Here is a 56881-nt window from a genome sequence, read left to right on the forward strand (position 1 = left end):
TGCGCTTACAAACACCATATGTAAAATCGTTGCTTGCGTAAAATGATATATTTGAATTAAAGTGTTTCATAATATGAAATGCAGGGGGTTGGATGGAACATAAGCACTTAAACTACTTTTTAGCGTTGGCTAAAACACTTCACTTTGGGCGCGCAAGTGAGCTTTGCCACATAAGCGCACCCACTTTGAGCCGAAATATAAAACATTTGGAAGAAGAAGTTGGAGTAGCATTGTTTATCCGCGATAACCGAAGCGTTAAATTAACGCGTGAGGGGGAGTCCTTTATTGATTACGCAACGGCAACGCTTGCTAATTGGCAACGTTTTAAAACGAATGTAAAAGACCCACAACAGCATATTTACGGCAAAGTAAGTATTTATTGTTCTGTAACTGCATCTTATAGTTTTTTACATCAAATATTAGAACAACTTCGTGCGCAGCATCAGTACATAGAGATAACATTAAATACAGGCGACCCAGCACTTGCTATAAATCGTGTGCTTGATGGCCACGAATTAATGGCAATTGCAGCTAAGCCTAATAAATTACCGTCGCAAATTGCCTTTGTTGATATTGGGCACTCACCACTTTTATTAATTGGCCCAAAAATCCAATGTCCGATCACACAAAAGCTTACACAAAATAGTGATGACATTAATTGGTCTGATTTAGAGTTTATTGTCCCAGAACAAGGTTTTTCTCGCCAAAGGTTAGAGCACTGGTGGCGCAAAAATAATATTCACGGAAAAATCTACGCCCAAGTTGCAGGACATGAAGCAATGGTATCTATGGTGAGCTTAGGGCTAGGCGTCGCAATGGTCCCTAAAATAGTGCTAGATAATAGCCCGCTGCAGGATAAGGTACAAATACTAACACCAAAAATGCAAGCACCTGAAGGGTTTGATATCGGTTTGGCGGTATTAAGAAAAGAGTTAAATGACCCTGCAATCAGTGCGTTGTGGAATATTGCGCAAACTTTAGAAGCAAAAGCAATTTAATATGCACACAGAGCAAGCAAATTAGTTAAATAGTATTAATATAGGTTGCGTATGAGTTTACTATTACTTAACATTGAGTGCTAATAATAAAAACAATGACGCTTGAGAGTTTATTTATGAACCACGCCGTATCACTTGCTCATTCTGCTCAATGCCTTAAAAAGGCGATTCCTTTGATGGTAAAATACCGCATGCCGGTTACGCCTATCAACTATGCAATTTGGTACTGTTACATTCAAGGGAGTAACCCTTCATTAAATGCTGAATTAGACCATGTTATCGCTGAGCAACAAACATGTTCACAAGACAAAGCAAAAGAAATTTTTGATAAGCATTTAACGCAAGACGATCTGGCTTTCTTTCAAGAAATGACTGAAAAGTTCCATACAACTATGGAGCAAGTCCAGCAAGATATAAGCACCACGCTTGAGCATTCCAAAAGCTTTACAACAAGTTTAGTTGATTCACAAAATGAATTAAATATGCTTGCTGATGTAAATTCTTATAATGAAATATTAGGTTGTGTAGAGCGCTTAACCGACGATTCTATTGCTATGCAGGATTATGCTAGAGAATTTCAAACTAAGTTAGCTGTTGCTTACAACGAAATAAAAGATTTAAAAGAAGCACTTAATATTTCAAAAGAAGCAGCTGATACCGACACGCTTACGGGGTTTTATAACCGAGGTAAGTTTGATTCAGATATCGTAAAATTTTGTTTTGAATACTCAGAGAAAGCACAGGAAGATTCTCTTGCCGTACTAATTATGTTTGATATTGATCACTTTAAACGTTTTAACGATGACTTTGGTCATCAAAAGGGTGACGAAGTGTTGAGGTTAGTTGCCAAAAAAGTGAGAGAAAATACAACTGAAACAGCAAATATATATAGATACGGTGGCGAAGAGTTTTGTATAACAGCTTATTTTGACACTATTAACGATATAATAGCGTTTGCCGATTGTATACGTTTAGCTATTGCGAAATTAGCGATTCGTAAAAAGCATGATATAACAGCTAAACGTGCTATTTCTGCAAGTTTTGGTTTAGCTATTTTACGTCCATTTACTAATAGCTCAGTTTTAGTTGAGCGTGCAGATAGAGCCTTATATATCGCAAAAACACATGGCCGAAACCGAATAGAAATAGCCCCTGATATTTAATAAGCATCAGAAGCTTGATTTATTACGGCTAAAGCCGCTATTAACTTTGGTAACCTAGTAGCTTGTAAGGTTAATAAAAAAAAGTTGTTAGAGTTGGCTTCCTGCAGATTTTATTTGAATTAAAGCATTTGCGAGGTTATCCCTCATTTCCAAAGTTTCTCAAAGCAGTGCCAGCTTAGCCAACACACATAACTAATTTGAAGGGTTTGTCACTTCAAAAACACAAAAGTTAACATTTGTGTATACAAATTGTGAATAATTGTAACCAGCTAGAGCTAGTTTAAAAAGACCTTGCTAGTATGGGGAACTTACTTAATTTAATACTTTGATGTACGCTGATGCGGTATTCCTTCTCCTTATTAACTGCTCTATGTTTTAGCACTTTGTTTGCTTGCCTTTCGGTGCAAGCAACACAGGCAAGCAAGCATGCTGACGATTATACAGAGCAAGATATAACAACTGATCGCCTGCATTTGAGTTTAAGCGTTGGGGCTGGAGTTATAACCAACCCTTTGCATGGTGGAGATAATATTCCGCTTGTGCTTATTCCACAAATTGCGTTTTATGCAGAGCAATGGTTTTTTGATAATGGCCGCCTTGGCTATTCATTTTCACAATCCCCAAAGCATCACTTTAATCTAGTTAGTGAACTCAACTCTGAATCTCGCTTTTTTATAGACTGGCACCCTAAAAATGTATTTGCATTGCAAAGTAGTGCTCTTAATAATCAGTTTGTAATGCAAAATGAAGCCTCGTCCTCTCGCTACGCTGATATTGATAATTTGCATAAACGGCAAATTGCCTTGGATGCGGGTATTGCATATCACTATGTAAATGATGACCATGTTTTTTCAGTTCAGGCTCTGCATGATATAACCGATGTTTATCGAGGTGTACGCGGTGCATTGCAGTGGCAATATCATACTGTGCTAGGAAAGCTTAAAATAAAGCCAACACTTGGAATAAACTATAAATCTGCGGAACTAAATAGCTATTTTTATGGACTTAATGAGGGTGAAACTCAATTTGGCAAAATAGACGTTGGTAGTAGTTGGCAACCTTATGCTAAAATCGACGCCCGTTGGCCATTGAGTAAGGCTGACTCTCTTCGTTTTCATGTAGCATATTACGACTATTCGGCTATGGATGGCAGTCCGCTCTTTGAACGTACTTATTCAATGACTGCATTTATAGGATTCGATCGTACTTTTTAATATGAAGTATTCAATATTAGTTGTGTTTATTACCACTTTTTTTAGTGGTTTTAGCGTGGCACAAACCCCTGTTTTTAGTGTTTCTCCAAAAGTCTGCGTGGTTTCCGAACAGCAGGATTTTTGCGATCTTGATTTACAGTTTAAATGGCTATTAAACACCTATAGTGATGTCTGTTTGTATCAACAAGAACAACTACTTCAATGCTGGCAGCAGCAGCGTTCTGGGCAATTTAATTATAAAGCGCGTGTTCAGGTGGAGACCATATACTCCTTAATCAATCCTCATACGGGTGTGTTAATAGCAAAAACACAGGTTGAAGTACAAAGCGCCCATGCTAAAAAAAATAGGCGTAGGCTTCGCTCTCCGTGGAGCTTTTTTTAATTTAGGAGCAACTAATGCCAAAAATTTTACTTGTTGAAGATGATCTCGGTTTACAACAGCTAACAAAAGATTACCTTGAACATAATGGCCTTGAAGTCGAAGTGTTAGACCGCGGTGACGAAGTGTTTAATTACCTAGAAAACAATACACCCGATTTAATGATTCTAGACGTTATGCTGCCAGGTAAAGATGGCTTTAGCGTTTGCCGCCAAGTAAGAGATAAATTTACTCTACCAATTTTAATGTTGACTGCTAAAGGTGAAGACTTCGACCAAGTGCTTGGTTTAGAACTTGGTGCTGATGATTATGTAATAAAACCAGCAGAGCCACGTGTATTACTAGCGCGGATCAATGCATTACTACGACGTGGGCAACCAATAGTAAAATCTAGTGAAGAACTGCAGTTTGGTGATTTAGTCATCGATAAAACAAGCCGTATTGTAAAACTAAGTGATTCAGAGATTGTATTAACTTCGCACGAGTTTGAACTACTATGGCTATTAGCGTCAAATGCGGGTGAAGTACTAAGCAGAGAACATGTGCACCAACATATGATTGGCCGTCAATACGACGGACTAGATAGAACTGTGGATGTACGCGTATCACGAATTCGTAAAAAATTAGGCGATAATAGTGATAAGCCGTATCGTATAAAAACCGTATGGGGACAAGGCTATTTATTTGTTTCTGATGCATGGGATCTTTAGAACTATTTAAGGTTAATCGGCTGTAATGGGAAAACTGTTTACCAGCTTATACTTATATATCATTGTTTCATTATTTGTTGTAAGTGGTGTTATTGAGCAGCTGTGGCCCTATGAAGAGTCGCAGCAGCAGGTCTTCTTAGACGATGAGTTTGGGCAATCACTGTGGTTGCTTTCACAAACCCCAAATGGTCTTAAAAAACTAAAGCATAACTTTGAAAGTAAAGTGATTGAACGACGTGATTTAATACTTCCTCAAAAACAACAATCGCAGCTAAATCAAAACCACTACTTATATTTGTATGATAAGCAACAACGCATTGTTTGGTATGTAGATCTCGGTAATGATTCATTACTTCAAGTAGGACCGGTAGGCGTATTAACGCAGCAATCATCTTCTGTTTGGCCGTATTTATTACTACTTATTATTGTAGGTATACCAGTTGGGCTATGGAGCTTTTTACTCTGGCGTGACTTTGAAAAGCTACGTAAAGCGTGTGAAGCGGTAGAGGGTTTGCAAGACTTTCAACTAAATGACTCTTCTAAGTCTTTCTTTTTACCTATAACTGATACATTAAAGGTAATGCAGCAACGTATTGAGTTTTTACTTAGTGCGCAGCAAGAACTTACCTCATCGGTGTCGCATGAGTTTAGAACACCACTAGCACGTTTAAAGTTTGCAATAGTCATGCTACAAGAACAAATGCTTGACGAAAAAGGCGAAAAATACTTAACAAACATGCAAACAGATATTAGTGAGCTTGAGTCACTAGTTTCTGAAATGCTTGAATACGCGCGATTAGACTCTCAACAACCAAGTTTACAGCCAATAAACTGCGATTTAGCTGGGCTGGTAAAAACCACTGTTGAAAAGCTAAATTTTGAAGCTAGAACAACGCTCTCTATAAACCTCCCTGAGCATTTAAATTACTACTGTGATAGCCACTTTATGGCGCGAGTATTTCAAAATTTAATTGGCAATGCGCTCAAATACACTCATCAACAAGTCAAAATTTCATTGCTACAAGAGGCAACTCACATCGTATTGATTGTTGAAGATGATGGTGAAGGGATTGACCCCGTTGAGCGAGAAAACGTATTTAAGCCTTTTACTCGATTAGATAAAAGTAGAGGCAAGGACACTGGTGGCTTTGGTTTAGGGCTTGCTATAGTTGCTAAAATTGTGTCGTGGCACCAAGGAGAGTGTAAAGCAGAAAGCTCAAGCTTAGGTGGTGCTAAATTTATTGTATATTTACCTCTTAAATTTAAGACATAAAAAAAGCGCCTAAGGCGCTTTTTTTGCGGTTAAAAACCAAAATCAACAAGTAGCAATATAATAGACCGCAAGTATTTAAAAAAGTTCTCAATTATTTTTTATTTTTTTCAAGTAATGGCATTAACATTTGCTCAAGGCCATTTAGTTTAACCTCATACATCATCGCTAGTTGGCTACCAAGTTTCGAGTTAGGAAATCCCTGCTGTTTGAACCACACCAAATAAGGTTCTGGTAGTAGTAATAAAGGGCGCCCAGCATATTTCCCAAAAGGCATCGTTGTATTTACAGCTATTTTTAATTGTTTTGGATCCATAAGAGTTACTTAGGTTTTAAAGTCTGCGTAAGTGTAAGGGATTTTAGAAATATAAAATAGGCTGTGACGGGCAAGAAACAGCCTATTTTGCGAGGGAGTAGGCCCTCTGATTTAATAATTTTTTGTTGATTAATATAAACCTAGTTGAACTTTAATTAGCTGGGATCTAATTAAGTTATTATTAGAACATGGGGTTTTATTTAACCAACATGGATAGTCTACCTGTTTTTTATGGTCGTGGTGAAATGGCTTGTAAAGGAATGTAAATAGAATTGCTTTTCATTTAAAAACTAATAACAAAGCCTTAATGATTTTAAGGCTTTGTTATTTATAGACGTTATAAAAAGTGATTATTCGTTAAATAGCTCTTGTTTAACGTGCTCTGCAAAACCACTACCTGCTTCTAAGTAAAAGTTATAAGTAGAATGAACACCCATTTCTTCTAGCTCTTTTTGTTGATCAGGGTAGTTTGCAATAGCTGTTACTTGGCCTTTATAACCTGAGGCTTGTAGTTGCTCTAGCGCAAAAATATTTTGCATATGCTTTGGCATTGCAAGCATGACCATTTCTACTTGCGAATGATTTACTCGTTGCCAAAAGTCAGGATCTGTTGCATCAGCAATTAATACGTTGCGGCCTCTGTTAACGTGCTTATCTACCACTTCAGGTTTTATATCTATGCCTGCAACAACATTTGGGTGAGTCGCGTTGATTGTTTCATAAGCACCAGTACCAATACGTCCCATACCAAAAATGACTATTTTAGTATCGTTTAGGTTAACAGGTAGCTCTTCAGCTAAACGAGTTTTGCTTTCAAACTTTAATAGCCAGTGCTCTATTTTTACGTATAGCTCGTTTGAGCGCTTATTTAACGGCGAGGCAATTACAAAGGTAATAGAAACAGCAATTGCCATTACGGCCAGCCACTCAGAAGTGATCATGCCTGTGCTAGCTGCTACTGCACATACAATTAACCCAAATTCACTGTAGTTAGATAAACTAAAGGCGGTAAGTAATGATGTACGTGCGCGTAGTTTGAATATATTTGTGAACACGTAATAAAGCGCTATTTTAATAGGCAAAACTAAAACAAGTATAATAGCAACGATTAATGAGCTAGTGGTTAGCTCTGCGCTCAAGCCAATACTTAAGAAAAAACCGACTAATAATATGTCTTTTAAATTAAGCAGAGATTTTGATAGTTCTCCTGCTTTTTTATGTGGTGCAAACATCATCCCAATTATGAGTGCGCCTAGGTCGCCTTTTAATCCTGCAAATTCAAATGCATGATAACCAGCAACTAAAGCAAAGAAAAAACCAAATAATGGTAATAGTTCACCATGTTTAGAGCGATTTAATACGCCATACATGACAGGTCGTAATAAAGGCAGAGCAATTATTAATGCAATTGCCCATACATTTGGAATTTTACCTGTACTAATCGCTAAAAAGATAACAGCAAAGATATCTTGCATGACTAGTATACCAATGGCTATTTTACCGTGAAGACTTGCCATTTCTCCGCGTTCTTCAAGCACTTTTACTGCAAATACAGTACTTGAAAAACTAAGCGCAAACCCAACCAATAAAGCACTTTGCCAACTTAAATCAATAAACAGTGGAATGGCGAAAACACCAAGCAATAACATAAAGCCACTAAAAAGCGCACTGCTAAAAATAATATGCAATGTTGCAGGCGCCCACACTTGGGGTTTAATTAAACTGTTTACCTTTAGCTTTAAACCAATACTAAAAAGAAGAAGGGTTACGCCAAGTGCTGCTATTGTATCGAGCAACTCTGTACTTTTATAACCCGATAAATTTAAAGCAAAACCTGCTAATAAAAATCCAATAAGAGGAGGCAGCTTTAACTGATAAACAGCAAAGCCACACACAAACGCGGCGGCAAAATAGATTAGTTCCATAATTCTTAATATCACTTCATTTGGGGTTGCAGTGTAACGAAAAATTTATACCATTGAAAATAAAAATAGACCTAAAAATGAACGCGTCTAATCAAATACTTGCCTAGCTGTGTATAAAAAATGCGCATCAAACATATATTTAATCGTAAATAGCATGTAAATAACATTTTTTCACTGACATTGGCTTTTAAATATGGTTAAGATGCGATAACGAAGAAGTTTAAGCAAGAGCAAATAATAGAACCGCTCAGCTTAAGGAGAAATATATGTTTAAAAAGATTTTAGCGTCGGTAGGTATTGGTGCTGCAAAAGTAGATACTGTTTTAGAGACTGAACACCTACAACCTGGTCAGCTTTTTAATGCACAAATAGTCATTACCGCAGGTGATGTTAGCCAAGATATTGCAGGCTTAGATTTATTACTTATGACCCGTGTTAAAGTGGCAGGTGATGATGGCGATTATTTTACCAATCATGTGATTGACCAATGGCGAATTACAGATATAGGTACAATTGAGCCTGGCGAAGTTAAAAGTATCCCTTTTGAAGCACGTCTTCATTCTGAAACACCTATTACAGAAATTAATGCAGGTTACAATCAATCTCATGTGTGGCTTGAAACAGGTTTAGATATTGATTTAGCACTTGATCCAAGCGATAAAGACCATTTACATATTTACCCTAATGAAGCTGTTAAAACGTGCATGCAGGCGATGGAAAAGCTAGGTTTTAGCTTAATGAAAGCTGATGTAGAAAAAGGCCATTTGCGCGCTTCAACATTTCAATCGTTATCGGGCTGTTATCAGGAACTTGAATATAAGCCAAATAGCCGTAGTTTATTTGGCATTCAAGAGATCGAGTTGTCATTTGTACCAGAGGCACATAAAACACACGTGCTTATAGAGCTAGACAGGGCCTTTAGAGGCGATGGTTATGTAGATTTAACGATAGAGCATGACCACGTGAATTTATCGCAGTTGTGCGACCAACTAGAGCGCTTATTTGCTTAATATAAACTAACAAGTGAATAATTTTATTAAACCCGGCCTAGGCTGGGTTTATTGTTTATAGGATTTAAAATGCAATTTAAATGTGAGCAGTTTAATGCTTTCGATGCGCATACTCTTTTTACTATTATGCGAGGACGTGTAGACGTATTTGTTGTAGAGCAGGCGTGCCCTTACCCTGAACTTGATGATGTAGATATTGATTTAAATACACAGCATTTATATACACTAGACAATGGGCGGCTACACACTTATGCCCGATGCTATGAAAAAAATGAGCAATACAGCGCAATAGGACGCGTACTGGTAAGTAAAAGTGCGCGTGGCAAAGGCGACGCCACTGTACTTGTAAGTAAAGCTATAGAATGCTGTAAAGAGCGGTGGCCTGAACGAGATATTTATATTGGCGCACAAACCTACTTACTTGATTTTTACCGCTCCTTTGGCTTTGAAGATTACAAAAGTGAATATCTAGAAGACGGTATACCTCATCAAGATATGATTTTAAAACTCACTCAATAAATCCAATTTAAGCAGCTATAAAAAAGCCCACTAATGTGGGCTATTTTATTTAAAACTATTTTAAGGCTAAGGTATCATTTAGCTCAATAGTGAATGTAAAAACACCATGCCAATAGCAAGTGGACATACAAACTTAGTATACCAAGGCCATATTTTCCAAAACAATGTATTGTGAACTTCAGGGTTACCCTCTTGAATTGCTTTTAGTAATGAGCCTCTATACCAAATCCAGCCTACAAATATACAACACATAAGACCAAGTAAAGGCTGAGCTACTTTTGTAGTGAGAGTGATTACTAAGCCAAATAAGCTGCTAAGGTTACACACAATTGTAATACTGACGATAGCGATTAGCGCCCCAATTAACCACGTTGCCTGAACGCGTTTCATCCCAAAGCGCTCTACGGTGTATGATACTGGCGCCTCTAACATTGAAATAGATGATGTTAAAGCGGCAATACTCATTAACGCAAAAAATGAAAAACCCACAAATAAGCCAACTTCGCCCATTCCATCAAATAAAGCGGGGAGTACCTGAAACACTAATGTATCTTCAGAGAGTAGCTTACCCGTTGTGGCCGAGAATATTTCAACGCCTTGAGCTTGTGCTACGTACATAGCCGGAATAATCAGTAAACCTGCAACAAAGGCTATAAATACATCAATAAGGGTTACATAGGCACCTAAAGAAACGAGGTTTTCTTTTTTACTAATGTACGAGCCGTAAATAATCATTACGCTAGTGCCAAGCGATAAAGAGAAGAAAGCTTGCCCTAGTGCACTTACTAATAGTTTTGCGTCAAAAATAGATGAAAAGTCAGGAACTAAGTAGGCTTTTAAGCCTTCCATAGCACCATCTTGCGTCATCACATAAGCAATAAGTGCAAATAAAATGCCTAAAAGTGCAGGCATTAAACGCTTAGACCACTTTTCAATACCGTTTTCAACGCCTCTACTTATAATAGCGACAGTTAGTACAATAAAGATCATAGTGAATATAATATTTCGAGTAAGTGATTGCTCGCTTAACCATGTAGATGCTGTGTTGGCACCAACTAAAGTGGCTATGGGTTCAGCTGTGGCGCTGAGCATCCAACCGGCAACAATGGCGTAAAAGCTTAGTATAAAGCCAGCGCATAAAATACCGCCAAAACCAACAGCAAAGGCAAAGTGTTTTTGCCATGGCTTATTAGATATTTTTTGAAGTGATGACACTGCGTTTGCTTGGCCATGACGTCCAATCATCAGTTCAGCCATTAAAGCGGGGTAGGCTAAAAAGAACGCAAGCACTAAATATGCGACTAAAAATGCAGCACCGCCATTACTTGCTGTTTGTGTAGGGAATCCCCAAATATTGCCCAAACCAACGGCAGAACCCGCGGCGGCCATAATAAAACCAAAGCGAGAGCTAAACTCGCCTCTAACTGCGCTCATATTATTGTACTTCTCTATTGTGTGACGGCGGTGACAATCTACTGGAAATGTAAAAAAATAAAAAGTGCTTATTTGCTGATCTAGCACAAATTAATAAGTAAAGTGTATGTTATGACCATCGATTTTAATTGTTGTTATTAAGTCGTTTAAAATAACGAGTTGATTTTGTTTAATAATTGTTAATTACAGTCTGTAACTATTGCTTTACGGATTATGGTGCTGTGCAATAGTGAGAGTAAAGCACGCCCCCCCTAACTGGGTGCTTTTACTTACTTTAACGCTGCCATGATGCCAATCAGCTACCTTGGTAACAATGGCTAGGCCAAGGCCATAACTCTTATCGGCTCTGTTACGGTGATCTTCCTCTCTAAAAAATGGGCTAAATACATTACTAAAGTTCTCTTGTGCGATACCTGGGCCGTCATCTTCTACCGTTATTATAAGCTGTTGCTCGTGTAACTTTGCACTGAGGTAAATATGTTGGTTTGCAAAATCACATGCGTTAGTTAATAAGTTAGTAATTGCACGAGCCAGCCAGTGAAGATCTGCATTTATTATTTTATCTGTACTATTGAGCTGTACGTTGAGCATTTGCATTTCAAGTTTTGGTGCAAGTTGAACTAAAATATCTTCAAGGTAGGATTTAATATTGGTTGATGAATAGGTTAGTTTATTCGCGTTTTGCTCTAAAGTAGCAAATGCTAAATAGCTACTAAGCATCGATTCCATATGATCTAAATCGTTTTCCATACGGGTTAAATACTGTTTTACTTTTTGCTCATCATGGCTATCTAATGCCGCATCTAAACCAAATCGCAGGCACGCGATAGGGGTGCGGATGTCGTGAGACAAGCTCGAGGCCATTAGTTTGTTTTCGGCGACAAGTTTCTCTATTTGGCTAGCCATGCGGTTAAAAGTAAGCTCTACATCTTTTATATAGGTAAAGTGCGATACCTTTATTCGGGCTTGAACATTACCAGAGGCAAACTTTTTAGCGGCTTCATTTAAGACAGTTAGCCGTTTAGCTAAGGGCGCGATAATAAACCCCATAAATACACATAGGCCTGCGTAAAATAGTAGAGTTAATATAATGTCGTTATGCTGCTCGCTATCAGAAATTTTATCTAAGCGCATTGATAAGTGAAAAGGATTTAAAACGTCGCTACTATAAAGCATATAAAAGCCTTGCTGATCCTCTAAAATCAGCCCACCTGGCGTGTGCATTTGTAATAATAAAGAAGGTGGTAAGGCGAGTGACTCATTTGGCTTGTAGTCAATTAAAACATCAAACTCTCGGGCTAGTTGTTTTACATAATCGCTGCGCTCAGATGTAGGTATGTTAGCTAACTGCTTATTAAAACCCATGATCATTTTACTTTGCTGACTAAATTCATCTTGTGGGGTATGCGCTTGTTGACTAAAAGCATCAATAAGCCAGCCCAATACCACAATAGATAAAAGTGCACTGCCTAGAAGCGATATATAAAACTTTTTCATTTATTTATTCATCGCTCTATTACCACGCGGTAGAAACAAGTAAATATCCACGGCCCCAAATAGTTTTAATTTTTTCAGGGTTTTGTGGATCATCATTAAATTTTTTACGAAGTGCAGAAATAAGTACATCAACACTTCTATCAAGCCCATCGTATTCTCTACCTTTCGTAGCTTTAAATACGGCATCGCGTGAGACAACTTGACCTGCATTGCTTGCAAGGTAGTGTAATAATAGATATTCGGCGCTTGATATGTTTATATCTTGCTCGTTAAGGGTCACATTTCTAGATTCGGTATTAATACTAAGTGCACCAACTTGAATAACGCTTTGGCTAACCTGCGGCTTATTTGGCTCATTATTTTGACGCAGTGCTGCTTTTATTCGCGCTAGCAATGCACGTGGACGCACCGGTTTCATTATGTAATCGCTTGCGCCAACTTCTAAACCAATAACTTCATCCATCTCTTCATCGCGTGCGGTGAGCATTATAATAGGCGAATTATAAAAGCTACGAAGCTCTCTACATACGCTAATACCATCTTGCCCCGGGAGCATAATATCAAGGAGCACAATATTTGGGTTTAACGTTTTGACCTGGCTAACAACTTCGTCACCACGATGACAAACATGCGTTGTATAGCCTTGCTCTGTTAAATATTCAGCAACCCATTGCGCTAGTGATGCATCGTCTTCAACAAGTAAAATAGTGCCGTAGTTATCCATAAAATATCCCTAATATGATTGGTATTAAAATAGTCGCCAGCGGCGTTTTTTTTGTCTGTTTTGATAAACCCATTGTAGTTTTACTTCTGCTGTACTGATGACTTTGGATGTATTGCTATCAAATAGTTCAAATGAAATGCTTTGCTGTGAGTCAAAAGCATAATTAAAAGTACCACTTTGTTGCTTTAGCCAACATTGCATAATGTACTTTGAAGTTGCATCGCGTAGGCAGTAATTACCAATGATAGGCTGCTCCCACGTAAGTGTAACATCGGCATAGCAATTACGCCCTTCGCGCAGTGCAACGCAAGTATCGGGTAGTGCTATGAGTGCTTCAGGGGGGTCCTGCGCTTTAACAGTAAAGGTACTGGGAAAGATCAGTAATACCCAGATCCATCTAAAATACATAACGTAGGCCTACCTTGGCTTTATGTTGATATCCTTGGGAAATAATTGGACTGTCGTCAATTTCTTTTGAAAACCATGTAGTAAGCCAACCGGATAAAAACACCCAATCTTGGCTTATTGGATATTCAGCATGGAACTCAAAGATGATACTAGTACTGGCATTGCTGCTATAAATCGGGCGAAGGCTGGTGGCTTCATCGCTATCAATGCCAAAGTAATAATTTGTAAAGTCAGCAGAGTAGGCGCTTAAACCAACACCAGATCTAAACTCCCAGTTTCGCCATGGCAAAATGTGGGTAAAAAAGCTATTTATAACCCAGCCATTATGGGCACCAGATACGTCATGAAGGTATTCAAAGGAGAATTGTGAATTTTCAAATCGGCGCGAGAGCCTAAGACCAACATCAAAATCGTAATTACGTTTTTTAATACCTTGGAGTTCTTTTATAACACCGTGGTTATAAAACCCGAGGCCTTTTTCGTCAAACCCGGCTTGAGTATTTGTGCCAAGTATATCTAAGCCCCAATCAAATTTATCTATAAGGCTGTAACCAATTACAAGACCACCGCTGAGTTGATTGTGATCAAAATCAAGATAAAATTTATCGTAAGAAACAGCAAGACTTAAATCAAGCTCAACGCCTTTATCGTAAGATTCGATACCGATTAGGTAAGAATCTTCAATATAAAAGCCCGCACCTGCACTCCAATCCCACGCAAAGCCTTGGGTTGGTTCTAACGTATTGTCTGCATAATAGCGATTACTTGCCATACTTGTGGTGCTAAAAATAAAGCAAAAAAGCAATGTTATGCTAACTAAAGTATGGTTAAGCAAAGTGTTTTTCATCCCTATGGGGCCTAATTATTATTTGTTATTAAGCGTAGTATATTGTTAATTCGTTCCTTTAATCTGTAAAAAAATGTAGTAAGTGTTAGGTCTGTTGAACTTTCAAGGTTAAATTTTCAGCAGCCTGTTTGGTATTTAGGCAAGGCAGAGCCTATGCAGTGTGGCTATTCCCCATAAATGGGCGATAACGTAGCATTAATGCCAAACAGGCGCTGCCCAAAGTGTTTTTCCTAAGGGCTATTTACGCTTTGTTGCTCGGTTTTTACTTATTCTTACATGGATGTAAGCCATTAGAATAACGCAGGAGCAGTTATCGAGCCCACTAGGTTACAAACCTAGCGCCGCGATTAAATAGCCCCTAGTTTGAACAAATTTTAATTCGTAAAGATCAACAGACCCTAATTTACTGAACTTTAATTTTATCGATTAATATACTGCTTAAGTAAAACTGCATCATAGGCGTTAATGCGCTTACTTCTGTTCTGTTACATGGACCACTAAGCTTGGCAAGGCTAGATAACTTTGACAACGTTTTGTACTGAGGAATTTGAATGTCTTTTCCAAGTCTTTCCATGCGGGCTTCATCAGTATTTTGCTGATGGACAAAAGCGACAACCTCAAGCTCATTAGTTATTTTTTGCTCTTCGGTGAAACTATAAACTAGTGGCTCACGATGAAAACTTGCACTATCAATAGAAGATTTAGCAAACCAAACAACATCACCCGATGCTTTGTGTGTGAGGCGCATACTTACTTGTGCAAATATTGCAGCACATTCCTGAGTTGGGTATTGCTGAGCAATATCTGAATATAATGTAAAAGGGTTCTCAGGTTGCTTTATTGCGTACTTAACATCGTCAGTGAAAGTTAAATCAAGTTGCTGAATAGTTAGTGTGTAGTCGCTGTTATTTTTAGTGGTTACTTTTAGCTGTTTATCGTTAAGTGCTTGGCTAATTTGCGATAAAAGTTTATCGGTTACACTTGCCTTATCGGTAATAATTTTTACTGTTTGGTTTCTAACTACCTTATGTGCAGGAAGTTGAACGGATTTAACTTTTGGGGATGAGTGTTCTGTGGTGTACTCAAGCTGGTAGGTTTGACTTTTTAATGTTGGCTTTAATGGCATAGCCAGTGGCTCGGCCGGCTGCTTTGTAAGAGTACAACCAGTTGATAATATAACAAAAAGTGACACAACTAAAAAACGCATAAGTACTAAACACTCACTAAAAACCAAATAATCGTCGTATTGTACGTTAGTCCAAACAAAACTTCATGATATTATCTACATAGATGTAGTTAAAAAGATAAAATTTATAAAAATGAAGTATCTCAAATCTTTATTGTATAGCCTACCTGCTTTGTGTTTGTTGTTCAGCTCTGTGAGTTTTGCAGCAAAAGCAGATCCTGATTGGGATGCATTTGTAAAAAAGTACGGCCGTTATGCGCAAAAAAAACTGAAAAATAAAGGCATACCAGGCGCTGCACTTTCGATTGTAAGTACAAACAACTCAGACTACATCCACACCATGGGTGTAACTAAAACCCGAAATGGACAAAAAGTAAATAAGCATACCCGGTTTAGGCTCGCGTCTGTTTCTAAAACATTTGCAGGCTCGTTATCTGCTAAATTAGCCAATGAGGGTTTACTTAAATTAGATAAAGCTGTTAGCGATTACATAACTGAGTTCAAAGGGACTGTTTATCAAGATGATTTAAAGGTATTTCACCTTCTAAGTCATGCAAGTGGGTTAGTGCCTAATGCGTACGATAATTTGATAGAGTCTCGTATGGATTACCCCAGTATTGTTGAAAAATTACTTAGTGTTAAACCTATTTGCAAACCAGGCGAATGTTATGGTTATCAAAATGTTATGTTTAGCCTTATAGGTAATGTGATATTACAAAGCAGTGGTAAAAGTTACGCGCAGTGGTTACGAGAAACTATTTTTGCGCCTTTAAAAATGAGTGATGCCAGCTTAGGTTTTGAATCTATGGTTCAGGATGAAAATTACGCATTACCACACGTGCGCGGTACAAAACGTTGGTATAGCGCTAAGCTTAAAAAAAATTATTATAAAGTGGGACCTGCAGCGGGTGTAAACGCAAGTGCAAGTGACATGGCCATTTGGTTAAAAGCCCAGCTAGGGCAATACCCTGATGTTTTGTCATTGGATACTCTCGCAAAGCAAACGCGTCCTTATACACATACAAAAAAAGAAATGCATCGCAGGGTGTGGAAAAAACACCTTAATGAGGCTTATTACGGACTAGGTTGGCGGGTTTATAATTACGCTGATGAAACGCTTTACTATCATAGTGGCTGGGTTCAAGGATATAGAAGCGATGTAGTTGTGTTTCCCCACTTAAATGTTGGTTTTAGTTTAATCGTTAATGCTGAAACCGGTGTAATAAATGAATTAACGACTGAATTTATTGACAGGCTATTAGAATACAAACGAGGTAAAAAAATATGAATAAAATAATATTAGCAATCACTTTTTTAGCCTTGTCATTTAATTGTAGTTTGGCATTTGCCGCACCTGACGAGGTATATTTGTTTCGTCATAGCGAAAAGTTAACGGGGAAAAACCCAGCGCTCTCAGAAGAGGGGAAGGCACGTGCAAATAATTTAGTTACTTTGTTTAAAGAACATCAAAATATACATCTCTTTAGCAGCAACTATAAACGCACGTTGCAAACAGCCGCACCTTTGCAGGCACATTTTAATACCAAATTAAATGTGTATAACGCAGGTGAGCTAGGTGATTTAAAAAATGAGTTACTCAAACTAAAGGGTGTAGTTGTTGTTATTGGGCACAGTAATACTACGCCGCAACTGGCTGAACTACTCTCCAATGAAAAAGTGCCTGCTATGAGTGAGACACAATTTACTCAGTATTTTATATTGCATAATAAGCCCAGAAGTAATGGCACTGATTATGATGTAACGCACCATACAATGAGCTTTTAAATTAAAAAGTGTTATGTAACAAAAAACCAGCATTAAGCTGGTTTTTTAATTTAAACGTACTAAATCCTTTAAATAGGATTAATTAGTTACGTGGTAAATGTATTTTTTTCTCAACACTTTGACGATAAAGCACAATAGTGTGACCTATCGTTTGTAGCTTAGTCGCACCAGTTTCACGTACGATTGCTTCAAAAATAAGTGCTTTTGTTTCACGATCATCAGTTGGAACTTTAACTTTGATTAATTCGTGAATTTCTAATGCACTTTGAATTTCGACTACTACGCCTTCGGTTAAACCGTTAGAACCTAGTAAAACTACAGGCTTGAGGCTATGTGCCTGACCTTTTAAAAACTGCTTTTGTTTGTTTGATAATGTCATGTTTATACAAATTTTGCTGAATATGGCTTGAATTAAGGGTATTCTAACGCCATCTAGAGAATATTACTAATTAGTTGCGTGTTAATTTATGACAAATAAAAAACAGTCAGCCAGTTCACAGCGATGGCTGAAAGAACATTTTGATGATAAATATGTTCAAGAAGCGCAAAAAAAAGGCTGGCGTTCACGAGCGGTTTTTAAATTAGATGAAGTACAAAATAGAGATAAGTTACTTCGCCCTGGTATGACCGTTGTTGATTTAGGAGCAGCTCCAGGAAGCTGGTCACAGTATTTGGCAGAAAAAGTAGGTGACAAAGGTCAAGTAATTGCCTGTGACATATTACCTATGGACTCACTTGCGGGTGTTGACTTTTTACAAGGCGACTTTCGTGAAGAAGCTGTGTTAAATGCGTTGCTAAAACGTATTGATGGTAAAAATGTTGATGTGGTACTCTCTGACATGGCTCCAAATATGAGTGGTAATAACTCAGTAGATCAAGCGGGTAGTATGTATTTGGTAGAACTTGCGCTGGATATGTGTAGTCAAGTACTAAAGAAAAATGGCGCATTTATTGTTAAGGTTTTCCAAGGTGAAGGCTTTGATCAATACTTGCAAGATGTACGTAATAGTTTTAAAGCAGTGAAAATACGCAAACCTGATGCCTCACGTGCCCGTTCTCGGGAAGTATATATAGTAGCGACTGGATACAAACTGTAGTACAGTTGCTTGGCGTTTAGTTGAATTTAAATTAATTGGATACAAGAGGTTAACCCCTTGAGCGATATGGCGAAAAATTTAATACTATGGCTGGTGATTGCAGTTGTGCTGATGTCAGTCTTTCAGAGCTTTAATGGTGGCGAGCAAGTTGATCGTCAAACAAGTTACACTCAATTTGTTAAAGATGTCCGCAGTGGCTCTTTACAAGAAGTTATTATCGACCGCGGTACAGGAAATATTACTGGTACTAAGAGCAGTGGTGAGCGTTTTCAAACAACGATGCCAATGTACGATGAAGACTTAATAAATGATTTACTTAAAAATGATGTAAATGTGAAGGGTGTACAACCTGAAGAACAATCATTCTTAGCAAGTATATTTATTTCTTGGTTCCCGATGATACTGCTTATTGGTGTATGGATATTCTTCATGCGTCAAATGCAAGGCGGCGGCGGTAAAGGCGCTATGTCATTTGGTAAGAGTAAAGCTCGTTTAATGAGCGAAGATCAAATTAAAACAACGTTTGCAGATGTTGCTGGTTGTGATGAAGCGAAAGAAGATGTTACCGAATTGGTAGACTTTTTACGTGACCCTTCTAAGTTTCAAAAGCTTGGCGGTAGTATTCCTAAAGGCGTACTAATGGTTGGTCCTCCTGGTACTGGTAAAACGTTACTTGCAAAGGCTGTTGCGGGTGAAGCGAAAGTACCGTTTTTTACAATTTCTGGTTCAGATTTTGTTGAAATGTTTGTCGGTGTTGGTGCGTCACGTGTACGTGATATGTTTGAACAAGCTAAAAAAGCGGCACCTTGTATTATCTTTATAGATGAGATTGATGCGGTTGGTCGTAAACGTGGCGCAGGTATGGGCGGCGGTAACGATGAACGTGAGCAAACACTCAACCAAATGCTAGTAGAAATGGATGGTTTTGGTGGTAACGAAGGTATTATCGTTATTGCGGCAACTAACCGACCAGATGTTCTCGACCCTGCATTACTTCGTCCAGGTCGTTTTGACCGTCAAGTTGAAGTAGGTTTACCTGATATACGTGGTCGTGAGCAAATACTTAAAGTACACATGCGTAAAGTGCCATTAGGCGATAACGTAGAAGCGGCTCTTATAGCACGTGGAACACCAGGTTTTTCTGGCGCTGATTTAGCGAACTTAGTAAACGAAGCTGCACTTTATGCTGCACGTGGTAATAAACGTGTTGTAAGTATGGCTGAATTTGATGCTGCTAAAGATAAAATCATGATGGGCGCAGAGCGCAAAACCATGGTGATGAGCGAGCAAGAAAAAGAAATGACAGCATATCACGAAGCAGGCCACGCAATTGTGGGCCGTATGGTTCCTGAACATGATCCGGTTTACAAAGTATCTATTATTCCACGTGGCCGTGCGCTAGGTGTAACAATGTACTTGCCTGAACAAGACCGTGTTAGTCATTCAAAAGAGCTTTTAGAATCAATGATTTCAAGCCTTTATGGTGGCCGTATTGCTGAAGCGCTTATTTATGGTGCTGACAAAGTAACAACGGGTGCAAGTAACGATATTGAGCGCGCAACTGATATTGCACGTAAAATGGTTACACATTGGGGTTTAAGTGAAAAGCTAGGTCCATTGCTTTACGCTGAAGATCAAAACGAGATGTATATGGGTGGTGGTGGAAGCCGTGCATCTAGTATGTCGGATGATACTGCTAAAGTAATTGATGCTGAAGTACGCTTGTTTTCAGATCGTAACTACCAAAGAGCAGAAGAAATATTAAAAGAAAATATTGATATTCTTCACTCAATGAAAGACGCGTTAATGAAATACGAAACAATCGACGCTAAGCAAATAGATGATTTAATGGCGCGCCAACCAGTGCGTGAGCCGCGCGATGCTCATGACCGCCATGAAGCTAAGCCGGTAAAAGAGCAAGAGCCTCAAGAGCCAGTGCTTGATGAAAGTCAAAAAGCGGATGATTCATCGAAAAAAGATGAAACAAACCTTGATGACAAAGCTGAATAATCGTTAAAATAGTAATGAAAGCCCCGAACTTCGGGGCTTTTTTGTATCAGCTATTTAGAAAAAGAATAAAGGTTGGCAATGACTAACATATTAAAGCTTCCGAGAGGGCGTACGCTTAATCTTGAAAAGCCCGTTATTATGGGAATATTAAATGTAACGCCTGACTCATTTTCTGACGGCGGGCAGTTTTTAGACCCCGAAATAGCGCTAAAGCGCGCAATGCAATTGTTAGAGGATGGTGCGCAAATTTTAGATATTGGGGGGGAGTCTACCCGCCCCGGCGCGCCAGATGTGAGTTTAAAAGATGAACTTGCCCGAGTAATTCCTGCTATTAAAGCGATACGTGAGTACAGTGATTGCGTTATTTCAATTGATACTAGTAAAGCGCAAGTTATGGAGCAAGCAATACTCGCTGGGGCCGATATAGTCAATGATGTAAGAGCTCTACAAGAAATAAACGCCTTAGAAACGGTTACGCAGTATGAAGATGTAGCAATTTGTTTAATGCATATGCAAGGGCAACCTCGCAGTATGCAGTGCGCACCTCATTACGACAATCTGTTTGCAGATATAAATATGTTTTTTAGTGAACGTATTAAAGCATGTGAAACAGCAGGAATTAAGTTTGAGCGACTTATTCTAGACCCTGGTTTTGGATTTGGAAAAACACTTAGTCATAACTATCAAATATTGGCTAAGTTTGATGATTTTAACAAATTAGGTTTGCCATTATTGGCCGGATTATCTCGTAAGTCGATGATAGGTAATTTATTAAACAGAAATACAAATGAACGGTTAGCGGGCAGCTTAGCTGGTGCGTTAATCGCAGCGCAAAATGGCGCAAAAATTATTCGTGTACATGACGTAAAAGAAACCGCAGATGTACTTGGTGTATATCAAGCCTGCGAACAAGGAATTTCACAATGAAAGAAAGAAAATATTTTGGTACTGATGGCGTACGTGGTTTAGTAGGTACAGCTCCTATCAATCCTGAGTTTGCAATGAAGTTGGGTTGGGCTGCAGGACGCGTATTATCTCAAAGTGGTACTAAAAAAGTCATCATAGGTAAAGATACGCGTATTTCTGGCTACATGCTTGAAACCGCACTTGAGGCTGGTTTAATTGCCGCTGGTATTGATGTTGTATTACTGGGTCCAATGCCGACACCTGCAGTTGCGTATTTAGCGCAAACATTTCGTGCAGAGGCAGGAATAGTAATTAGTGCCTCACATAACCCTTATTATGATAATGGTATTAAGTTTTTCAATGGGCAGGGTCTAAAGCTTGACGATGAAGTAGAGCTTCAAATTGAAGCGATGCTTGATGAGCAAATGACATGTGTTGCTTCAGATAAATTAGGTAAAGCTTCGCGTTTAGTTAGTGCAGACGGCCGTTATATAGAGTTTTGTAAGAGCCAGTTCCCCCAAGGTTTGTCTTTAGAAGGGCTTAAAATTGTTGTCGATTGCGCAAATGGCGCTACATACCATATAGCTCCTTCTGTCATGCGCGAACTTGGCGCTGAAGTTATAACACATGCATGTGAGCCTAATGGCGTTAATATAAATCATGAATGTGGCGCTACTCATGTAGATACTCTTAAACGCAAAGTGCTTGAATTTAAAGCTGACGTAGGTATTGCATACGATGGGGATGGGGATCGTGTAATGATGGTTGATCATAATGGTCGTGTATTTGACGGTGACGATTTAGTTTATATTATTGCTTGCCAAGCTGCCGAAGATGATATGTTGGGTGGAGGTGTAGTTGGCACTGTAATGTCTAACATGGGTCTTGAAAATGCTTTAAAAGCGAAAGGTATCGAGTTTGCTCGCAGTAAAGTGGGTGACCGCTATGTAATGGAATTACTACAGCAAAAAGGCTGGAAAATTGGCGGTGAAAGCTCAGGCCATGTATTAAATTTAGATTTAATTAGCACGGGTGATGGCATTATATCAAGTTTGCAAGTACTTGCAGCTATGGTTGCACAAAACCGTACACTACAAGATTTGGGTGCCGGTTTTACTAAATATCCAATGAAAATGATTAACGTGCGTTATACCGCAGGAACAGATCCGACAAAAGCGCCAGAGGTACTTTCAGCTGTAGCAGAAGTTGAGCTTGCTTTAGGCGACAAAGGACGAGTTTTACTGCGCAAATCAGGCACTGAACCTGTGGTTCGTGTTATGGTTGAAGCCGAGCAAGAAAAAATTGTAATAGACAGCGCTCAAAAAATTGCAGCTGTTGTAGAATCTATGAGCAAACAGACTGATTAATAACAATAACCTCTTGTAACTTTGGGCGAGAAAAGTTAATATCTCGCCCGCTTTCTAATGTGGAGTGGAAAATGGCAATACGCAAGGCGATGGTCGCAGGCAACTGGAAAATGAATGGTTCGTTAGAGCTAGTTAAACAAATGTCTGATGCTATTAACGATGTAAAATCACAAGAGATGGACATTGTTTTATTTCCTCCATTCCCACTTGTACCAGCGATGATAGCTAGTGGTGTTTCTACAGGCGCTCAAACTGTTTCTGAAAATACACCTGGTGCGTTTACCGGTGAAGTAGACGGACAGCTTCTAAAAGATTTAGGTGCAACTTACGTACTCGTTGGTCACTCTGAACGCCGCAGTATTTATAACGAAAGTAATGAAACTGTCGCTGAAAAGTTTGCTAGAGCACAAGAAGTTGGGTTAACACCAATTTTATGTGTTGGCGAAAGTGAAAGTGAGCAAGAAAACGGTCAAACCGAACAAGTAGTTGCTGCACAAATTGATGCAGTAATTGAAAAATTAGGTGTAGCAGCACTGAAAGATTCTGTGATAGCATACGAGCCCGTTTGGGCCATAGGCACAGGTAAGACTGCATCGCCAGAGCAGGCACAAACTGTTCATAAATTTATCCGTGATAAAATTGCTGCACTTGATAGCACTTTAGCACAAGGGCTTTCCATCTTATATGGTGGTAGCGTTAATGAAAAAAATAGCGAATTATTATTTGCACAAACAGATATAGATGGCGGCTTAATTGGCGGCGCAAGTCTAAAAGCAGAATCTTTTTCTGCAATCTGTAACAGTGCAAAAGGGACTGTATAAGATGTACGAAATTTTATTAGTAGTTTATTTAGTTGTGGCTTTAGCTCTAGTTGGAATGGTTTTAATTCAACAAGGTAAAGGTGCAGATATGGGTTCTTCATTTGGCGCTGGTGCATCAGGCACGGTTTTTGGTTCGTCAGGTGCTGGTAACTTTATGACAAAAACAACCACAAGCTTAGCAACAGTATTTTTTGTTTTAAGCATTGTGCTAGGTAACCTAACTGCAGGTCAAATTAAAAAGACTGACGAGTGGGAAAACCTAGAAGAAGCTCCTGCAGTGGAAACTGTAGTTCCTGTTGAAGAAGATGTTCCGGTAACATCTACGAAAGAGCAAAGCTCTGACGTACCGAACTAATTTAGCGTAATGTTATCGTTAAACGATTTATACTCCTCAAATAAATCATATGTTTAACAAATAAGCGAAAGCTTAAAAATGCGGATGTGGTGGAATTGGTAGACACGCCACCTTGAGGGGGTGGTGCTTTCGGGCGTGGGGGTTCAAGTCCCCCCATCCGCACCAAATTTAGAAACCAGTAACAGAAATGTTACTGGTTTTTTTGTGCCTGCGATTTAAATTGAGTGTTATTTGTACTTTCTTTTTTTAAAGGGCAATTAGTTATGTAGAATTTTGAATTATTTGTAAAAAAAACTAGAAATATTACAAATTTAGTTAACACTTATGAGTAATAAGCCGATAATAGATTTAGACAATAAAATAAGGTATTCACAATGGCTTCAGGCTTCTCTTTTCAAAATCTCAGCATAAGTAAAAAAATACATGCGATTACGAGTATTGCTGTCGTTGCATTTTTAGTGATTGTTCTGATCAACTATTTTGCTATGAATGATAATAGAATTGCACTTGATGAAATGGAAAAATCATCCTACAAAGTTGTTAAGTTAACATCAGCTAATGTTGGTATTTTAGAGAAGCTGGACGAACTTTACACCCAAGCCGTAACATTTGGTGAGCAAGATTTAGTCGAGAAAGCATCTGACACATACAAGCAACTTGAATTGAATATTATTGCGATAGAAAAAATAAATGCCTCTTACATTCACAGTGACACTAAAGAGCAGCTCGCAAATTACGAAAAAATATCAGCGACTATCGCAAATGGCATGGTAAATGGAACAGCAGATTTTAGTAAAATTCAACAACAAGCACAGAGGAAAACAGCGCTTTATAACGATGTCCTAGAAAAGTTTAAGGCAGCACAAGTCAAAGCTGACGATCGTTTTTTTGAACTTGTTGCAAGCACAAAGGACCGCTCTGATTACGCCCTTACGTTAATGTTAGTTGTTTCTATTGTATCGCTTATTTTATTGCTCTTTATGGCTATTTGGATAGCTAAGCGAATTGCTTCTTCGGCAAGTGATGCGGCAAATAATTTAAGCTTATTAGCAAGCGGTAAAGGCTCGCTAAGCACTAAATTGACAGTTAACTCTGAAGATGAAATAGGTCAAGTATCTATAAACTTCAACTCTTTTATTGGCATATTGAAAAAAACGGTGTTAGAAATTATCGCGGTTTGCGAACCGTTAATGGAAAACTCTACTCGCTTAGTGCAGGGGATGGAACAAGCGGAGCGTGCAACGACTAAACAAACCACTGATGCTGAGATTGTAAAGCAATCGATGGAAGAGATGAAACAGAGTGTAGGAGATATCTCTCAATCAGCTGCAAGTGCTTCTCATGCAGCGCAAACGGCTGAGAAAGAAGTTGAGCAAAGTCGAACTCAAGTACAAACATCAGTAACCGCTTCTCGTACGTTAAGTGATGAGATTAATCACGCTGCTACAACTATCAATAAATTAGCAGACGATACAAAAAATGTGTCGCAAATATTAAATGTTATTACATCAATAGCGGAGCAAACAAATTTACTAGCACTTAACGCTGCCATTGAGGCTGCCCGTGCTGGTGAGCATGGCCGAGGCTTTGCTGTTGTTGCTGATGAAGTTAGAGAGCTTGCATCGCGAACTGCTCACTCTACAAATGAGATTAGAGAGCTGTTGACTACTTTAACTGAAGCGGCTAACGAATCAGTTACTGCAATGACGACTGCAAGAGATATGGCTACAGATAATGCAACTGCAGCAGAAAAAACAGGTATTTCTATAGAGAAAATTGCAGAACAAATGTTAGAAATAAATGGAATGAACTCACAAATTGCTGCTGCCACAGAAGAGCAAACATCAGTTGCTGCTATGGTTGTAGAAAACGTGACAAACATGCACGTATCATTTGAAGATACAATGGACTCGCTAACAGCTGTGAGGGATGTAGCTAAAAACCTTCATTATCTTTCAGATAACCTATTAGATGCCACAGCTAAATTTAAAATTGAGTAATGTAACTACACCAATTCGCAGTAATGCTTATTCATTTTGAGAGGGCAGGTCAGACGCTAGCCGAGTTAAAATTTCTTATTTAGAATACTAAATAAGAAATTTTTTGCCTTGCTATCGACACCGTTTTTCTCCTTCAAAATATCTCACTTAATTGAGCGAATTGTTATTAAAGTTAAGTTATAAAAAAACCACCGATTAGGTGGTTTTTTTTATTTAATAATAGCAATTAAAAGGTAGCAATCACTTTAACTTTATCAGTTGCTTTACTGCTATCTATATAGCCGATTGAATCACCATTAGCGGCAACAAAGTCAATGACAGCTTGATCTGAATCAAACTTTTCAGGCGGTGTCCCTTTACCTGTAAAAACAAGTTTTGACCAATAGGCATTTAATTGGCTGCTCGATTTACCTACCACTTTAGAATTGAATTCATCAGCAATAGCGGTACCGTTTTGAGTTGCTGGGTTGACCTTATTGCCGTTATCAAACGACTTGGCCTTTCCTAAGTAAATTTTCTTAATAGTCTCTGCATCGAGTGCATTTGCATTCCCAGGATTTACAATTACTGCAACTTCAGCCAAAGCACCGAAAGAACATAATGAAAGCGCACTAGCTAGGATTAATTTTTTCATATTCCGCTCCAATTAAAATACTAAATCAACACCAACGGCTACTACATCCGTTTCAGTGTCAGTGATGTCATCATCAAATCGACTAAAGTCAATTTTAAATGCAGCTGAAGGGTGGAAGTCATAACGTGCGCCAATTGTGTATACGTTACTCTCTGCACGCATGCTCTCTAGGGCAAAGTTCACTGTAGTGTTTAATAAAGGAATTGATTCAAGAGTATTAAAACGTGACGAATCATGTTTATCATCATTTTTTTCATAGGTGAAGTGAACAATAACATCGTCTATACGATAACCGGCAGAGGCATAGTATTGTGATTGTTCAGCCAAAATACTTCCCTTTACTTCAAACTGTGTATATTCAGCATCAAATAAGAAGTTATCATAGTCAATAGAGAAGCCAATACCAACAAAAGTTGTTTCATCTTCGTCAGTAATAAGATCATTTGCTGTGCTCGTTAAACCGTTAGTATTAAGTACTTCAACAAGTCCAATTAAACCGCTGTCATTAGATGAAATGCTAGTGTCGGCCACAATATATGCAGCTCGTGCACTGAACCAGTCGTATGATAGGCTCAAGTTTATACCGCCTAAATTATTTAACTCAGCAGGTAAGCTATCTCCAAATACATCTATATCGCCATCAAAAGCGCCATAAAACCCTTGCAAAGTAGAGTCCCAATCTCCTAATTGATTGTTGTAAACAACACTCAAGCCTTCATAAGTCGAAAATGGGATACCGTATACTGAGCGAGGTGGACGTACCCAGCGATAAGCATAGCCAACATCCAAGAAATCTGAGTATTTATAGAAAGGAACACGCATTTTACCAGCGCTAAATTGCAGTTCATCGCTGTATTCATAAGTTACATATGCCCATTCGAATGTGGCGTCAAAGTCGTCCTCTCCACGCGCAATAATTTGAGCCGTAGCCGTTAGCTTCTCTTGAAGATCAGCAGATAGTTGTAAAGCGAACTTACTCTCATTTTTAAATGAGATATCGTCGTCATATCCGTATAAGGTTTGATCACTGTCTAGGCTTTTACCACCCACGATAGATGCAAAACCATTAATACGTACTTCAGCGCTTGCATAGCTAGATGCAAGTACAGCACATACAGCTACTGCTACAGATAGCTTTTTCATATATATTTCCTATTTGTTATTTGGATGTTGATTTCTTTATTATTATAGGTCCATAACTTCTATTTATCTAATAATTAGAATAGTTTAAGTTTTTTATTTTAATTTTAATTAGTATTATTGTTTTTTTTTATAAATTAGATGCAAATATTTTATGTTTAAAAATGTTTAGTGTCAGATTTGGGTCTCTAAATATGTGGGTAGTAACTTTTTTATTTTTGCTTATAACTTTTTAAGGTAACTGATAAGTCGTAAGTATTGTATTTATTGCTTCATAGAGCCTTTAATCTTCCACTCTATCGATTTTGAGTAAACTATTTAGTTTAAATGTTTATATTTTTGTATATCTCCCATAGTTGAAATTATCAATAAGTAAAGCTAGTCATAAGCAAATAACAACTTTCTAAACGGCAAATTTATCATAGTATCAGTCTTGTCTTAGCGAGGTCGGTCAAAGGAGATGGCGCGGATGAAGAAGGTAATATGGTTTTTGTTATGTTTCTTTGCAATGAATGCATACAGTAACGATGAAGTAAGTTTAACTTTGGTAGGTTTTATCTCACCAGTGTGCGGCTTTACTACACAAAACAATAACCTTCACTTTTCTTCAGATGGCCTCGCGAGTACAAAGCTAGTGATTAATTGCAATTCACCTATGCGAGTATCAATGCAATCTGAAAATGGTGGCCTGCGCCATCAGCAAAGTACTCAAATAAATGCTTATAACCTGAATTGGTCAATAGAGGGCGTTTCAAGCGAAGTTTCTGCAACGGCACTTGAACTTAAATCTATCTACAATTTTGATGTTGATGAGATTCTATTTAACAGCGTAGCTAAATTACAACTAAAACTAGATAAGCCTTTAATTTATGCAGGTAGTTACCAGGATGTGCTCCGCATAGAAATGACACCATCGGTTGTATCTGGTGGAGTTTGGTAAAACACTAACTATTAATTAAAACAAATATGTCACATGGATAAGGAATATTAAAATGAAAAAGTTAATCGTGTTATCAGCAATCGCAACTCTAACATCTGGCGCAGCATTTGCTGAAAATCTAAATGTAGGCGGTTCAGTGTCATCGGTTTGTGGGGTGAGCAACATCAACACTACACAATTCTTTCAAACATTGTCAGAAGGTGCTACTAAAAATGTAGGCTTTGATTTGCAGTGTAATGATGTTGATGGTGCAACAATGTCATTAACAACGTCTGAAGGGCACTTACAAAATGCTGACCATGAAGATCGTGGTGTCGGCTATACTGCCAAGTTAACTGCAGATACATTTGATTTTACGCTTTCTGCTGAGAATGGCCAAAATGATCAGTCAGAATCGCAAAGTCGTCCTGGTTCACCAACTCTTGCAGCCGGTGGCGTAGCTGGAAATATATTACTAACTGTAACACAAGCACCAGTTTATGCAGGTACTTACGCTGATACACTTATGTTGGCAATAACAGCTAACTAAGCAGCATAGTAAAAGGCAGTAGCTACTGCCTTTTACTTCATTAAGAGGGATTTTATATGCGTTATATATTTCTAATTATAGTGTTGTTAACTTCATATTCTACAGGGGCTTTTCAAGTTAAGCCAATGGTCGCGGAGCTAGAGTCTTCAGGTAGCCAATCACAGCAAACCATTCGTATATCAAACCCTTCAGACAGTCCTTTAACTATTGAGATATCTGCGTTTGATTTACTAATTGACCCTAATGGCGATGAAACATTAAAAGCAAACGACGATGACTTTTTAATTATTCCGATGACTACGATTATTCCGTCTGGGCAAAGTCAATCAGTAATTGTTCGATATATTGGGGAACCAATATTAGAAAACTCAAAAGCGTACCGTGTAGCCATTGATCAGGCATCTGTTGATTTAGAAAAGGCGGGGCAATCAGGCGTAGGTATGTCAGTTAGCTTTAGAACTTTGTTTAATGTTGTTCCCAAAGGTGCGGAGGCAAAATTATTAATTAAAAATAAACGTCAAGTAGATACAGAAACATGGAGTGTACTACTAGAGAATACTGGTAATAAATATATCCGTTTATCTCAGGCACAGTGGCTTATTAAAGGTGATGAACAACAGCTATTATTAGAAGGGGCTGAATTGAGTAAAGCATTGACTGGAAAAATTTTATTACCTAAATCTAGCCGTGAGGTTTCAATAAAAATTCCAACAAGGTTTAATGCAGCAAGCAGTGATTTAGAGGTCAATTTTTAATGCTGCGGATATGCAGTTACTTTTTTATATATGTAATTGTAATGACACCTGTTTTTGCTGTGGAAGTAACGCCTATGGTGGTTACTTTCTCTCCTGATAGTCGTTCAAATAATGCTTCTAGCTTGGTTCATAATCAATTACCAAGAGACATTGCTTTTGATATCCAAATTTACGAAATTGACTTTTCTCAAGGCACGCCTAAATTAATTTCTTTAGATGATTCTCCATTGTGGGTTTTTCCTCCATCACTATTTTTGCAACCAGGGCAAAGCCAACAGTTGCAATTTAGATGGTTAGATAAAAAACTTCCTAGTACAGATAAAAGCTATCAAGTTAGCTTGATTGAGCAGCCCATTGTAAACCAGTCTATAGATAAACAGTCACAACTAACAATGCTGTTAAATGTAAATTTAATTGTTCATTTAGACCAGCCTAGATTAGTTCCTAAACTGACTATAAAAGAGCCTCACGTTGAAGATGGCTTTATTGTCACTGAAGTATTAAATGAAGGAAAAGGGGCAGGACGATTAAGTGATTATGAAATAAAAATTACTAAAAATAAAACTCTAAGCGATCGAATTTTAAAAGATCAATTAAAAGCAAACGGATACGATGTTTTTTTTGCTCCTAATAGCACCAGTGTTATAAAAGTCCCAATTCCGCAATCTTTACAGAGAGGAAGCTTAAATCATTTACGTTTAGTGCTGGCTCGCTAGTTATGCGAGTTTTATTATGCATATTCTTATTGAGCTTTACTCAATTATGTTATTCAAAAATTAACCCGTCTAAAAGAACCATCGAACTCAGCGTTGAGGCAGAGCTGAATAAAAATGCTATTGGCAAAATAACTCTTGCAGTTGATCCAAATGATAATTTATCACTTAAATGGAGTGAAATTAAAGCTTCATTTGAACGACTTTTATTTTCAGAGGATTTTGATTCTTTAGAGTCTAAAGTTAATAAAAACATTATTGATACAAAAGCATTAGAGTTATTTGGATATAATATTTCATTCGATATGAGTGATTTTAGCTTAGCAATATCAGTACCTCTTACATTGACTCGCCCTCAACAGCTAAGTTTAAAATCAGATTCGAGGAATTTAACAGCATCTGCACCTGCTAAACTGAGTGGATTTTTTAATGCTTATTCAAGTTATTTGTATCAGCAAGATAAAGGCGAGAATACAACAGATGACCTCTTAGCTATTCGCTCTGAAATGGTAGCGAGTTGGGAAGGGTGGGTTTTAGAAAACGAAGTGGAGTATTTATCTGAAGTAGCTCCTACTTCATCAAATATTAGGCGCTTAGGTACTCGTGTAATACATGACCTACCGCTTAGTGGGCTTCGGATATCCATTGGTGATAATTATAGTTCAGGTAGTTACTTTCAATCAACAGCACGGGTACTAGGTTTGTCGCTTTCACATGATTTTTCTCTAGTTTCTGACAGGCCTATTAGGCCCAGCGCTTCACGTAGTTTTACCTTGGAGAGTCCATCCTCTGTTGAGGTATTAGTTGGCGAGCGGATAGTACAAAAACTTAATTTAGCCGCAGGTATATATTCTCTTGATGATATTCCCCTTAATGAAGGAAGTAATAATATTACTTTGAGGATTACTGATATAGCAGGAGTTGTCCGTTTTGTTGATTTTGATGTAACGACCGGTTTAGATCTTTTTGCTCAAGGGCAACTGGAGTATGAGTTTCATTTAGGCGTTCCCTCACGCTTAGGTAGTGAGCTAGATTATGATTACGACGAGCCACTAGCTAGCTTTTATCTTGATTATGGCATTACACCTAGCTGGACAGCCGGTGCGGCAGTACAAGGTGATGAGTATTCTCAGCAGATTGGTTTTAAAAATATTTATGCAGCTGCAGTTGGACAAATTGCGTTTGAAAATGCGATAAGTTTCAATGAAAAAAAAGGTCATGCTTATCGCATTGTTTATAGTAACTATAGAAATCATAGTGATAATAACACTGACATTACGGTGGGTTATGAATACTCATCAAGATATTTTACAGGTCTTGGCTATCGACCTGATTCTCAATCTAGTTCTCGCTTAAGAGAGCATTATATTCAGGCTAATTATAGTTTTTTTTGGGGAGAGAATACGCAAACATCTTTTTTTACAAGTTTATCAAGGTCATATGATGAAGCTCAATTTGATAAATCAGTTGGAGTTAGTTTTTCTGGTGAGATCGATAATAGCCAATGGAGATATAGTTTAGGTGGGCAGTGGGAGGGTCTCGCTGAAGAAAGTCAATGGGATGTAAGGTTGTCTGTCACTTATAAGTTTTCCAATACTCGGCGGGCTAAATTATCTCATCAATCTAGGCAGGATAAAACACGCTTAGAATTCTCTCAAGATAGTAATCAGCGCTATGTTGGAGCTTTGAATATAAGAGCTGGGCTTGAAAAAAATGATCAAAATGAAGCTGTTTTTGATTTAAATACTCAATATAACGCGAATCGTTTTGTTATGAACTTTGATCATGGGAGTTTTTACGAGCAATTTAATGAGGCCTCAGCTTACCATCAGAGCCGATTAAGCTTGGCATCAAGCATAGCATTTGCAGATAAGAGTTGGGCTGTTGGGAAACCCATATACGATAGCTTTGCTTTGATAGAGCCTCACTCTAGCCTCAGAGGAAAAAAGATCACCTTGGGACAATATGAGGATAACTATAGGGCTGATAATGAAGACTTCGAAACTATTTTATTAAATGATATTAGTTCATATGCCTCAACCAACGTTACAGTCGATATTGATAACTTAGAGCCGGGGTATGATATTGGTTCTGGCATAATTACCCTTTACTCACCTTATCGAACAGGTCATGCAATCACAATAGGGACTGCTGCAAACATATCAGTGATTGCGACTTTGTATGATCAACAAAAAAAACCCTTATCATTACAGGTAGGCACAGCTATTTGTTTAGATAATAGTAGTAAGAAAGAGCATACATTTTTTACGAATAAAAAAGGACGATTTGCATTAACTGGTTTAACCGCCTGTAATTATAAAATTACACTTAAGAATGCAGAAAAGTCACATTTTACGATTCAAGTATCTGAAGGTGATCAATTACAGCGCAAAGGAGCTATTTATGTACAATAAAAAAGTAAGTTTATTATTGGGTGGTTTAGCACTATTTATTTTTACGCCCTTAATTCATGCGCAATGCGCCGCTAGGTTCGATAAGATTGAACATATTTATGATGATTTTGAAAGCTACCATGCCTTACAGCAAGTAGACTCTAAGAAAGAGCTACGGATAAGCGTCACTAATGATGAAAGCTGTCAATTACAACTCGTGCTAACAAGTGAGAATCAAGCTCAGCTAAAAGGGCAATTTCAAAGTATTCCCTACGAGATGCAGAGTATACAAAGTAAGTTAGTCAGCTCATCAACTTTAAAGTTAAACTTTACTGATTCTTCGACGATATTGACATTAGTCCTACCGTCAGGAACACCAATTAAAGCAGGTATATACTCAGATAGGCTCCAAATGAAATTATATGATCAGGGGAGTAAGTTATTAGATGAGCGAGAATATAGTATTCAAGAAAATATTGCCCCTAGGACAAGTCTTTCTGTACTTGGGTATAATACATTTTCAAATACTATCAATTTGGGAGAACTAATTCCGAGTAAGGAATACACTATGTTACCTAGTTTACAAGTCGTTACTAATTCAGATGTTCAATTGTCTGTAAGTTCAGATAATAATGGTAAATTAATACATAGTCTCTATAGAGACAAATATGCAATTAATTACAGTCTAGATCTGGCTGGAAGTTGGCTTCAACTAGATAACTTATCACAACATAAATTTACATACTCAGGACAAACCGTTTATCTATTACCTTTAAAAATTCAATTAAATGATTTCGAAAGGCAAGCTGCCGGTGAGTACTCAGATACAATCAGGTTTCAAATAAGCCCGCTCAACTATTGATCTTACTTAAGTTTTTCTTACACCAAAGTAATGCCTGTTGCTTGTTTTTTACAGCGATTTTTTGATACACTTTGTGTAAATGTACACGAACTGTAGCTTCACTGATAAATAAAGTGTCTGCAATTGCGCTTGAATGTAAGCCAGAAAATAACAAGTTTAATACTTTCATTTCTTTGCAGGTTAAGTTATTTGATTGCAGCGCAGTTTGTTGTTCACTCGCTAGCATTTGTCTCATCCAACCATCAGTTACCGCACGTGGAAACCAAAGTTTTCCTTGTTCTATTGCTTCTAATCCTTGCTGCAGTAGTACTTCGTCAGTGCCTTCATAAAACAAACCTTTTAAATTAGGCCACTCTTTTAATGCCAAAACATCACCGTCTTTGGGCACGTCAAAAATAACGAGGCCTTGATGACCGTTTTTTAGCATAAACTGATTTATAAGTTCATGGTTGATAATGACGTTTAAAGCTTGATAATTGACAAGTAGGACGTTGAAGTCAGCTGCAACACAAAAAAGTGACGTGTAATTTGGGCTGGTGAAGCATGTGGGGCTTTTATTGGCTGTATTTTCAATATTCATAATATTCTATCCATAGACTACATTTTAGCACTATATTCTTATTTTTGGTTAATTTCAATGATAGCTGAACGTGTTCTAGCTCTTTTTTTATACACTTAAGTACATGTATAAGTATATTTTATGCGCTTTCTAAAATGGTATTTATGCGATTTTTTGTTTTAAAACAGTTTATTACTGAGGTAAATATCAAAGGGGTTTATTTATGATAATTCATTTAAAGCTAACAATGCTTAAATTACTGTCATTTTCTATGAATTTATTTAAATAATTTTATACATTTATTCACAATAATGTCATATAATACCTGTCCAGAGGAAAGATGCTATTTAGCGTCTTTTTTTATGCCTAAAATTTATATTATCAATATAAAAGCATAACAAAAATCACACGGTATCCTTTGGAGAATATTTTGAAACTACGCACACTCTCACAGTTAAGCCTAGCAATTGTCGCTGCACTATCTACCTCAGTAAATGCTGAAGAAGCCAAAACAACAGCAAAACAAGACGCGTTTGAAAAAATCGAGGTCACAGCTCGTAAACGTACAGAGAGCTTATTTGAATCTCCAACCGCTATCACATCAATTGGGGCGAACCTAATTGATAAAGCTAATATGAGTAATCTTGAAGATATTGGTAAATATGTTCCAAACTTAAACATCACCCGTTACGGTGTTGGTAATGCAGCACATGCGTCTGTATTTATTCGTGGTATTGGTCTGCAAGATCACATAATAACTACTGATCCAGGTGTAGGTGTATACTTAGATGGCGTTTATTTAGGTCGTCAAATGGGTTCTAATTTATCATTACCTAATGTTGAGCGTGTTGAAGTGCTTCGTGGTCCACAAGGTACTTTGTATGGTCGTAATACATTAGGTGGCGCTGTAAATGTAATTACAAAGCAACCTGGTGATGAAGGTATTGTAACTACTTCAGCTAAGCTGGGAAGTCGTGGACGTATTGCTGGTGATGTTTATTTTAATAACTCACTAAACGATGAACTAAGCATGTCTGCGAGTGCATCTTACAAAACACGTGATGGTGTTGGTGAAGCTGTTAATTTAGCAAATCCAGAGAAAGAAATTGGTGAGGAAGAAGAATTTAGTGGTCGTGTAGCCTTTAAATGGCAAGCGAACAGCGATTTAGCATTCACTTTTGCTTTAGATGGAGTTGATAACGAGTCAGGTCAATCGCCTTACACAATTGAATTAACTGACCCGCTAGATGCAAACGATGTGTTTAATGGCGACTTCCCATTATTGACTCAAGATTTAATTCCATCAGACCCTGATGATTTAGGTACAACCGTTGCAGGTATTGAATCAACTTCTTACTCAGGTTGGGGCACATCGTTCTCGGCTGATTGGGCAATTAACGATACTTATACTACTAAGTTTATCTCAAGCTACCGTACATCTGAGTATGAAGGTGGCCTAGATGACGATGCATCACCTTTAAACTTATCTGAGTTTCCAGAAGAGGGCGGAGCTGATCAGTACTCGTTTGAAATTCAACTAAATGCCACATTTGATAATATGGACTTTGTGTCAGGCCTTTACTTTTTTAATGAAGATGGCTTTACACGTTCAGGCCCATTTGTATTCAGCCCATTTAATACACCCAATGGCTTATTGAATGACGGAGTAACAGAATCATTTGGTGGTTACGGCGATTTTGAAATTAACCAAGAAACTAATTCTTACGCAGCCTACTTTAATGCAAGCTACGATTTAACTGACGATTTAACGGTAGGTGGTGGTCTTCGTTATTCAAAAGATGAAAAAGATGCAAATGCTATATTCCCATCATTTCCTACTCGTAAGTATGTAAGTGCAGATTTTGATGCAGTTACCTGGGATGTAAATGCATCTTATCAGCTTAGCAATAATATGAATGTGTATGGCCAGATTCAAAAAGGCTACCAAACAGGCGGTTTTCCACCGCGCCCATTTGGTGGACCAGACCAGTTTGTATCATTTGACGAAACGAAAGCGATTAACTACGAAATGGGTCTAAAAGGCCAAGTACACGAAAATGTATCTATGATGCTTGCGGTATTTGTGACTGATTACACTGATTTAGCATTACCGTTTTCAGACCCAACAGCAGGTGGCGGTTTCGTAACAATTGTAGAAAATGCGGGTCAGTCTAAAGCGCAAGGTATTGAGCTTGAAACAACCGTCGCTATTACTGATGACTTTACTATTCGCAGTGCAGTTGGTTATTTAGATTCTGAAATAACAGAAGTGGCTGAGGGTGTACAAGGTATAGGTAAAGGCGATTCACCAGCACTTACACCACGCTGGACTGTCATGGTTGCACCTTCTTACTTTATGGATTTAGAGAGCGGCGCAACACTTGCGTTTAATGCTAATTATTCGTACCGAAGCGAAATGCAAGGGCAATCAGTTTATAACCAAAGTGAGACCATTGATTCTCGTGAACTAGTTGGTTTTAATATTTCCTACACTAATCCATATGGCGATATGGAAATTACACTGTATGGTGAAAACGTTCTAAACGAAGTTTACGATGTTGGTCGTCTACAACAATCAGGTTTTGTTGGCGTAATGCGCAGTAATGATCGAAGTGAATTTGGTTTGAAATTCAAAAAAGATTTTGAGCTATAAACTAAAATCAAGTAAATGTAATTGAAGTTTATTTTGCATAATAAAGGCCGAATCATGCTGTGATTCGGCCTTTATGTATTCAATAGTAAGGTTATTATTTGCATCGTTTAAATTCCTAATTTTAATTGCTGATTTAAAACAATCCACATCCCCATTTTTGAGTCTTTGTATTAACTAAAATGCGCCTTTTTAGTTTGTGTAAAGGCTAGGTTGTTCGCTACAATGGCGCCTCTTAATTGCCAAACGGACTCTGTAATGAAAATTCTTGCCGATCAAAATATGCCTTTAGTTGAGCAGTACTTTGCAGACTTTGGTGAGGTTGAGCGTTTTGATGGTCGTAAATTAACGCCTGAACAATTAATAGATGTAGATGTTCTTCTTACTCGTTCGGTGACAAATGTTAATCATGAACTTTTGGTACAAGCTAACAAGTTGAGCTTTGTAGGTACTGCCACAATCGGCATTGACCATATTGATACGCAATTACTGCATGATAGAAATATTGCTTTTACAAGTGCACCTGGTTGTAATGCTGTTGCTGTAGCTGAATATGTAATTAGTAGCTTATTTGCATTAAGCCAAGAAAATGCGCGTCCATTGTGTGGTCAAACAATTGGTATTGTAGGGATGGGCAACATTGGTACATGTTTGGCGCAAAAATTAAAAGCATTAAACGTAGTTGTACTGCTGTGCGATCCGATTAAGCACGAACAAGGCTTATTACAAGAGCATGTAGCGCTTGATGAGTTATTAGAGCAGTCAGATGCTGTTACTTTTCACGTTCCCCTTGTTAAAAGTGGCGAGCATAAAACACTGCACATGATGGGTAAAGAGCGTTTAAAAGCACTTAAGCCAGGAACCACGCTAATTAATGCAAGCCGTGGCGATGTAATTGATAACCAAGCATTGCTTGAGGTAATGGAAGCTGGGGCTGATTTAGATTTAGTACTTGATGTATGGGAGAAAGAACCCAATATTTTAACTGAATTACTAGAGCATGTTCGTTACGCTAGTGTGCATATTGCAGGGCATACACTTGAGGGGAAAGCTCGTGGTACACAAATGTTGTATCAAAAACTGTGTCAGCTCAAAGGTGTTGAGGCGATTAAATCGTTGGATGATTTTTTACCAACACCAGCCGTTACAAATGCAACTGTTACGCAAAGCCTTAATGAGCAAGATATTGCTCGTTTAGTGCATTTAATTTATGACGTTCGCCGCGATGACGGAATATTACTTCGTCGTCTAGAGAGCGACGGTTTTGATAGTTTACGTAAAAACTATCCTATAAGGCGAGAATTTAGCACCTTATTTCTACAAGGTGATAGCCCACAACTAGCAGCACTTAGCCAGCTTGGCTTTAGCATAGCTGAATAATTATTTAACTAACGATGTTGTTTTAATGTCGTTTATAGAGGAAGAAATATGTCGCAAAAATATAACGTTGCCGTACTTGGCGCTACTGGTTTAGTAGGCCGTCAAATCATTGAAACGCTAGCAGATCGTAAGTTTCCTGTTGATCAGCTTTTTTTACTTGCTAGCAGCCGCAGCGCAGGTGAAGATATAAAGTTTCGTGGTGAGACCATTGAAGTACTTGACGTTGAAGGCTTTGACTTTAGCCAAGCGCATATAGGTTTGTTTTCTGCTGGTGGCAGTGTATCTGAAAAATATGCTCCTATTGCTGCTGATGCCGGCTGTATTGTAATCGATAATACATCGCACTTTAGAAATGATTTTGAAATCCCACTCGTGGTGCCAGAAGTTAATGCTTCAAGCCTAGCTGATTTTAGAAATCGTAATATTATTGCTAACCCTAACTGTTCAACTATTCAGATGATGTTAGCACTTAAACCAATTTATGATGCTTACGGAATAGACCGCATTAACGTATCTACTTACCAAGCTGTATCGGGTGCAGGTAAAGACGCGGTTGATGAACTTGCAAAGCAAACAGCTAATTTGATGAATGCACGCCCTATGGATAATAAAGTATTTCCAAAGCAAATTGCATTTAACGTTATTCCTCAAATTGATAGCTTTGAAGATAATGGCTATACGCGCGAAGAAATGAAAATGGTAAACGAGACTCATAAAATTTTGGGTGATACCACTATTGCAGTGAACCCAACGTGTGTACGTGTTCCCGTATTTTTTGGGCACTCAGAATCAATTAATATTGAAACGCGCATGCCTTATGACTTTGAACGCGTTAAGCAACTTTTAAAAGATGCGCCTGGTGTCGAGCTAATTGATGATGAAGGTGACTACCCAACAGCAGTGTCTGACGCTAGTGGTAACGATACTGTGTATATAGGTCGATTACGTGCTGATATTTCTCATCCTCATGGACTAAACATGTGGGTTGTAAGTGACAACACTCGTAAAGGTGCTGCAACTAATAGCATTCAAATTGCAGAAGAGCTTATTGCCAATTACATGTAATAGTTAATTGCGCTAAACATGCTTTTAAAGCGGTAAACAGTAGTTGTTTGCCGCTTTTTGTTTATATGGCTTGTCAAATTTTTGCCGTTTAATTTTAAAAATACAAAAACTGATTGATAACACTCAATAAATTAATATTTATAAAGATGTTTTAAGGCATTTATTTTCAAGGTGTTGCGATGGATATTACGCTCTAACTGGTTTATAGTTTGTAATTGGAATAGAGCTTGCAATAAAAATAGATTGTAATAATAAATGCGAGTCAGTCATTTGGCTGATAATAGCAATAATAAACAATATTTATGCACTTAAGTTTTAGGTGTTTTATTAATATTTAAATATTAAAGGATCAGCATGCGCGGTTTAGCTACACTTATTATATTAGCGTCTGCATTGATAGTAACGCCAGTTTACTCTCAGGACAGTACCCAATTAAAGGGGCCTAAAGGCGTTGACTATGGTGCGCAAGGGCGATCAATTGGGCCAATTAAACCAACTGATACGCTTTGGCGTATAGCAGCTAAAGTGCGCCCAGACAATTCTGTCAGTATTTATCAAGTTATGCAGGCTTTGTATAACAAAAATCCCGATTCATTTTTAGAACAAAATCTTAACCACATTCAAAATGGTGCCTATTTAAAAATCCCTACCTTAGCCGAAATAAAAGCTGTAAATACGCAGCTCGCAAAGCAACGCTCTGAGCAAGATGATGCATTATGGGAAAAGAAAAAAAATGGCACGCTTACACAAAGCGAAATTAACTCAGCGCAAACAAAAGTAACTCAAGCGCGTAAAATTGATGTAGACGATGCTAAAAAAGAGATACAGAAAGAATTAAATGAAATAAAAACAGAGCAAGGTACTAAGCTAGTTGAGTTACAACAACAGTTTAAAAGCTCAGTTAGTAATGTAGAAGAGATTTTAGTTGAAAATAATAATCTTAAAAAACAGTTATCAGGAATATCAAAAGAGCTCGAAAACTTACGTTTGCAATTAGGACAAGACAGCGAAATTCAAAATCAGTTAAAAGAACTCATTGTTAAACAAAACGAGATTATTGCCCAACAAAAAAAACAAGAAGTAATACCAAAAGAGTCATTTGATTTTGGCTCATTATTTTCAAATCCCATAGTACTGGGCTTGTTAATGTTTATTCCTGGGTTACTGATTATTTTTGCAATCGTTATGTTTTTACGCAAACGAGCAAGTAATCAAGAAGAGCCGCAAAACGATGATGACTTTTTACCACACACCCCAACCTATGCTGGCGATGATGATTTAGGCCCAAGCTTAAATGACGATCCAATTGTACCTGACCCTTTAGATGACTTGAGTGTTCAATTAGATGATAGTCTCGAAAGTGATATGTTGCCTAATGATGATTTAGACGACGGCTTAGATGATTTTTCTGGCGACGAAAATTTACTTGATCAGGATGAGCTCGAAAGCTTGCTAAGCGATGACATTGTTTTTGATGATGAAAATACCGATGACGATGATGAGCTCGATATTTTTATGCAGCAAGGGTTTGATCAACCTTCAGATGAAAACGCTGAAGATATAGATTTAGACTTATCTGATGACTCAATTAACAATGATGAAATCCTAACTAATGACGATTTAGATAGCTTGTTTGATGAAGACGATAGTCTACCTGAATTTGATGCACCGCAAACAAGCGAAGCTTTAGAGGATGACAGCTTAGAATCTCATGATGAAATGGCGGCTTTAAGTGAAGAGCTTGCAGATGAAGATAATTTTGATATAGATGAATTATTAGATCAAACATCAACAGAATTAGATACCTCAAATAACACTTCAGCTGAACTTGATACAAGCGACGATTTTGATTTAGACGATATAGATAGCTTAATTGATGAGGCGAATGACCCAAAAAGTGATGTGGTAGATGACTCACTTGATGCAGAGTTACTCGACGAAGATGAACTTCTAGAAGAAAGCGACGACTTTGATTTAGACGACATAGATAGCTTAATTGATGAGGCTGCAGTAGATACTGTAGATGATTCATTAGTTGAACAAAGCGATGATTTTGATTTAGACGACATAGATAACTTAATTGATGATGAAGTAAAAAATTCAGATGTAAGAGATTCAGAAATTGATAATGCATTGGCAGACTCAGTTGAGGATTTAGCAGATGCTCAAGAAGAATTAAATGTTGATGATATTGAGTCGCTTGCTTCATCATTAAATGAAGAACCTGAGCTTGACGATGAGCCTGAACTTGCAGAAGAACCTGAGCTTGAAGAAGAGCCTGAGCTTATAGAAGAGCCTGAGCTTTACGATGAGCCTGCGCTTGAAGAAGAGCCTGAGCTTGAAGAAGAGCCTGCGCTTTACGATGAGCCTGAGCTTGAAGAAGAGCCTGCGCTTGAAGAAGAGCCTGAACTTGAAGAAGAACCTGAACTTGAAGAAGAACCAGAGCTTGTAGAAGAACCCGAGCTTGTAGAAGAACCTGAGCCTAAAGAAGAGCCTGCGCTTGAAGAAGCCCCTGCGCTTGAAGAAGCCCCTGAGCTTGACGATGAACCTGAGCTTGTAGAAGAACCTGAGCTTGAAGAAGAGCCTGAGCTTGAAGAAGAGCCTGAGCTTGAAGAAGAGCCTAAGTTTGAAGAAGAGCCTGAGCTTGACGATGAGCCTGAACTTTACGATGAGCCTGATCTTTACGATGAGCCTGAGCTTGACGATGAGCCTGAACTTGAAGAAGAACCCGAGCTTGTAGAAGAACCTGAGCTTGTAGAAGAACCTGAGCTTGTAGAAGAACCTGAACTTATAGATGTAACGGTTGATGATTTTTCAGATACATCAGAGTCGCTTCTTGATCCAGAAGATGCGCTTGAAGAATATACAGATGATACTTTAAAGAGCGTTGATGAGCTTTTAAATGAGCTACAACAAGCGACGGATGATGACTATATAGAAACACCAGATTGGTCATTAGATGAGCTTGACGACGATCTTGAAGAAATAGAAGTAGATCTTGGTGACGATCCGTTAGCGGGCGACGATGACTCAGATCTTACAAAAGTTGAAGAGCAGCTTGATAGCGATCTTATAACGCCAAGTGAAGAGTTAGATGAATATCCTGAACTTGAATTAGATGATGATCATTCATTATTGGAGAATGAACCTTCGTTTGAGCCGCAAGAACCTAAAGAAAATGCACCGAGTGAAGAAAATGCATTATCACTTAGTCAAACAGAGAAAGATCTCGCAAATGCGCTTTCTGAAAATGCTAACTTAGATAGCTTAGAAGATGATTTTGATGATGAACTATTAATTGATAATGACTTCTCTGAATCAGAAGCTAAGGTTGAAGACGAGTCGTTTGATGATGATTTACTGCAAGAAATTAATGACGGAATTGATTTTGTTGAACCAGTTAGTATAGAAGAGGATACCAAACCTCTTAACCTTGATGAAGTTCAAGAAACACTAGAAAGTGAGTTGCCATTTACCCCCGAAGAATTACAAGGTGATAATTTAGACGGTGAGGCGCCGGGAGTCGCTTCCAGCCAAGCTGAGCAGGACTTATCAAATGCGCTTTCTGAAAATACTGATTTAGATAGTTTAGAAGACGATTTTGATGATGAAATTTTAATTGAAGACGATTTTTCTGACTTAGATGTCGAGTTTGACGAAGATATTTTAGAGCAAGCGCTAACTGATGAGTTATCAGACGAGCAGCAAGAGCAAACAAATGCAGAGCGCGAAGCACAGTTAACAAACTCAGATGAAGCAGGTAGCACTGATATTAGCTCTGACGATGAACTTGATGAAGAGTTTATGTCAAATTTGACGCAAACTGATTTTGATTCATTACTTAGTGAGTTAGCGGAGCCTGAAGAATTAAGTGCTGAGGATAGCAGTGAATTTGATGTCGACTTTGACAGCTTGCTAAAAGAAGACTTAGAGGAAGATGACTCATTAACTACAAAAGAGCCACTTGTTGAAAGTAGTGATATTGAGCAACTTGATAATGATGAATTTGTAGATATAGATTCATTATTAGAAGAAAGTGAAGAGGCTGAACTTGAACACGAACCTTACACCGACGTTAATATGGATGTCGGTTTGAGTGAGTTTGATGCATTACTTGCTGGTGATAACCCAACCGATGTTGATGCTGAAAGTGGTGGCTACTCAGCTAAACTAGATTTAGCGCGTGCTTATATTGAAATTGATGATTTTGATTCTGCGCTCAAGGTCATTGAGGATGTCATCAACAAAGGCCCAGAAGAAGTTCAAGAAGAGGCACTTAGTTTAAAAGCGAAACTAAAATAACAAATTGTTTTAAAAAACCCTTAATTGGTTATTCTAATTAAGGGTTTTTTTATGGAAGTTAGTTTAATTATACAAGGAAAAGCAACGCATTAATGAAGCGAATTTTATAGTATGTAATTGTTATAAAAGAATAATTTACATCGTGATTATTAAATTATTTGATTCATTAAAATGATCATGTTTTTAATAAAAAGGGTATTACCGCACACCTCCTTTTATTGCGTCGAGAGATAGCATAAAATGCCGTGTTCATTAGCACAGTAGGTAAAGCAGTAATTATGCGAGTAGCACTTGGAGTTGAATACAACGGCGTACGCTATAGTGGGTGGCAACGTCAATCACATGTAAATAGCGTACAACAAGAAGTAGAAAAGGCATTGTCGCGTATTTGTAATCACCCAGTTGAAGTAGTATGTGCGGGGCGAACTGATGCGGGTGTGCACGGTACAGGTCAAATAATACATTTTGAAACTGAAGCTTCGCGTGACATGGTCGCATTTACAATGGGTATGAATACCTTATTGCCTAAAGATATTGCTATTCGCTTTGCACAACCAGTTGCTGTCGATTTTCATGCTCGTTTTAGTGCAACCGCTCGCCGATACCGCTATATTATTTATAACTCTCCTTTTCGAGGAGCAGTGTTAAGCGAAGGGGTTACGCATTTTCATCACCCATTAGATGAAGTTAAAATGCAGGAAGCCTGTCAGTATTTGATCGGGACACACGATTTTACATCTTTTCGAGCGATCCATTGTCAAGCGAATACACCGACTCGCACTATTCATCATTTATCGGTACAGCGCCAAGGGTGTTACGTTATTATTGATATTAAGGCGAATGCGTTCTTACATCACATGGTGCGTAATATAACGGGGAGCTTGATGGATATTGGCATACATAAGCAACAGCCTATTTGGTTGAAAGAATTACTTGATTGTAAAGAGCGTGCTAAAGCAAGTGCTACAGCTAAAGCTGCAGGTTTATACTTAGTTGATGTCGATTATCCTGAAGAGTTTAATATTCCTAAAATGCCTTTAGGTCCATTGTTTTTACCTGACGCTGAAATTTAGTTATGGTTGTCGTTAGTACTTTTTATGAACACTTTTAACTACTAAGACCAGTTTTTTATACCGCGTTAGTGTAATTCATGTTTTAATTGAAAAAATTTGTCTGCTAATTGCTATTGGCAGGCTCGCGACACAGAACAGCATTAAGAGAGTTGCAAATGAGTTGGCTAGAAAAAATCTTACCTAAAACGACAAAATCATCAGGTCGTAAAGAAATCCCAGAAGGTGTTTGGGCTAAGTGCACATCGTGTGATTCAATTTTATATAAAGCTGAATTAGAAAAGTCATTAAACGTATGTCCTAAGTGTGACCACCACATGCGTGTTAGTGGCCGTAAGCGCCTGGAGCACTTTTTAGATGAAGGTGACCGTCAAGAGCTTGGCACACAACATGAGCCTAAAGACATTCTTAAGTTTAAAGATTCTAAAAAATACTCTGATCGTATCAGTGCAGCCCAAAAAGCAAGTGGTGAAAAAGATGCACTTGTAGCTATGAAAGGCCGATTAAAAGGCATTCCAGTTGCAGCAGTAGCATTTGAGTTCTCATTTATGGGTGGCTCAATGGCTTCTGTTGTTGGCGCTCGCTTTGTTGATGCTGTTGATCAATGTTTAGAGCATAACATGCCGCTTATTTGTTTTTCTGCATCAGGCGGTGCACGCATGCAAGAAGCGCTTATGTCGCTTATGCAAATGGCTAAAACAAGTGCTGCACTTGCAAAAATGACTGAAAAAGGTCTTCCGTTTATTTCAGTCATGACTGACCCAACTATGGGTGGTGTATCTGCATCGCTTGCTATGCTGGGCGATATTAACGTTGCAGAACCTAAAGCGTTAATTGGTTTTGCAGGTCCTCGTGTTATTGAGCAAACAGTTCGCGAAACATTACCTGAAGGCTTTCAGCGTAGTGAATTTTTGCTTGAACACGGTGCAATTGACATGATTATTGACCGCCGTGAAATGCGCGATACCCTTGCACGCATTTTAGCTAAATTTATGAACTTGCCTTCTACGGAACAAGAGCATAGAGTAGCGTAAATTTCAGCTTTACTGATTACACGCTATGACAAAAAAAATTCCTAGCCAATCATCAAGCCTTGATGATTGGCTTTTTTATTTAGAAAGTGTTCACCCAGCTAACATTGCTATGGGCTTAGAACGAGTTGCTAATGTTGCTAACAATATTGGCCTGTTAAACACTCCAAGTAAAATTATTCTTATTGCCGGTACAAACGGTAAGGGCACCACAGCACGCTGCTTAGAGTCGCTATTGCTAGCGCAAGGTTTCAGTGTGGGTACTTACGCATCTCCACATTTAATTCGTTATAACGAGCGTGTACGAGTTAATGGGGAAGAATTGGCAGACCAATTTCATATAGATGCTTTTCACCAGCTTGAGCAAGGCCGTAAAGACACTGCTCTGACTTATTTTGAATATGGTACTTTGGGGGCGTTGGCAATTTTTAAACGCTGTAACGTCGATTATGTATTACTAGAGGTTGGTTTAGGTGGGCGCTTTGACGCCACAAATATAGTCACTCCCTTTGCAAGCGTGATCACCACTATAGACTTAGACCATAAAGAGTACTTAGGTGATACCCGTGAGTTAGTGGCTTATGATAAAGCCGGTATTTTTCGTGAAAATACGCCCGCTATTATAGGGGATTTAAATATTCCTCACACAATGACTGATTACGGCAAAGAAATTAATGCCAACATGACGCTGTCGGGCAGTGACTTTATTTTTAAAGAAAATGCTGAGAGCTTTAATTGGCAATATAAAGAACATAATCTTGAAATAGATAAGCCTGCAATACCGTGTCAAAATGCAGCTACCGCATTAACTACGCTAAGTGTTTTAAACTTATTACCTAGTGAATCAATTATACGAAGTTGTTTAGCTAATTTAGTTGTCGAAGGGCGCTTTCAACAGTTAAGTGTTGAGCCTTTAGTCTTTACCGACGTAGCACACAACCCTGAGTCGGCGCGTTATTTAGCCAATAAGTTATCAAGCTATAAAGATAAAGGCTTTAAAATTCATGCATTAGCCGCTATGCTTGCTGATAAAGATAAAGCGGGTGTACTTAAAGAAGTAAGTCACTTGGTCGATGAGTGGTCATTAGCGAGCTTAAGTGGCCCGCGAGGCGATACTGCAAGTAATTTACAAAATGCACTGCAGGAATTGTCTCATAATAATACTATCAATAGCTATGATAGTGTGGCACAAGCACTGAATGTAATTTTACCAGAACAACAAAGTGATACTATGTTGATTATATTTGGTTCATTTTTTACAGTTGCTGGCGCTATTAATTACTTTAAAAAATAGAGAGGATGTCGGTGAACTCAAGTTTTATTAATCGCTTAGTCGGAACAAGTATAGTGGTGATCGCAGCAATTGTGTTTATCCCTAATATACTCGATGGCGAAAAAGTGCATTATAAAGAAGGCTTTAAAGCGATCCCAGACCGCCCTGAGTTCAAAACAATCGATCTTCAAGAGTCAATTGATGAAAATATGGCTAATGCTGAGCCACTAAAGCAAGATGAAATTGAAGACATTCAAGCTGACGATGAAGCTTTTGAGCAGCAAAGCGCGATGGATGAGAGTGATTACGCTGTGGAAGATAAAGTTGTTGAAGCAACTATAGAACCCAAAGCTACACCAATTACAAAAGCGCCTGTTCAAGCTAAGCCAGAGCCAATTGCACCACGTAAAAGTGATGAAAACCTAACGAGTATGGCCTATGTTATTCAATTAGGTAGTTTTTCACATGTTGCAAACGTTAAAGCATTACAGGCTAAATTAAAGGCTGAAGGGTTTAAAACGTTTACTAAACCGATTAAAACCCCAAATGGGACACTAACCAAAGTATTTGTTGGTCCTTCGCTTGATAAAAGTGAATTACAACAGCAGCTCCCCCAGCTCAAAGAGCTTACTAAATTAAATGGTAAAGTTACGCAGTACGAAGTAACAAAATAATTTTAAAAAGGCTTGTATAACAAGCCTTTTTTTATTTATTTATATTTTTTTTATCATTATCTTTATCTCACAATACCTAGACTAGAATGTTAATTTTTTGTATTAACTACAACCCAGTAATCTCCCGTTTAAACTTGCATACTAACGATGTTTGGGTATAGAATGCGCCCCAAATTAGCGACTAATTGGTTCTTATGATCTGGGTTGATTACGCCATTATTGGCATCATTGTATTGTCTACCATCATCGGTTTAATACGCGGCTTTGTAAAAGAAGCAATGTCATTAGCGGTATGGGCTGGCGCCTTTATCATCTCTAGCTTATTTTACCAATATTTAGCTTCCTTCCTAACAACCATTTCTGAACCCCTTTTAAGAAATGCGGCGGCCATAGCCATATTATTCTTTGCGACGCTACTGTTAGGCGGTTTACTAAACTACATTTTAGGTGAACTTGTACATCGTACTGGTTTATCGGGTACCGACCGTGTCTTTGGCATAGTGTTTGGTGCTCTACGAGGCGTGTTGGTCGTGAGCGCGTTACTCTTCTTTCTTGATGCTTTTACTGGTGCACCCAATACGCACTGGTGGGGCAATTCTATTTTGATTCCAGAGTTTGGCTTTGTTGTTGAATGGTTCTTTTCGTACCTAGAAAACAACTCGAGCTTTTTAAATTCAGTAAACCGTTAATCGGCGAGGATAAATTACATGTGTGGTATCGTTGGAATAGTCGGAACATCCCCTGTCAATCAGGCGATTTATGATGGCTTAACTGTTTTGCAGCACCGTGGTCAAGATGCCGCGGGTATCATTACCATTGAGAATAATACGTTCAGCTTACGCAAAGCAAATGGCTTAGTGAAAGATGCCTTTCACACTCGTCATATGAAACGACTACAAGGTACGATTGGTCTTGGCCATGTACGCTATCCTACAGCAGGGTCTTCAAGCTCATCTGAAGCACAGCCTTTTTATGTTAACTCACCGTTTGGTATAGCACTTGCCCATAATGGCAACCTTACTAATGCAGAAGCTTTAAAAGAGCAGTTATTCTCAGAAGCACGTCGTCATGTAAATACAACATCTGATTCAGAAATCTTACTCAACATCATGGCACATGAACTAAGTAAATCTGATAAATTACATTTAGACCCTGAAGATATATTTACTGCGGTAACCGAGGTAAATAATAAAGTAAGCGGTGGTTATGCAACAATTGCTATGATCATTGGTCACGGTATTGTTGCTTTTCGCGACCCTAATGGTATCCGTCCACTTGTATTTGGTAAACGTGAGACTGCAAAAGGCACTGAGTACATGTTCGCCTCAGAAAGCGTTGCGTTAAAACCGGACGGCTTTGAGTTTGTACGTGACGTTGCCCCTGGTGAAGCTATATATGTTACAGAAGAAGGTGAATTTCATTCACTTAGTTGTGCAGATAAAGCATCTTACTCGCCGTGTATTTTTGAATTTGTTTATTTTGCTCGACCTGATTCAACAATAGACCGTATGTCTGTGTACGCAACACGCGTAAACATGGGCACAAAACTAGGTGAAAAAATTGCACGCGAATGGGCTGATAAAGACATTGATGTAGTTATCCCAATCCCAGAAACTTCATGCGATGTAGCACTGGAAATTGCACGTGTGCTTGATTTACCGTATCGTCAAGGTTTTGTTAAAAACCGTTATATCGGTCGTACATTTATCATGCCTGGCCAAGAGATGCGTAAAAAATCAGTGCGTCAAAAGCTAAATGCAATTGATCGCGAGTTTAAAGGTAAAAACGTATTATTGGTTGATGACTCAATTGTTCGTGGTACAACATCAGCACAAATTGTTGAAATGGCTCGAGAGTCTGGTGCTAAAAATGTTTACTTTGCATCCGCAGCGCCTGAAATACGCTTCCCTAATGTGTACGGTATTGATATGCCTTCAGCAGCAGAGCTTATTGCTCACGGACGTGAAGTTGAAGATATTAATGCAAGTATTGGCTCTGACGGTTTAATCTTTCAATCGTTAAAAGATTTAATAGCTGCGGTTAGCCAAGAAAATCCTGAAATTACTAAGTTCGAAACCTCAGTATTTGATGGGCAATATATTACAGGCGATATTGATCAAAACTATTTAAACCGTATTGATGAGCTACGTAACGATTCAGCAAAAAGCACCCGCGAAAGTGCGATGTCTTCAAGTTTAGAGATTCACAACCAAGACGAAAACGAAGCTGATTAATAATTAGTTAATAAAAAGTCGTTACATAAAAAAAGGAGCTAATTAGCTCCTTTTTTGCGAAGGAAAGAAAGGGAACATTTCTATCAAACACGACTCTTTATTAGCTAAACTTTATTAAGTAAACATTGGACTAACAATCCCATTTGTCCAAAGCATAGCTGTTACAGCTAAAATAATAACTAGTAATATTAATCCACACGTTACAACCGAGCTGGCATAAATAAAGCCACGCTCTTGTGGAATATGCATAAGTATTGGTACGCCGGTATAAAGTAAGTAGACCGAGTAAGCTAGTGCAATAATTCCAATACACACTACAAACCAAAGTACAGGCCAAAAGGCGGCAAGCGCCGACATAAACACAGGTGTTGCAGTATAAGCTGCAAGTTCAAGTGTTTGTGTAAATGTAGGCTTAGAGCCAAATGTAACGGCCATCCAATGAGCCAAATACGCCAATGCAAAAACACCCGCTATTAAAGCAAAATACATTGCAACTGCAATTAATAGCGCACTATCGTGCGTTAAAAATACAGGATTGCCTGCGCCTATACTCCATCCTAAATAAACAGATGAGTAATAACCCATTATTGAAGGAAACAAAGCAATCAGTAAAATATGCGACAAACTATAGGTTAAACTTTCATGGCGATTATCTATTGTTTGCCATTCTTCAAGTGGGTGAGCATAAATGCCCCAGAGGTGATTTAATATCATAGTGCTTACTCCATAAAAGGAACGTATTACTGTTTTGGTTGGTTTATTTTTATACAGTCTATGTACAGTTATGGTTCACTTATTTTGCAAAGTCAAGTTAACTCACTATTAACATTTTTGCACAGGTTAGGGCTTTGATTTATCCCAAACAAAATTTCGTGTTAAAATAATGGCATATCAAATTTATTTAGTAATGAGCAGTCAACGTGCCACATAGCCAACTTTTAGAGCCGATCAATAACTTTTTAGTGTGTACAACCCCACAGCAGTGGGTGGAGCAGGCAATTAAAAAAGAGAACTTATCAGTAATCTTAATCGATCACTTAATTTGTGAGTTAAAAGCGGCTCAAAGTGCGATGTTTTTAATACGTAAATACGCTGTTGATAAAGAGGGCAGTGATGCCTTACTCGAGTGGCTAAAGCCATTTGAAACGCTTATTTATAAGCGTGAAGGAAACTGGCGTGATCTCGCCGCTAAAAATAAGCTAACTAAATCAATAATTCCTAAATCTAATTCGCCATATGGACAAGATTTAATTGATAAAATGGTATTGTTGATAAAAGAAGAGTTGCATCATTTTTACCAAGTGCTCGAAATTATGGACGAGTACGGTGTAGAGTACCAAAGCATTACACCATGTCGTTATGCAAAAGGCATGCTTCGTCATGTTAAAACGTTTGAGCCAAACGCCCTTGTTGATAAATTAATTGTAGGCGCTTACATTGAGGCGCGTTCGTGTGAGCGTTTCGCAAAGCTTGCGCCGCATGTTGACAAACGTTTAGGTGATTTTTATATTTCGCTGCTGCGCTCTGAAGCCCGTCATTACCAAGATTATCTAACTTTAGCGCAAGAAATTGCTGATTTTGATATTACCGAACGAGTTAAAGAATTTGGCGAGATTGAAGCCGAATTAATTTCATCACAGGATGAAGATTTTAAGTTTCATAGTGGCCTGCCAATAGCATAAAGCTAATTTTCTTTTAAAAAATTAATGTATTCAGCTGTTTTTTGATTGCTGAAATTGTGTTTTTTCATGATTTCAGCAATGCTTCCGTTTTCAATTATTATATCAATCCCTCTATTAAATTTTTGTAAGTACTCTTTTGCCCTGTAATTTGATTTAGAGACAACTAAATATAGTTTATGAGAAGCAAGATCTGGCAATAAGTACTCAATTTTATTCTTATCTAAATCAACTTCGTTATTATGCTCGAGCCAATACTTCCCTACTTCTTTAGTGCCTGCGACCAAATCGATACGACCTTGTTGTAGCAGGTATAAACTTGTAGGAAGGCTTTTAGTAGATGTTATTGCCAGCTCAGTACTTCTTGTAAACTCTTGGCTTACAAAGGCATTATCTTCCGTACCAATACTATAAGGTGTTAATGATTGGACTGTACCATCGAAATTAATAGCACTCTCTTTGCGTTTAAAAATTCCTGAATGAGCAACTGCAAGTGGGCGAGAGTAGTAAAAAACTTCATTTCTTTTTAATGAATAAAAAGCGCCTAAAATAGCTGTTTTTCTCTTTTTTTCTAATAGCTTTAGGGCGCGGTCCCATGTCGTAAACTCGGCTTCGCTATTAATCCCTTGAGTTTTAAGGGCTGATTGAGTGATTTCGTATAACCAACCGTTATCAGGAAGGTTTTCGCTAAAATAGGGAGGGTAGTTTTCAGTAACAATTTGCCATGTTTGCTCGCTAAATACTTTGGTAGGAATGGCAATTACTACGATGAAAATTAACAGCTTAATCATTAAACCTCTCACTATTATTCAAATATATAGTTAAATAATAGTCAGGATTTTAAATTATGCGAAAGGCGTGCTAATTAATTCTTGTGATTGAGGGGTAACGACTAAATAAGAGCCTTGGGTATACCAGTCACCTAGCACTGTACGAGTAAGCGTTTGTTCATTAACTTTATAGGTATGAACATTAGGGCGGTGAGTATGACCATGAATCATATTAGTAACGTTATGTTTGGCAAAGGTGGCAAGCACGGCTTCATCTACAACGTCTAAAATTTCGATAGGTTTATCAGCTTGGCTCAACTTACTTTTTTCACGGGCATTACGCGCTATTTTTTTACGATACCAAAGTGGCATTGCAAGCATTAATTTTGGCCACCACCAACCACGGCTTTTTTTACGAAATTTTTGATACTCAGTATCTTGAGTACACATTTCGTCGCCATGTAAAATAACGGTAGGCGTACCATATAAATCAATGACTGTTTGTTCATCGAGTAAAGTCATTGCGGCCATGTCTGCATATTGCTTGCGCATGATGAAATCACGATTGCCATGTATAAAATAAACAGGTGTCCCTCCATCATTAACTGCGCTTAAATGCTTTGCTACATCGGCACTCAGCGCTGTAATGTAGTCATCTCCAACCCATACTTCAAAAAAATCACCCAAGATATAAAGTGCATCTACATCTTTATTTAGTATATGCGTATTTAAAAAGTCAAAAAATGCAGCGCTAATGTCGGGGCGGTTTTCGCTTAGGTGTAAATCTGCAATAAAGTAAGTTTGGCGAGTCATAGGTCAGTCTTTTCGATATAAATAAAGCGGGCGTATACACATTGCGTAAATGCCCGCTGATACTCCACATTACGTGGGTAAACTTACTATTAGCTAACAGTAACGCTTTCGATGATCACATCTTCAAGAGGCACGTCTTGGTGAAAACCAGTACTACCTGTTGCTACGCCTTTTATTTTATTTACTACGTCCATGCCTTCTACTACTTCAGCAAAAACACAGTAACCCCAGCCTTGCGATGTTTCGCTGCTGTGGTTTAAAAAGTCATTGTTGTTCACGTTAATGAAAAACTGCGCTGTAGCTGAATGAGGATCAGGCGTACGCGCCATTGCTAAAGTACCTATCTTGTTAGATAGGCCATTATTAGCTTCATTTTTAATTGGGTCGTTAACTTCTTTTTGTTCCATACCTGGTACAAAACCACCGCCTTGAACCATAAAACCATCGATTACACGATGAAAGATAGTGCCGTTGAAAAAATCAGCATTTGCATACTCTAAAAAGTTTTTAACTGTGTTTGGAGCTTCTTGCTCAAACATTTTAATGGTGATGTCACCAAAATTGGTGTGTAGAACAACCATGTGTTTTCCTATATCTGGTTTAAATATTGGCGCTATTTTATCGTAGTTGGCTAAGATTAACAAAGTAGATGTTTGGTTTGTTATAAAGCGCTAGAGCAGGGGCTTTTCAAGTGGTAACATAACTGTTCAAGTAAATAGTCAAGGACTCAAGGTAAATGGTAAATATATACAACACACTCACGCGACAAAAAGAGCAATTTAAACCTATGGTCGAAGGAAAAATCGACATGTATGTGTGTGGTATCACCATTTATGATTACTGCCATATTGGACACGCTCGTACTTTTGTTGGTTTTGACGTTATTGTGCGCTACTTACGTCATATTGGTTACGATTTAAAATATGTACGTAACATTACAGATATCGACGATAAAATAATTAAACGCGCAAATGAAAATGGTGAGTCAATAAACGATTTAACTGTGCGCATGACTAAAGCGATGCATGAAGATTTTGATAGCCTAAATATGCTACGCCCAGATATTGAACCAACAGTTACAAGCCATATGGATGAAATCATCGCTATGGTTAAGCGCTTGATTGAAAAAGGCCATGCCTATGTTGCAGCTGATGGCGATGTTTTGTTTGATGTATCAACGTTTGAGCAATACGGTGCGCTTTCTCAGCAAGATTTAACTATGTTGCAATCAGGTTCTCGCGTAGAAGTGGCTCAAGATAAAGACGATCCACTTGATTTTGTGTTATGGAAAAAAGCCAAAGCAGGTGAGCCATCATGGTCATCACCGTGGGGTGAAGGGCGTCCTGGTTGGCATATTGAATGTTCGGCAATGAGCTCAAAACACTTAGGAGAGCATTTTGATATTCACGGTGGCGGGTCTGATTTACAGTTTCCACATCATGAAAACGAAATTGCCCAGTCGTGCTGTGCAAACAACGGCAAGTATGTAAATACATGGATACATACTGGCATGGTGCAAGTAAATAAAGAAAAAATGTCTAAGTCGTTAGATAACTTTTTTACTGTGCGTGAAGTTTTAAAAGCATACGATGCCGAATCTGTTCGTTACTTTTTAATTTCAGGGCATTACCGCAGCCAATTAAATTACTCGCAAGAGAATTTAGACCAAGCGCGTTCATCACTTGAACGCATTTATACAGCGCTTCGTGATGTCGTACCGGTAGAATGCGATTTAGAAGGCAATGAGTTTGTTGCTAAATTTAGAAAAGCAATGAATGACGACTTTAATACACCAGAAGCACTACCTGTGTTGTTCGAACTTGCTAAAGAATTAAACCGCGTAAAAGAAAGTGACGCAGGTCAAGCTGGCAAGTTAGCGTTTATACTGCGTAGCCTTGGTGAAGTGTTAGGCGTTGCTCAACAAGCACCGGAAGCTTTTTTACAAGGTGGGCAAGATGACGACGAAGTTGCGACAATTGAAGCATTAATTGTAAAACGTAATGAAGCACGTGCTAGTAAGGACTGGGCTGCTGCTGATGAAGCTCGCGATGCACTTAATGCATTAGGTGTAATACTTGAAGATTCAGCTGGTAAAACAACGTGGCGTAAAGCGTAAGCGTTTAAAGTAATTCAGGTCAAACTAAAAAAGGGTTGCCAAATGGCAACCCTTTTTTGATTTTTTAAACAGCTTAGCTGTGATACTTTTCACACGCTTCAAGTGTATTTTCAATTAAGCTTGCGACAGTCATCGGGCCAACGCCACCTGGTACAGGTGTAATAAAATGCGCTTTTTGTTCGGCCACACTGTATTGAACATCACCGACTAATTTACCCGTATCTAAGCGGTTAATGCCCACATCGATAACAATAGCGCCTTCTTTTATCCAATCTCCCGGTATAAATTCAGGTTTACCGACAGCCACAACTAATAAGTCAGCGCGGCGAACATGTGTTTCTAAGTCTTGAGTAAACTTATGACATACAGTGGTAGTACAACCTGCTAATAAAAGCTCTAACGACATTGGACGACCAACAATATTTGACGCGCCAACGACAACTGCATGCATCCCTTTATAACGTACACCCGTTGAATCCAGTAATGTAATAATACCTTTAGGCGTACATGGGCGAAGGGCAGGCATACGCTGTGCTAATCGACCAATGTTATATGGATGAAATCCATCAACATCTTTATGTGGGGTAATACGTTCTAAAATCTTTTCAGCATCAAGACCTTTTGGCAGTGGTAACTGCACTAAAATTCCATCAACTTCGGCATCATTATTTAGCTCGTCAATTAAATCTAAAAGAGTTTGCTCTTGTGTGTCTGCTGGTAAATCAAATGATTTAGAGATAAAACCTACTTCTTCACAGGCTTTACGTTTTGAACCAACATAAACTTGGCTTGCTGGATCAAGTCCTACAAGTACTACTGCAAGTCCTGGTGCACGTAAACCATTTGCTACACGTTCACTTACGCGTTCTGCTACAGCGCTACGTACTTGTTTTGCGATTGCCTTACCATCAATGATGTTTGCCGTCATGGGTGACCTTTAATTGGGGTTAATTAACTAGATACCGATACTCTAAAAACGAATGCATAATAAAATAGGGGTAAAAATGCTAATAAAGAAAAATACGCTCTTTATTTAACTCGTTTTATAATGTGCCTGCTATTTTCGCAGAAAAGCATAGCAGCGCCAAGTTGCTTTTAAGGTATATAACGTTTGAGCTGTTAAATAGTTTAAAATTCAGCCGACTATTGTAATATTTAACCATTGTGCACTAAAAATGAGCACTTGATTGGTTTTCTTAAAAAAACGTTTGACCTAACCCCGTCAAATCACTATTATGCACCCCGTTGTCAACGAGGTCACTCGCTAGCAATAATAAGTTTCGGCGATTAGCGCAGTTTGGTAGCGCACTTGGTTTGGGTCCAAGGGGTCGCAGGTTCAAATCCTGCATCGCCGACCA

52 protein-coding genes and 2 tRNA genes are annotated in these 56881 nt (G+C 38.2%); 37 read left to right on the forward strand and 17 right to left on the reverse strand.

Annotated elements, in window-relative coordinates; all coding sequences use genetic code 11:
- Positions 1 to 92 precede the first annotated feature (92 nt).
- From ilvY to QMA08_RS05450, 6 genes are all read left to right on the forward strand, one after another.
- Positions 93 to 998, forward strand: coding sequence for an HTH-type transcriptional activator IlvY (gene ilvY / locus QMA08_RS05425; RefSeq protein ID WP_024594947.1), 906 nt, complete (start codon positions 93 to 95; stop codon positions 996 to 998).
- A 116-nt stretch (positions 999 to 1114) separates the two neighbouring features.
- Entirely contained in the window at positions 1115 to 2161 is a 1047-nt protein-coding gene (locus QMA08_RS05430) for a GGDEF domain-containing protein (protein ID WP_024594946.1), read from the forward strand.
- Between the two features lie 401 nt (positions 2162 to 2562).
- Positions 2563 to 3375, forward strand: coding sequence for a MipA/OmpV family protein (locus QMA08_RS05435; protein WP_024594945.1), 813 nt, complete (start codon positions 2563 to 2565; stop codon positions 3373 to 3375).
- A 1-nt stretch (position 3376) separates the two neighbouring features.
- Complete coding sequence (locus QMA08_RS05440) at positions 3377 to 3757, forward strand: DUF3019 domain-containing protein (protein ID WP_024594944.1); 381 nt, start codon at positions 3377 to 3379, stop codon at positions 3755 to 3757.
- Positions 3758 to 3771: 14 nt separating this feature from the next.
- Positions 3772 to 4464, forward strand: a complete 693-nt coding sequence (locus tag QMA08_RS05445; RefSeq protein ID WP_004335729.1) for a response regulator — start codon at positions 3772 to 3774, stop codon at positions 4462 to 4464.
- 25 nt (positions 4465 to 4489) lie between these two features.
- Positions 4490 to 5737, forward strand: a complete 1248-nt coding sequence (locus QMA08_RS05450) for an ATP-binding protein (RefSeq protein WP_182695457.1) — start codon at positions 4490 to 4492, stop codon at positions 5735 to 5737.
- Positions 5738 to 5828: 91 nt separating this feature from the next.
- On the opposite strand, the gene QMA08_RS05455 is transcribed toward QMA08_RS05450, so the two are convergent.
- Together QMA08_RS05455 and QMA08_RS05460 are read right to left on the reverse strand one after the other, a co-directional pair.
- A complete protein-coding gene (locus QMA08_RS05455; RefSeq protein ID WP_024594942.1) occupies positions 5829 to 6050 on the reverse strand; it encodes a DUF3820 family protein in 222 nt (73 codons plus the stop codon).
- Positions 6051 to 6400: 350 nt separating this feature from the next.
- Complete coding sequence (locus QMA08_RS05460) at positions 6401 to 7975, reverse strand: cation:proton antiporter family protein (RefSeq protein WP_004335737.1); 1575 nt, start codon at positions 7973 to 7975, stop codon at positions 6401 to 6403.
- 266 nt (positions 7976 to 8241) lie between these two features.
- Between QMA08_RS05460 and QMA08_RS05465 the strand changes: the two genes are divergently transcribed.
- Positions 8242 to 8985, forward strand: a complete 744-nt coding sequence (locus QMA08_RS05465) for a sporulation protein (protein WP_004335740.1) — start codon at positions 8242 to 8244, stop codon at positions 8983 to 8985.
- 69 nt (positions 8986 to 9054) lie between these two features.
- Positions 9055 to 9504 carry a GNAT family N-acetyltransferase gene (locus tag QMA08_RS05470; protein WP_290173859.1) on the forward strand — a complete coding sequence of 150 codons (450 nt, stop codon included), beginning with the start codon at positions 9055 to 9057 and terminating at the stop codon, positions 9502 to 9504.
- 78 nt (positions 9505 to 9582) lie between these two features.
- On the opposite strand, the gene QMA08_RS05475 is transcribed toward QMA08_RS05470, so the two are convergent.
- The 6 genes from QMA08_RS05475 to QMA08_RS05500 form a co-directional block, all read right to left on the reverse strand.
- Positions 9583 to 10938, reverse strand: coding sequence for a sodium-dependent transporter (locus QMA08_RS05475; RefSeq protein ID WP_138488731.1), 1356 nt, complete (start codon positions 10936 to 10938; stop codon positions 9583 to 9585).
- 204 nt (positions 10939 to 11142) lie between these two features.
- Positions 11143 to 12435, reverse strand: a complete 1293-nt coding sequence (locus tag QMA08_RS05480) for an ATP-binding protein (protein WP_290173861.1) — start codon at positions 12433 to 12435, stop codon at positions 11143 to 11145.
- A 19-nt stretch (positions 12436 to 12454) separates the two neighbouring features.
- Positions 12455 to 13159: a response regulator transcription factor gene (locus tag QMA08_RS05485; RefSeq protein WP_024597092.1), complete on the reverse strand. Its 705-nt coding sequence runs from the start codon at positions 13157 to 13159 to the stop codon at positions 12455 to 12457.
- Between the two features lie 24 nt (positions 13160 to 13183).
- Entirely contained in the window at positions 13184 to 13567 is a 384-nt protein-coding gene (locus QMA08_RS05490; RefSeq protein WP_024597091.1) for a DUF3019 domain-containing protein, read from the reverse strand.
- Positions 13557 to 14339: a MipA/OmpV family protein gene (locus tag QMA08_RS05495; protein ID WP_259395072.1), complete on the reverse strand. Its 783-nt coding sequence runs from the start codon at positions 14337 to 14339 to the stop codon at positions 13557 to 13559. Before QMA08_RS05495 ends, QMA08_RS05490 begins: the two co-directional genes overlap by 11 nt.
- A 478-nt stretch (positions 14340 to 14817) precedes the next feature.
- The gene (locus tag QMA08_RS05500; protein WP_002963149.1) at positions 14818 to 15621 is read right to left on the reverse strand and encodes a hypothetical protein; all 804 of its coding nucleotides are present in this window, start codon (positions 15619 to 15621) and stop codon (positions 14818 to 14820) included.
- Between the two features lie 112 nt (positions 15622 to 15733).
- Here QMA08_RS05500 and QMA08_RS05505 point away from each other — a divergent pair, with 112 nt between their 5' ends.
- Complete coding sequence (locus QMA08_RS05505) at positions 15734 to 16888, forward strand: serine hydrolase domain-containing protein (RefSeq protein ID WP_039484498.1); 1155 nt, start codon at positions 15734 to 15736, stop codon at positions 16886 to 16888.
- Entirely contained in the window at positions 16885 to 17385 is a 501-nt protein-coding gene (locus QMA08_RS05510; protein ID WP_002963152.1) for a histidine phosphatase family protein, read from the forward strand. The genes QMA08_RS05505 and QMA08_RS05510 overlap by 4 nt, the downstream gene beginning before the upstream one ends.
- Before the next feature lie 82 nt (positions 17386 to 17467).
- On the opposite strand, the gene yhbY is transcribed toward QMA08_RS05510, so the two are convergent.
- Entirely contained in the window at positions 17468 to 17764 is a 297-nt protein-coding gene (gene yhbY, locus QMA08_RS05515; RefSeq protein ID WP_002963153.1) for a ribosome assembly RNA-binding protein YhbY, read from the reverse strand.
- Between the two features lie 88 nt (positions 17765 to 17852).
- On the opposite strand from yhbY, the gene rlmE reads away from it, so the two are divergent.
- The 8 genes from rlmE (at position 17853) to QMA08_RS05555 (ending at position 25941) form a co-directional block, all read left to right on the forward strand.
- Positions 17853 to 18482, forward strand: coding sequence for a 23S rRNA (uridine(2552)-2'-O)-methyltransferase RlmE (gene rlmE / locus QMA08_RS05520; protein WP_002963155.1), 630 nt, complete (start codon positions 17853 to 17855; stop codon positions 18480 to 18482).
- A gap of 66 nt (positions 18483 to 18548) precedes the next feature.
- Positions 18549 to 20492, forward strand: a complete 1944-nt coding sequence (gene ftsH / locus QMA08_RS05525) for an ATP-dependent zinc metalloprotease FtsH (RefSeq protein ID WP_039485975.1) — start codon at positions 18549 to 18551, stop codon at positions 20490 to 20492.
- A 78-nt stretch (positions 20493 to 20570) separates the two neighbouring features.
- Positions 20571 to 21419 (forward strand): dihydropteroate synthase, encoded by an 849-nt coding sequence (folP, locus tag QMA08_RS05530; protein WP_290173865.1) that lies wholly within the window; start codon positions 20571 to 20573, stop codon positions 21417 to 21419.
- Positions 21416 to 22765: a phosphoglucosamine mutase gene (gene glmM, locus QMA08_RS05535; protein WP_290173866.1), complete on the forward strand. Its 1350-nt coding sequence runs from the start codon at positions 21416 to 21418 to the stop codon at positions 22763 to 22765. The genes folP and glmM overlap by 4 nt, the downstream gene beginning before the upstream one ends.
- A gap of 71 nt (positions 22766 to 22836) precedes the next feature.
- Entirely contained in the window at positions 22837 to 23586 is a 750-nt protein-coding gene (tpiA, locus tag QMA08_RS05540; protein ID WP_002962767.1) for a triose-phosphate isomerase, read from the forward strand.
- Between the two features lies 1 nt (position 23587).
- Positions 23588 to 23941, forward strand: coding sequence for a preprotein translocase subunit SecG (secG, locus tag QMA08_RS05545; RefSeq protein ID WP_290173869.1), 354 nt, complete (start codon positions 23588 to 23590; stop codon positions 23939 to 23941).
- 80 nt (positions 23942 to 24021) lie between these two features.
- Positions 24022 to 24106, forward strand: a tRNA-Leu gene (locus tag QMA08_RS05550).
- A gap of 209 nt (positions 24107 to 24315) precedes the next feature.
- A complete protein-coding gene (locus QMA08_RS05555; protein WP_188161812.1) occupies positions 24316 to 25941 on the forward strand; it encodes a methyl-accepting chemotaxis protein in 1626 nt (541 codons plus the stop codon).
- A gap of 226 nt (positions 25942 to 26167) precedes the next feature.
- Here the strand turns inward: QMA08_RS05555 and QMA08_RS05560 are convergent, their stop codons facing one another.
- Both QMA08_RS05560 and QMA08_RS05565 read right to left on the reverse strand, forming a co-directional pair.
- Entirely contained in the window at positions 26168 to 26575 is a 408-nt protein-coding gene (locus tag QMA08_RS05560; RefSeq protein WP_002962772.1) for a hypothetical protein, read from the reverse strand.
- A gap of 12 nt (positions 26576 to 26587) precedes the next feature.
- Complete coding sequence (locus QMA08_RS05565) at positions 26588 to 27718, reverse strand: porin (RefSeq protein WP_290173872.1); 1131 nt, start codon at positions 27716 to 27718, stop codon at positions 26588 to 26590.
- Between the two features lie 466 nt (positions 27719 to 28184).
- On the opposite strand from QMA08_RS05565, the gene QMA08_RS05570 reads away from it, so the two are divergent.
- From QMA08_RS05570 to QMA08_RS05595, 6 genes are read left to right on the forward strand one after another with little or no spacing between them, the layout of a single operon-like run.
- Entirely contained in the window at positions 28185 to 28655 is a 471-nt protein-coding gene (locus QMA08_RS05570) for a hypothetical protein (protein WP_290173873.1), read from the forward strand.
- A 52-nt stretch (positions 28656 to 28707) separates the two neighbouring features.
- Positions 28708 to 29184 carry a hypothetical protein gene (locus QMA08_RS05575; protein ID WP_290173874.1) on the forward strand — a complete coding sequence of 159 codons (477 nt, stop codon included), beginning with the start codon at positions 28708 to 28710 and terminating at the stop codon, positions 29182 to 29184.
- A 56-nt stretch (positions 29185 to 29240) separates the two neighbouring features.
- Positions 29241 to 29939, forward strand: a complete 699-nt coding sequence (locus tag QMA08_RS05580) for a molecular chaperone (protein WP_182673106.1) — start codon at positions 29241 to 29243, stop codon at positions 29937 to 29939.
- Positions 29940 to 29980: 41 nt separating this feature from the next.
- Complete coding sequence (locus QMA08_RS05585; RefSeq protein ID WP_259396093.1) at positions 29981 to 30655, forward strand: hypothetical protein; 675 nt, start codon at positions 29981 to 29983, stop codon at positions 30653 to 30655.
- Between the two features lie 2 nt (positions 30656 to 30657).
- Positions 30658 to 33066: a fimbrial biogenesis outer membrane usher protein gene (locus QMA08_RS05590; protein ID WP_290173876.1), complete on the forward strand. Its 2409-nt coding sequence runs from the start codon at positions 30658 to 30660 to the stop codon at positions 33064 to 33066.
- Complete coding sequence (locus tag QMA08_RS05595; RefSeq protein ID WP_278382941.1) at positions 33056 to 33907, forward strand: hypothetical protein; 852 nt, start codon at positions 33056 to 33058, stop codon at positions 33905 to 33907. Before QMA08_RS05590 ends, QMA08_RS05595 begins: the two co-directional genes overlap by 11 nt.
- Here the strand turns inward: QMA08_RS05595 and QMA08_RS05600 are convergent.
- Entirely contained in the window at positions 33897 to 34487 is a 591-nt protein-coding gene (locus tag QMA08_RS05600) for a LuxR C-terminal-related transcriptional regulator (RefSeq protein ID WP_033022035.1), read from the reverse strand. The genes QMA08_RS05595 and QMA08_RS05600 overlap by 11 nt on opposite strands.
- Positions 34488 to 34896: 409 nt before the next feature.
- Here QMA08_RS05600 and QMA08_RS05605 point away from each other — a divergent pair, with 409 nt between their 5' ends.
- The 10 genes from QMA08_RS05605 (at position 34897) to purF (ending at position 50145) form a co-directional block, all read left to right on the forward strand.
- On the forward strand, positions 34897 to 37119 hold the full coding sequence (locus QMA08_RS05605) for a TonB-dependent receptor (RefSeq protein WP_290173878.1): 2223 nt from the start codon (positions 34897 to 34899) through the stop codon (positions 37117 to 37119).
- Between the two features lie 255 nt (positions 37120 to 37374).
- The gene (locus tag QMA08_RS05610) at positions 37375 to 38496 is read left to right on the forward strand and encodes a 4-phosphoerythronate dehydrogenase (protein ID WP_290173879.1); all 1122 of its coding nucleotides are present in this window, start codon (positions 37375 to 37377) and stop codon (positions 38494 to 38496) included.
- A gap of 48 nt (positions 38497 to 38544) precedes the next feature.
- Complete coding sequence (locus tag QMA08_RS05615; protein ID WP_290173881.1) at positions 38545 to 39561, forward strand: aspartate-semialdehyde dehydrogenase; 1017 nt, start codon at positions 38545 to 38547, stop codon at positions 39559 to 39561.
- Positions 39562 to 39915: 354 nt separating this feature from the next.
- On the forward strand, positions 39916 to 43863 hold the full coding sequence (locus tag QMA08_RS05620; protein ID WP_290173883.1) for a FimV/HubP family polar landmark protein: 3948 nt from the start codon (positions 39916 to 39918) through the stop codon (positions 43861 to 43863).
- A gap of 278 nt (positions 43864 to 44141) precedes the next feature.
- A complete protein-coding gene (gene truA / locus QMA08_RS05625) occupies positions 44142 to 44936 on the forward strand; it encodes a tRNA pseudouridine(38-40) synthase TruA (RefSeq protein WP_002958360.1) in 795 nt (264 codons plus the stop codon).
- 155 nt (positions 44937 to 45091) lie between these two features.
- Positions 45092 to 45967 (forward strand): acetyl-CoA carboxylase, carboxyltransferase subunit beta, encoded by an 876-nt coding sequence (gene accD / locus QMA08_RS05630; RefSeq protein WP_007376856.1) that lies wholly within the window; start codon positions 45092 to 45094, stop codon positions 45965 to 45967.
- A gap of 25 nt (positions 45968 to 45992) precedes the next feature.
- Positions 45993 to 47258: a bifunctional tetrahydrofolate synthase/dihydrofolate synthase gene (gene folC, locus QMA08_RS05635; RefSeq protein WP_290173886.1), complete on the forward strand. Its 1266-nt coding sequence runs from the start codon at positions 45993 to 45995 to the stop codon at positions 47256 to 47258.
- Between the two features lie 11 nt (positions 47259 to 47269).
- On the forward strand, positions 47270 to 47911 hold the full coding sequence (locus QMA08_RS05640) for an SPOR domain-containing protein (RefSeq protein ID WP_290173888.1): 642 nt from the start codon (positions 47270 to 47272) through the stop codon (positions 47909 to 47911).
- 194 nt (positions 47912 to 48105) lie between these two features.
- Positions 48106 to 48600: a CvpA family protein gene (locus QMA08_RS05645; protein WP_002958356.1), complete on the forward strand. Its 495-nt coding sequence runs from the start codon at positions 48106 to 48108 to the stop codon at positions 48598 to 48600.
- Between the two features lie 18 nt (positions 48601 to 48618).
- The gene (gene purF / locus QMA08_RS05650) at positions 48619 to 50145 is read left to right on the forward strand and encodes an amidophosphoribosyltransferase (RefSeq protein WP_024596369.1); all 1527 of its coding nucleotides are present in this window, start codon (positions 48619 to 48621) and stop codon (positions 50143 to 50145) included.
- Positions 50146 to 50259: 114 nt separating this feature from the next.
- On the opposite strand, the gene QMA08_RS05655 is transcribed toward purF, so the two are convergent.
- Positions 50260 to 50859, reverse strand: a complete 600-nt coding sequence (locus QMA08_RS05655; RefSeq protein WP_193226651.1) for a Yip1 family protein — start codon at positions 50857 to 50859, stop codon at positions 50260 to 50262.
- 206 nt (positions 50860 to 51065) lie between these two features.
- On the opposite strand from QMA08_RS05655, the gene miaE reads away from it, so the two are divergent.
- On the forward strand, positions 51066 to 51827 hold the full coding sequence (gene miaE, locus QMA08_RS05660) for a tRNA isopentenyl-2-thiomethyl-A-37 hydroxylase MiaE (protein ID WP_029752263.1): 762 nt from the start codon (positions 51066 to 51068) through the stop codon (positions 51825 to 51827).
- Positions 51828 to 51829: 2 nt separating this feature from the next.
- On the opposite strand, the gene QMA08_RS05665 is transcribed toward miaE, so the two are convergent.
- The 3 genes from QMA08_RS05665 to QMA08_RS05675 all read right to left on the reverse strand — a co-directional run bounded on the left by QMA08_RS05665 (position 51830) and on the right by QMA08_RS05675 (position 53988).
- Positions 51830 to 52615 carry a transporter substrate-binding domain-containing protein gene (locus QMA08_RS05665; protein WP_193226652.1) on the reverse strand — a complete coding sequence of 262 codons (786 nt, stop codon included), beginning with the start codon at positions 52613 to 52615 and terminating at the stop codon, positions 51830 to 51832.
- A 54-nt stretch (positions 52616 to 52669) separates the two neighbouring features.
- The gene (locus QMA08_RS05670; RefSeq protein ID WP_002958351.1) at positions 52670 to 53407 is read right to left on the reverse strand and encodes a UDP-2,3-diacylglucosamine diphosphatase; all 738 of its coding nucleotides are present in this window, start codon (positions 53405 to 53407) and stop codon (positions 52670 to 52672) included.
- 89 nt (positions 53408 to 53496) lie between these two features.
- Positions 53497 to 53988 carry a peptidylprolyl isomerase gene (locus QMA08_RS05675; protein WP_002958350.1) on the reverse strand — a complete coding sequence of 164 codons (492 nt, stop codon included), beginning with the start codon at positions 53986 to 53988 and terminating at the stop codon, positions 53497 to 53499.
- 155 nt (positions 53989 to 54143) lie between these two features.
- Between QMA08_RS05675 and cysS the strand changes: the two genes are divergently transcribed.
- Positions 54144 to 55523, forward strand: a complete 1380-nt coding sequence (cysS, locus tag QMA08_RS05680) for a cysteine--tRNA ligase (protein WP_039484435.1) — start codon at positions 54144 to 54146, stop codon at positions 55521 to 55523.
- Positions 55524 to 55596: 73 nt separating this feature from the next.
- Here cysS and folD read toward each other — a convergent pair whose 3' ends face one another.
- Positions 55597 to 56451, reverse strand: coding sequence for a bifunctional methylenetetrahydrofolate dehydrogenase/methenyltetrahydrofolate cyclohydrolase FolD (folD, locus tag QMA08_RS05685; protein ID WP_002958348.1), 855 nt, complete (start codon positions 56449 to 56451; stop codon positions 55597 to 55599).
- 353 nt (positions 56452 to 56804) lie between these two features.
- Between folD and QMA08_RS05690 the strand changes: the two genes are divergently transcribed.
- Positions 56805 to 56881: transfer RNA gene (locus QMA08_RS05690), tRNA-Pro, on the forward strand.

The sequence above is a fragment of the Pseudoalteromonas sp. APC 3355 genome, from assembly GCF_030407615.1.
Lineage (GTDB): Bacteria > Pseudomonadota > Gammaproteobacteria > Enterobacterales > Alteromonadaceae > Pseudoalteromonas > Pseudoalteromonas distincta.

What these genes read in the sequence shown, in the direction of transcription:
- folC (WP_290173886.1), top strand. Translation starts at nt 45,993, where the DNA reads ATGACAAAAAAAATTCCTAGCCAATCATCAAGCCTTGATGATTGGCTT.
- ilvY (WP_024594947.1), top strand. Translation starts at nt 93, where the DNA reads ATGGAACATAAGCACTTAAACTACTTTTTAGCGTTGGCTAAAACACTT.
- cysS (WP_039484435.1), top strand. Translation starts at nt 54,144, where the DNA reads ATGGTAAATATATACAACACACTCACGCGACAAAAAGAGCAATTTAAA.
- QMA08_RS05485 (WP_024597092.1), bottom strand. Translation starts at nt 13,159, where the DNA reads ATGGATAACTACGGCACTATTTTACTTGTTGAAGACGATGCATCACTA.
- QMA08_RS05665 (WP_193226652.1), bottom strand. Translation starts at nt 52,615, where the DNA reads ATGATTAAGCTGTTAATTTTCATCGTAGTAATTGCCATTCCTACCAAA.
- QMA08_RS05675 (WP_002958350.1), bottom strand. Translation starts at nt 53,988, where the DNA reads ATGGTTGTTCTACACACCAATTTTGGTGACATCACCATTAAAATGTTT.
- QMA08_RS05470 (WP_290173859.1), top strand. Translation starts at nt 9,055, where the DNA reads ATGCAATTTAAATGTGAGCAGTTTAATGCTTTCGATGCGCATACTCTT.
- QMA08_RS05450 (WP_182695457.1), top strand. Translation starts at nt 4,490, where the DNA reads ATGGGAAAACTGTTTACCAGCTTATACTTATATATCATTGTTTCATTA.
- QMA08_RS05445 (WP_004335729.1), top strand. Translation starts at nt 3,772, where the DNA reads ATGCCAAAAATTTTACTTGTTGAAGATGATCTCGGTTTACAACAGCTA.
- QMA08_RS05460 (WP_004335737.1), bottom strand. Translation starts at nt 7,975, where the DNA reads ATGGAACTAATCTATTTTGCCGCCGCGTTTGTGTGTGGCTTTGCTGTT.
- QMA08_RS05510 (WP_002963152.1), top strand. Translation starts at nt 16,885, where the DNA reads ATGAATAAAATAATATTAGCAATCACTTTTTTAGCCTTGTCATTTAAT.
- QMA08_RS05430 (WP_024594946.1), top strand. Translation starts at nt 1,115, where the DNA reads ATGAACCACGCCGTATCACTTGCTCATTCTGCTCAATGCCTTAAAAAG.
- QMA08_RS05655 (WP_193226651.1), bottom strand. Translation starts at nt 50,859, where the DNA reads ATGATATTAAATCACCTCTGGGGCATTTATGCTCACCCACTTGAAGAA.
- QMA08_RS05610 (WP_290173879.1), top strand. Translation starts at nt 37,375, where the DNA reads ATGAAAATTCTTGCCGATCAAAATATGCCTTTAGTTGAGCAGTACTTT.
- accD (WP_007376856.1), top strand. Translation starts at nt 45,092, where the DNA reads ATGAGTTGGCTAGAAAAAATCTTACCTAAAACGACAAAATCATCAGGT.
- QMA08_RS05495 (WP_259395072.1), bottom strand. Translation starts at nt 14,339, where the DNA reads ATGGCAAGTAATCGCTATTATGCAGACAATACGTTAGAACCAACCCAA.
- QMA08_RS05500 (WP_002963149.1), bottom strand. Translation starts at nt 15,621, where the DNA reads ATGCGTTTTTTAGTTGTGTCACTTTTTGTTATATTATCAACTGGTTGT.
- secG (WP_290173869.1), top strand. Translation starts at nt 23,588, where the DNA reads ATGTACGAAATTTTATTAGTAGTTTATTTAGTTGTGGCTTTAGCTCTA.
- QMA08_RS05590 (WP_290173876.1), top strand. Translation starts at nt 30,658, where the DNA reads ATGCGAGTTTTATTATGCATATTCTTATTGAGCTTTACTCAATTATGT.
- QMA08_RS05475 (WP_138488731.1), bottom strand. Translation starts at nt 10,938, where the DNA reads ATGAGCGCAGTTAGAGGCGAGTTTAGCTCTCGCTTTGGTTTTATTATG.
- QMA08_RS05480 (WP_290173861.1), bottom strand. Translation starts at nt 12,435, where the DNA reads ATGAAAAAGTTTTATATATCGCTTCTAGGCAGTGCACTTTTATCTATT.
- folD (WP_002958348.1), bottom strand. Translation starts at nt 56,451, where the DNA reads ATGACGGCAAACATCATTGATGGTAAGGCAATCGCAAAACAAGTACGT.
- QMA08_RS05565 (WP_290173872.1), bottom strand. Translation starts at nt 27,718, where the DNA reads ATGAAAAAGCTATCTGTAGCAGTAGCTGTATGTGCTGTACTTGCATCT.
- QMA08_RS05465 (WP_004335740.1), top strand. Translation starts at nt 8,242, where the DNA reads ATGTTTAAAAAGATTTTAGCGTCGGTAGGTATTGGTGCTGCAAAAGTA.
- ftsH (WP_039485975.1), top strand. Translation starts at nt 18,549, where the DNA reads ATGGCGAAAAATTTAATACTATGGCTGGTGATTGCAGTTGTGCTGATG.
- QMA08_RS05595 (WP_278382941.1), top strand. Translation starts at nt 33,056, where the DNA reads ATGTACAATAAAAAAGTAAGTTTATTATTGGGTGGTTTAGCACTATTT.
- folP (WP_290173865.1), top strand. Translation starts at nt 20,571, where the DNA reads ATGACTAACATATTAAAGCTTCCGAGAGGGCGTACGCTTAATCTTGAA.
- QMA08_RS05580 (WP_182673106.1), top strand. Translation starts at nt 29,241, where the DNA reads ATGCGTTATATATTTCTAATTATAGTGTTGTTAACTTCATATTCTACA.
- QMA08_RS05600 (WP_033022035.1), bottom strand. Translation starts at nt 34,487, where the DNA reads ATGAATATTGAAAATACAGCCAATAAAAGCCCCACATGCTTCACCAGC.
- QMA08_RS05575 (WP_290173874.1), top strand. Translation starts at nt 28,708, where the DNA reads ATGAAAAAGTTAATCGTGTTATCAGCAATCGCAACTCTAACATCTGGC.
- glmM (WP_290173866.1), top strand. Translation starts at nt 21,416, where the DNA reads ATGAAAGAAAGAAAATATTTTGGTACTGATGGCGTACGTGGTTTAGTA.
- QMA08_RS05440 (WP_024594944.1), top strand. Translation starts at nt 3,377, where the DNA reads ATGAAGTATTCAATATTAGTTGTGTTTATTACCACTTTTTTTAGTGGT.
- QMA08_RS05620 (WP_290173883.1), top strand. Translation starts at nt 39,916, where the DNA reads ATGCGCGGTTTAGCTACACTTATTATATTAGCGTCTGCATTGATAGTA.
- QMA08_RS05645 (WP_002958356.1), top strand. Translation starts at nt 48,106, where the DNA reads ATGATCTGGGTTGATTACGCCATTATTGGCATCATTGTATTGTCTACC.
- QMA08_RS05555 (WP_188161812.1), top strand. Translation starts at nt 24,316, where the DNA reads ATGGCTTCAGGCTTCTCTTTTCAAAATCTCAGCATAAGTAAAAAAATA.
- tpiA (WP_002962767.1), top strand. Translation starts at nt 22,837, where the DNA reads ATGGCAATACGCAAGGCGATGGTCGCAGGCAACTGGAAAATGAATGGT.
- yhbY (WP_002963153.1), bottom strand. Translation starts at nt 17,764, where the DNA reads ATGACATTATCAAACAAACAAAAGCAGTTTTTAAAAGGTCAGGCACAT.
- QMA08_RS05670 (WP_002958351.1), bottom strand. Translation starts at nt 53,407, where the DNA reads ATGACTCGCCAAACTTACTTTATTGCAGATTTACACCTAAGCGAAAAC.
- QMA08_RS05490 (WP_024597091.1), bottom strand. Translation starts at nt 13,567, where the DNA reads ATGTATTTTAGATGGATCTGGGTATTACTGATCTTTCCCAGTACCTTT.
- rlmE (WP_002963155.1), top strand. Translation starts at nt 17,853, where the DNA reads ATGACAAATAAAAAACAGTCAGCCAGTTCACAGCGATGGCTGAAAGAA.
- truA (WP_002958360.1), top strand. Translation starts at nt 44,142, where the DNA reads ATGCGAGTAGCACTTGGAGTTGAATACAACGGCGTACGCTATAGTGGG.
- QMA08_RS05570 (WP_290173873.1), top strand. Translation starts at nt 28,185, where the DNA reads ATGAAGAAGGTAATATGGTTTTTGTTATGTTTCTTTGCAATGAATGCA.
- purF (WP_024596369.1), top strand. Translation starts at nt 48,619, where the DNA reads ATGTGTGGTATCGTTGGAATAGTCGGAACATCCCCTGTCAATCAGGCG.
- QMA08_RS05455 (WP_024594942.1), bottom strand. Translation starts at nt 6,050, where the DNA reads ATGGATCCAAAACAATTAAAAATAGCTGTAAATACAACGATGCCTTTT.
- QMA08_RS05505 (WP_039484498.1), top strand. Translation starts at nt 15,734, where the DNA reads ATGAAGTATCTCAAATCTTTATTGTATAGCCTACCTGCTTTGTGTTTG.
- QMA08_RS05560 (WP_002962772.1), bottom strand. Translation starts at nt 26,575, where the DNA reads ATGAAAAAATTAATCCTAGCTAGTGCGCTTTCATTATGTTCTTTCGGT.
- QMA08_RS05615 (WP_290173881.1), top strand. Translation starts at nt 38,545, where the DNA reads ATGTCGCAAAAATATAACGTTGCCGTACTTGGCGCTACTGGTTTAGTA.
- QMA08_RS05585 (WP_259396093.1), top strand. Translation starts at nt 29,981, where the DNA reads ATGACACCTGTTTTTGCTGTGGAAGTAACGCCTATGGTGGTTACTTTC.